Origin of the sequence: Brachybacterium nesterenkovii, from assembly GCF_900163655.1 — a bacterium.
Taxonomy (GTDB): Bacteria; Actinomycetota; Actinomycetes; order Actinomycetales; family Dermabacteraceae; genus Brachybacterium; species Brachybacterium nesterenkovii.
Genome location: NZ_FWFG01000064.1, coordinates 57,672 through 114,123, shown reverse-complemented (window position 1 = coordinate 114,123; position 56,452 = coordinate 57,672). Strand labels below are relative to the sequence as shown.

Annotated in this window: 50 protein-coding genes and 1 pseudogene (2 of these 51 only partly in view); 18 read left to right on the top strand and 33 right to left on the bottom strand. The window is 73.3% G+C overall.

Annotation, left to right across the window (positions count from 1 at the left end):
• The 15 genes and pseudogenes from FM110_RS07525 to FM110_RS07460 all read right to left on the bottom strand — a co-directional run.
• Positions 1-710, bottom strand: a pseudogene (locus FM110_RS07525) (ISL3 family transposase); its annotated part reaches 478 nt to the left of the window's first position; the annotation flags it as partial.
• A gap of 190 nt (positions 711-900) precedes the next feature.
• Positions 901-1,080 (bottom strand): hypothetical protein, encoded by a 180-nt coding sequence (locus tag FM110_RS07520; protein WP_087104135.1) that lies wholly within the window; start codon positions 1,078-1,080, stop codon positions 901-903.
• Position 1,081: 1 nt separating this feature from the next.
• A complete protein-coding gene (gene lysS / locus FM110_RS07515) occupies positions 1,082-2,623 on the bottom strand; it encodes a lysine--tRNA ligase (RefSeq protein WP_087104133.1) in 1,542 nt (513 codons plus the stop codon).
• Positions 2,624-2,670: 47 nt separating this feature from the next.
• Complete coding sequence (gene panC, locus FM110_RS07510) at positions 2,671-3,531, bottom strand: pantoate--beta-alanine ligase (RefSeq protein WP_087104131.1); 861 nt, start codon at positions 3,529-3,531, stop codon at positions 2,671-2,673.
• Positions 3,528-4,457 (bottom strand): Rossmann-like and DUF2520 domain-containing protein, encoded by a 930-nt coding sequence (locus tag FM110_RS07505; RefSeq protein ID WP_087104155.1) that lies wholly within the window; start codon positions 4,455-4,457, stop codon positions 3,528-3,530. Before FM110_RS07505 ends, panC begins: the two co-directional genes overlap by 4 nt.
• Entirely contained in the window at positions 4,454-6,007 is a 1,554-nt protein-coding gene (locus FM110_RS07500; protein WP_087104130.1) for a PH domain-containing protein, read from the bottom strand. The genes FM110_RS07505 and FM110_RS07500 overlap by 4 nt, the downstream gene beginning before the upstream one ends.
• Positions 6,004-6,570, bottom strand: a complete 567-nt coding sequence (locus tag FM110_RS07495; protein WP_087104129.1) for a PH domain-containing protein — start codon at positions 6,568-6,570, stop codon at positions 6,004-6,006. Before FM110_RS07495 ends, FM110_RS07500 begins: the two co-directional genes overlap by 4 nt.
• A 120-nt stretch (positions 6,571-6,690) precedes the next feature.
• Positions 6,691-7,200, bottom strand: a complete 510-nt coding sequence (locus FM110_RS07490) for a DUF3180 domain-containing protein (protein WP_087104127.1) — start codon at positions 7,198-7,200, stop codon at positions 6,691-6,693.
• A gap of 13 nt (positions 7,201-7,213) precedes the next feature.
• Complete coding sequence (gene folK, locus FM110_RS07485) at positions 7,214-8,098, bottom strand: 2-amino-4-hydroxy-6-hydroxymethyldihydropteridine diphosphokinase (protein WP_087104125.1); 885 nt, start codon at positions 8,096-8,098, stop codon at positions 7,214-7,216.
• On the bottom strand, positions 8,098-8,991 hold the full coding sequence (gene folP, locus FM110_RS07480; RefSeq protein ID WP_087104123.1) for a dihydropteroate synthase: 894 nt from the start codon (positions 8,989-8,991) through the stop codon (positions 8,098-8,100). Before folP ends, folK begins: the two co-directional genes overlap by 1 nt.
• A gap of 19 nt (positions 8,992-9,010) precedes the next feature.
• A complete protein-coding gene (folE, locus tag FM110_RS14550) occupies positions 9,011-9,568 on the bottom strand; it encodes a GTP cyclohydrolase I FolE (RefSeq protein WP_407641035.1) in 558 nt (185 codons plus the stop codon).
• Positions 9,569-9,576: 8 nt separating this feature from the next.
• Complete coding sequence (gene ftsH, locus FM110_RS14545) at positions 9,577-11,616, bottom strand: ATP-dependent zinc metalloprotease FtsH (protein ID WP_143276309.1); 2,040 nt, start codon at positions 11,614-11,616, stop codon at positions 9,577-9,579.
• A 3-nt stretch (positions 11,617-11,619) separates the two neighbouring features.
• The gene (gene hpt / locus FM110_RS07470; RefSeq protein ID WP_087104121.1) at positions 11,620-12,207 is read right to left on the bottom strand and encodes a hypoxanthine phosphoribosyltransferase; all 588 of its coding nucleotides are present in this window, start codon (positions 12,205-12,207) and stop codon (positions 11,620-11,622) included.
• Positions 12,208-12,244: 37 nt separating this feature from the next.
• A complete protein-coding gene (gene tilS, locus FM110_RS07465; protein ID WP_087104119.1) occupies positions 12,245-13,399 on the bottom strand; it encodes a tRNA lysidine(34) synthetase TilS in 1,155 nt (384 codons plus the stop codon).
• Positions 13,399-14,793 carry a D-alanyl-D-alanine carboxypeptidase/D-alanyl-D-alanine-endopeptidase gene (locus tag FM110_RS07460; protein ID WP_087104117.1) on the bottom strand — a complete coding sequence of 465 codons (1,395 nt, stop codon included), beginning with the start codon at positions 14,791-14,793 and terminating at the stop codon, positions 13,399-13,401. Before FM110_RS07460 ends, tilS begins: the two co-directional genes overlap by 1 nt.
• A 170-nt stretch (positions 14,794-14,963) precedes the next feature.
• Here FM110_RS07460 and FM110_RS07455 point away from each other — a divergent pair, with 170 nt between their 5' ends.
• On the top strand, positions 14,964-15,476 hold the full coding sequence (locus FM110_RS07455) for an inorganic diphosphatase (RefSeq protein WP_087104115.1): 513 nt from the start codon (positions 14,964-14,966) through the stop codon (positions 15,474-15,476).
• Between the two features lie 73 nt (positions 15,477-15,549).
• Here FM110_RS07455 and FM110_RS07450 read toward each other — a convergent pair whose 3' ends face one another.
• Together FM110_RS07450 and FM110_RS07445 are read right to left on the bottom strand one after the other, a co-directional pair.
• A complete protein-coding gene (locus FM110_RS07450; RefSeq protein ID WP_234992032.1) occupies positions 15,550-16,296 on the bottom strand; it encodes a hypothetical protein in 747 nt (248 codons plus the stop codon).
• Positions 16,297-16,415: 119 nt separating this feature from the next.
• Positions 16,416-17,183: a peptide deformylase gene (locus FM110_RS07445; RefSeq protein ID WP_234992030.1), complete on the bottom strand. Its 768-nt coding sequence runs from the start codon at positions 17,181-17,183 to the stop codon at positions 16,416-16,418.
• A gap of 142 nt (positions 17,184-17,325) precedes the next feature.
• Between FM110_RS07445 and FM110_RS07440 the strand changes: the two genes are divergently transcribed.
• Together FM110_RS07440 and FM110_RS07435 are read left to right on the top strand one after the other, a co-directional pair.
• Positions 17,326-18,411, top strand: coding sequence for an ABC transporter ATP-binding protein (locus FM110_RS07440; RefSeq protein WP_087104112.1), 1,086 nt, complete (start codon positions 17,326-17,328; stop codon positions 18,409-18,411).
• A 204-nt stretch (positions 18,412-18,615) separates the two neighbouring features.
• On the top strand, positions 18,616-19,857 hold the full coding sequence (locus FM110_RS07435; protein WP_087104110.1) for a DUF4032 domain-containing protein: 1,242 nt from the start codon (positions 18,616-18,618) through the stop codon (positions 19,855-19,857).
• A 20-nt stretch (positions 19,858-19,877) separates the two neighbouring features.
• Here FM110_RS07435 and rlmB read toward each other — a convergent pair whose 3' ends face one another.
• The 4 genes from rlmB to FM110_RS07415 all read right to left on the bottom strand — a co-directional run bounded on the left by rlmB (position 19,878) and on the right by FM110_RS07415 (position 24,197).
• Entirely contained in the window at positions 19,878-20,867 is a 990-nt protein-coding gene (rlmB, locus tag FM110_RS07430; protein WP_087104108.1) for a 23S rRNA (guanosine(2251)-2'-O)-methyltransferase RlmB, read from the bottom strand.
• Position 20,868: 1 nt separating this feature from the next.
• Entirely contained in the window at positions 20,869-22,320 is a 1,452-nt protein-coding gene (gene cysS, locus FM110_RS07425; RefSeq protein ID WP_087104106.1) for a cysteine--tRNA ligase, read from the bottom strand.
• A gap of 101 nt (positions 22,321-22,421) precedes the next feature.
• On the bottom strand, positions 22,422-22,976 hold the full coding sequence (locus FM110_RS07420) for a phage holin family protein (RefSeq protein ID WP_087104104.1): 555 nt from the start codon (positions 22,974-22,976) through the stop codon (positions 22,422-22,424).
• Positions 22,977-23,006: 30 nt separating this feature from the next.
• Complete coding sequence (locus FM110_RS07415) at positions 23,007-24,197, bottom strand: LacI family DNA-binding transcriptional regulator (RefSeq protein WP_200810192.1); 1,191 nt, start codon at positions 24,195-24,197, stop codon at positions 23,007-23,009.
• Positions 24,198-24,323: 126 nt separating this feature from the next.
• On the opposite strand from FM110_RS07415, the gene FM110_RS07410 reads away from it, so the two are divergent.
• Genes FM110_RS07410 through FM110_RS07400 form a run of 3 tightly spaced genes read left to right on the top strand, consistent with a single transcriptional unit; the run spans position 24,324 to position 27,086 of the window.
• Complete coding sequence (locus FM110_RS07410) at positions 24,324-25,592, top strand: sensor histidine kinase (RefSeq protein WP_087104100.1); 1,269 nt, start codon at positions 24,324-24,326, stop codon at positions 25,590-25,592.
• Positions 25,589-26,254 carry a response regulator transcription factor gene (locus FM110_RS07405; protein WP_087104098.1) on the top strand — a complete coding sequence of 222 codons (666 nt, stop codon included), beginning with the start codon at positions 25,589-25,591 and terminating at the stop codon, positions 26,252-26,254. The genes FM110_RS07410 and FM110_RS07405 overlap by 4 nt, the downstream gene beginning before the upstream one ends.
• Position 26,255: 1 nt before the next feature.
• Positions 26,256-27,086 (top strand): DUF4097 family beta strand repeat-containing protein, encoded by an 831-nt coding sequence (locus FM110_RS07400; RefSeq protein WP_087104096.1) that lies wholly within the window; start codon positions 26,256-26,258, stop codon positions 27,084-27,086.
• A 9-nt stretch (positions 27,087-27,095) separates the two neighbouring features.
• Here FM110_RS07400 and acs read toward each other — a convergent pair whose 3' ends face one another.
• Positions 27,096-29,072 (bottom strand): acetate--CoA ligase, encoded by a 1,977-nt coding sequence (gene acs / locus FM110_RS07395; protein ID WP_087104093.1) that lies wholly within the window; start codon positions 29,070-29,072, stop codon positions 27,096-27,098.
• 143 nt (positions 29,073-29,215) lie between these two features.
• Here acs and FM110_RS07390 point away from each other — a divergent pair, with 143 nt between their 5' ends.
• Complete coding sequence (locus FM110_RS07390) at positions 29,216-30,331, top strand: NADH:flavin oxidoreductase/NADH oxidase (RefSeq protein ID WP_087104091.1); 1,116 nt, start codon at positions 29,216-29,218, stop codon at positions 30,329-30,331.
• Positions 30,332-30,394: 63 nt separating this feature from the next.
• Here the strand turns inward: FM110_RS07390 and FM110_RS07385 are convergent, their stop codons facing one another.
• Positions 30,395-31,792 (bottom strand): L-serine ammonia-lyase, encoded by a 1,398-nt coding sequence (locus FM110_RS07385; protein WP_087104089.1) that lies wholly within the window; start codon positions 31,790-31,792, stop codon positions 30,395-30,397.
• A gap of 46 nt (positions 31,793-31,838) precedes the next feature.
• Complete coding sequence (locus tag FM110_RS07380; protein ID WP_087104087.1) at positions 31,839-33,353, bottom strand: DEAD/DEAH box helicase; 1,515 nt, start codon at positions 33,351-33,353, stop codon at positions 31,839-31,841.
• Between the two features lie 152 nt (positions 33,354-33,505).
• On the opposite strand from FM110_RS07380, the gene panD reads away from it, so the two are divergent.
• The gene (gene panD, locus FM110_RS07375; RefSeq protein WP_087104148.1) at positions 33,506-33,913 is read left to right on the top strand and encodes an aspartate 1-decarboxylase; all 408 of its coding nucleotides are present in this window, start codon (positions 33,506-33,508) and stop codon (positions 33,911-33,913) included.
• Between the two features lie 53 nt (positions 33,914-33,966).
• A complete protein-coding gene (locus FM110_RS07370; RefSeq protein ID WP_327230574.1) occupies positions 33,967-34,878 on the top strand; it encodes an AEC family transporter in 912 nt (303 codons plus the stop codon).
• Between the two features lie 51 nt (positions 34,879-34,929).
• Here the strand turns inward: FM110_RS07370 and FM110_RS14755 are convergent, their stop codons facing one another.
• On the bottom strand, positions 34,930-35,052 hold the full coding sequence (locus FM110_RS14755; RefSeq protein ID WP_268802193.1) for a DUF6767 domain-containing protein: 123 nt from the start codon (positions 35,050-35,052) through the stop codon (positions 34,930-34,932).
• A gap of 262 nt (positions 35,053-35,314) precedes the next feature.
• Here FM110_RS14755 and FM110_RS07360 point away from each other — a divergent pair, with 262 nt between their 5' ends.
• Positions 35,315-38,380: a leucine--tRNA ligase gene (locus FM110_RS07360; protein ID WP_087104081.1), complete on the top strand. Its 3,066-nt coding sequence runs from the start codon at positions 35,315-35,317 to the stop codon at positions 38,378-38,380.
• Between the two features lie 421 nt (positions 38,381-38,801).
• Complete coding sequence (gene nadE / locus FM110_RS07355; RefSeq protein WP_087104079.1) at positions 38,802-39,626, top strand: ammonia-dependent NAD(+) synthetase; 825 nt, start codon at positions 38,802-38,804, stop codon at positions 39,624-39,626.
• A 95-nt stretch (positions 39,627-39,721) separates the two neighbouring features.
• On the opposite strand, the gene FM110_RS07350 is transcribed toward nadE, so the two are convergent.
• Positions 39,722-41,677 (bottom strand): HNH endonuclease signature motif containing protein, encoded by a 1,956-nt coding sequence (locus FM110_RS07350; RefSeq protein WP_234992027.1) that lies wholly within the window; start codon positions 41,675-41,677, stop codon positions 39,722-39,724.
• Positions 41,678-42,116: 439 nt separating this feature from the next.
• Entirely contained in the window at positions 42,117-44,744 is a 2,628-nt protein-coding gene (gene clpB / locus FM110_RS07345) for an ATP-dependent chaperone ClpB (protein WP_087104077.1), read from the bottom strand.
• Between the two features lie 302 nt (positions 44,745-45,046).
• Between clpB and FM110_RS07340 the strand changes: the two genes are divergently transcribed.
• Both FM110_RS07340 and FM110_RS07335 read left to right on the top strand, forming a co-directional pair.
• Positions 45,047-45,799 (top strand): DUF4282 domain-containing protein, encoded by a 753-nt coding sequence (locus FM110_RS07340; RefSeq protein WP_143276307.1) that lies wholly within the window; start codon positions 45,047-45,049, stop codon positions 45,797-45,799.
• Positions 45,796-47,253: a PrsW family intramembrane metalloprotease gene (locus FM110_RS07335; RefSeq protein WP_234992025.1), complete on the top strand. Its 1,458-nt coding sequence runs from the start codon at positions 45,796-45,798 to the stop codon at positions 47,251-47,253. Before FM110_RS07340 ends, FM110_RS07335 begins: the two co-directional genes overlap by 4 nt.
• 41 nt (positions 47,254-47,294) lie before the next feature.
• On the opposite strand, the gene FM110_RS07330 is transcribed toward FM110_RS07335, so the two are convergent.
• From FM110_RS07330 to FM110_RS07320, 3 genes are all read right to left on the bottom strand, one after another.
• Entirely contained in the window at positions 47,295-47,648 is a 354-nt protein-coding gene (locus FM110_RS07330) for an RNA-binding S4 domain-containing protein (protein ID WP_234992023.1), read from the bottom strand.
• Between the two features lie 158 nt (positions 47,649-47,806).
• A complete protein-coding gene (locus FM110_RS07325; RefSeq protein ID WP_087104071.1) occupies positions 47,807-49,300 on the bottom strand; it encodes an amidase in 1,494 nt (497 codons plus the stop codon).
• Positions 49,297-49,809 (bottom strand): low molecular weight protein-tyrosine-phosphatase, encoded by a 513-nt coding sequence (locus FM110_RS07320; RefSeq protein WP_087104069.1) that lies wholly within the window; start codon positions 49,807-49,809, stop codon positions 49,297-49,299. Before FM110_RS07320 ends, FM110_RS07325 begins: the two co-directional genes overlap by 4 nt.
• An 83-nt stretch (positions 49,810-49,892) precedes the next feature.
• Between FM110_RS07320 and FM110_RS07315 the strand changes: the two genes are divergently transcribed.
• The 3 genes from FM110_RS07315 to FM110_RS07305 all read left to right on the top strand — a co-directional run bounded on the left by FM110_RS07315 (position 49,893) and on the right by FM110_RS07305 (position 52,648).
• Positions 49,893-50,264, top strand: a complete 372-nt coding sequence (locus tag FM110_RS07315; protein WP_087104067.1) for a DUF952 domain-containing protein — start codon at positions 49,893-49,895, stop codon at positions 50,262-50,264.
• Positions 50,265-50,388: 124 nt separating this feature from the next.
• On the top strand, positions 50,389-51,996 hold the full coding sequence (locus FM110_RS07310) for an AMP-binding protein (protein WP_087104065.1): 1,608 nt from the start codon (positions 50,389-50,391) through the stop codon (positions 51,994-51,996).
• Positions 51,997-52,030: 34 nt separating this feature from the next.
• On the top strand, positions 52,031-52,648 hold the full coding sequence (locus FM110_RS07305; RefSeq protein WP_087104063.1) for an L-threonylcarbamoyladenylate synthase: 618 nt from the start codon (positions 52,031-52,033) through the stop codon (positions 52,646-52,648).
• Between the two features lie 36 nt (positions 52,649-52,684).
• On the opposite strand, the gene FM110_RS07300 is transcribed toward FM110_RS07305, so the two are convergent.
• Entirely contained in the window at positions 52,685-54,031 is a 1,347-nt protein-coding gene (locus FM110_RS07300; protein WP_087104061.1) for an MFS transporter, read from the bottom strand.
• An 81-nt stretch (positions 54,032-54,112) separates the two neighbouring features.
• Between FM110_RS07300 and deoD the strand changes: the two genes are divergently transcribed.
• On the top strand, positions 54,113-54,865 hold the full coding sequence (gene deoD / locus FM110_RS07295) for a purine-nucleoside phosphorylase (protein WP_087104059.1): 753 nt from the start codon (positions 54,113-54,115) through the stop codon (positions 54,863-54,865).
• Between the two features lie 115 nt (positions 54,866-54,980).
• On the opposite strand, the gene FM110_RS07290 is transcribed toward deoD, so the two are convergent.
• Both FM110_RS07290 and FM110_RS07285 read right to left on the bottom strand, forming a co-directional pair.
• On the bottom strand, positions 54,981-55,220 hold the full coding sequence (locus FM110_RS07290; protein ID WP_087104057.1) for a hypothetical protein: 240 nt from the start codon (positions 55,218-55,220) through the stop codon (positions 54,981-54,983).
• 70 nt (positions 55,221-55,290) lie between these two features.
• A complete protein-coding gene (locus FM110_RS07285; protein ID WP_087104055.1) occupies positions 55,291-56,127 on the bottom strand; it encodes a gamma-glutamyl-gamma-aminobutyrate hydrolase family protein in 837 nt (278 codons plus the stop codon).
• 185 nt (positions 56,128-56,312) lie between these two features.
• Between FM110_RS07285 and FM110_RS07280 the strand changes: the two genes are divergently transcribed.
• Positions 56,313-56,452: the start of a GNAT family N-acetyltransferase gene (locus FM110_RS07280; protein WP_087104053.1), read on the top strand. It continues 472 nt past the right edge of the window; 140 of the gene's 612 nt are visible here — the first part of the coding sequence; the start codon lies at positions 56,313-56,315; its stop codon lies beyond the right edge, outside the window.

The window sequence follows — 56,452 nt, the reverse complement described above, 5'->3', positions numbered from 1 at the left end:
AACCCGGCGAAGCCGTCCATCGCGACCACCTCGATCCGCTTCGCCCAGTCCGCAGGGCGGGCGGCGAGCCACTGCTTGAAGACGGACTTGGAGCGGCCTTCGATCATGTCCAGCAAGCGCGCGGGGCCGGTTTTCTCGCGGGCGGGCGTGAGGTCGATGATCACGGTGACGTACTTGTCGCCGAATCGGGTGTGTCGCCAGACGTGCTCGTCGACGCCGATCGTGGTGACCCCGTCGAACCGGGCCGGGTCGTCGATGAGGCGCCGCTTGCCTTCGGCGAGGATCGCGGTGTTCGCGGTGTGCCACGACACCCCGAGACCGGCGGCGGCGCGCGAGACGGTGAGGTGGTCGACCACGATCGCAGTGAGTGCCCACCCGATCCCGCCGCGGGAGATCTTCGCCCGGGGCGCGGCCGCCTTCGACGTGTCCTGCCGCCAGGTGCGGCGGCAGGACACGCACCGGTAGCGGCGCACCCGGATTAGCAGCGTCGTCGGCCGGTGCCCGAACGGTTCATGCGCCAGCGGGCGCGTCACCGTGTCCCGTGGCGCGCCCTCGGCGCCGCACTTCCGACACCACGGGTCGTCCTCGACGACGCGGCACTCGATCACCGCCCGATCTGGCTCGAGACGCTGCCCAACGACCTCGAGGCCGAGCTCGTCGAGACGGCAGAACGTGGTCAGGTCGGGCGCGGCGAAGGTAGCGTGGTGCAAGTCGAGGTCTTCCGGCGGATGAGCAGTGTAGGAACTTCCATCTTGGAAGACCTCGACGTCTATCCACGAACCAGCCGCCCACCCCCGACTACACCGTCAACTGCGAAGAGCCGGAAAAGCTCTCGGGGATTGCTCCGGGAAAACGGGAATCGAATACCCGCCGGGGGTTCCGCACGAGGCCATCGGGCGTTCAGTCCCGCGGGCCGACGCCCCCGCCGCTCTCGTGCCGCTGCTCCCATTCCCGCTCCGCGGCCCGCTCGGCCTCGCGCTCGCGGCGGTCGGCCCGCAGGAGCGCGCGCATGACGAACCAGAACGCCAGACCCGTGAGGATTGGCGGGACGAGCGAGCCGAGCTCGTAGAGCAGCTCCATCTCAGGCCTCCGGCTTGACCAGCGGGAAGAGGATGGTGTCGCGGATGCCCAGGCCGGTCAGGGCCATGAGCAGGCGGTCCATGCCCATGCCCATGCCGCCGGTGGGCGGGAGCGCGTGCTCCATGGCCTCGAGGAAGTCCTCGTCCAGGCGCATGGCCTCGTCATCGCCCTGGGCCGCGAGGCGGGCCTGCTGCTCGAAGCGCTCGCGCTGGATCACGGGGTCCACGAGCTCGGAGTAGCCGGTGGCCAGCTCGAAGCCGCGCACGTACAGGTCCCACTTCTCGACGACGCCCGGCACGGAGCGGTGCGCGCGCACCAGCGGGCTCGTCTCCACCGGGAAGTCCCGCACGAAGGTGGGGCGGTGGAGGTCGTCGCCGACGCGGTGCTCGAAGAGCTCCTCGACGAGCTTGCCGTGCCCGTACTTGGGGTGGTCGAGATCGAGGTCGAGGGAGCGGGCGATCGCGCGCAGCTCCTCGACGCTCGTCTCCGGCGTGATCTCCTGCCCGAGGGACTGCGAGAGAGAGCCGTAGACGGTGATCTGCTCCCATTCTCCCGAGAGGTCGTACTCGCTGCCGTCGGCGAGCGTGACGATCTCCGATCCGGTGGCGCGCCGCGCCGCCTCCTGGACCAGCTCGCGGGTGAGGACGCCGATGGAGTCGTAATCGCCGTAGGCCTGATAGGCCTCGAGCATCGCGAACTCCGGGGAATGCGTGGAATCGGCGCCCTCATTGCGGAAGTTGCGGTTGATCTCGAAGACGCGCTCGAGACCGCCGACGGCCGCGCGCTTGAGGTACAGCTCCGGGGCGATGCGCAGGAAGACGTCGATGTCGAAGGCGTTCATGTGCGTCACGAACGGGCGGGCGGCGGCGCCGGACGGGATCACCTGGAGCATCGGCGTCTCGATCTCCACGAAGTCCCGCTCGGCGAAGGACTCGCGCAGGGACGTCATGACCTTCGAGCGCAGGCGCACGGTGTCGCGGGCCTCCTGGCGGACGATGAGGTCGACGTAGCGGCGCCGCACCCGCGACTCCTCCGACAGCCCGGCGTGCAGCACGGGCAGCGGGCGCACGGCCTTGGCGGCCATCTGCCAGGCGTCGGCGAAGACGCTCAGCTCGCCGCGGCGGGAGCTGCCGACGCGGCCGTGGAAGAAGACGTGGTCGCCGAGGTCGACGTCGGCCTTGAACGCCGCGAGGCGCTCCTCGCCGACCTCCTTCAGGCTCAGCATGACCTGCACCCGCTCCCCCGCGCCGTCCTGGACGGCGGCGAAGCAGAGCTTGCCGGTGTTGCGGATGAACACGACGCGCCCGGCGATGCCGACGACGTCCTGGGTCTCCTCGCCGGCCTCGAGATGCCCGTAGGCCTCGCGGACGTGGGAGATGGTGTCGGTGACGGGCACGGAGACCGGATAGGCCTCCTCCCCGCGCTCGAGCAGGCGCTCGCGCTTGGCCCGGCGGACGGCGATCTGGTCGGAGGTGTCGAGGACCTCGTGATCTGCCGCGGCGGCGTCGGTCGCGGCGGGGGCTCGGTGCTGGGCGTCGCTCATGGGAGCGATTGTCTCAAACGGTCGCCGCGGGACGGCGTCCGGGAGCCTCAGGCCTCTGTCGCCTCTGCCACAGTGGAGTCGAGCAGACGGGTGCCCTCGACGCGCGCGGCGAGCACGACGAGCACCTCCCCACGGTAGGACTCGTCGATGGGCTCGAAGGTGGCGGGGTCCACGGCGGCGGCGTAGTTCCAGGTGAGCCCGGGGGCGCCGGCCTCCGAGGCGAGCGCGGCGAGGATGCCGGAGGCGCTGGGCGCGGCGGCCTCGACGGCGCGGACGGTGCGCGACAGCGCGAGGGCCTGCTCGCGCCCGGTGGCGGAGAGGTACACGTTGCGGCTCGAGCGCGCGAGGCCCTCCGGCTCGCGCTGGATGGCGACGGGCTCGATGCGGCAGGGGATGTCGAGGTCGGCGACGAGGCGCTGGACGAGCGCGAGCTGCTGGGCGTCCTTGCGGCCGAAGACCGCGACGTCGGGCCGGACGAGCTGCAGGAGCTTGGTGACGACGGTCGCGACCCCGGCGAAGTGCCCGGGCCGGAACTCGCCCTCGAGCACGGTGCCGAGCCTCCCGACGGCGACCGAGACGAGCGGCGGCAGCACGGGGTACATCTCCTCGACGGCGGGGGCGAAGACGATGTCGGCGAGGCCGGCGACGCGGGCGACGTCGGCCGCGAGGTCGCGCGGGTAGGCGTCGAAGTCCTCGTGGGGGCCGAACTGCAGGGGGTTGACGAAGTCCGTGACCACGACGGCGCCTTCGTCGCCCGCGACCTCGCGGGCCCGGCGGACGAGCGCGACGTGCCCGTCGTGCAGGGCGCCCATCGTCATGACGACCACGACCGGGCCGATCAAAGCGGCGCGGCGCGCACGCAGCTCGGCCTTGGTGGTGATGAGCTGGGCGGTGGCGGGTGCGGTCACGACGGGTCCTCCTGGTCTGCCTGTCCCGCCTCCGCGGCGGGCTCGGGCGACAGGATCCTACGGACGCGGGCCTCGTCCTGCGCGCTCAGTCCCGCCCGGGCGAGGGCCGCGAGGGCGAGGGCGCGGTAGGTGTCGGCCACATCACCCGGCTGGGTGCTCCCCCGGGAGGCGTCGGCCTCGGCGATCGCCTCCAGGTGGGCGGCGACGGTGCCGCTGTCGCCGCGCCGCACGGGACCGGTGAGCGCCGCGGCCCCGCGGCGCAGGGACTCCTCGAGCGCGGCGGTGAGCAGCGGGCGCAGGTACTCCCCCGGGTCCACGATGCCGATCTGGGCCAGCAGGGCTCGCGCCTGGGCGACGAGGGCGACGAGGTGGTTGGCGCCGTGGGAGAGCGCCGCGTGGTAGAGCGGGCGGTCGGCCTCGGCGATGGGCACGGGCTCGCCGCCGATCTCGACGACGAGCGCGTGGGCGATCGCCTCGGCGCCGCCGCGGGCGGTGACGCCGAAGGGGCAGCCGATCAGGCGCGGGAGGTCCGCGGCGGTGCCGGTGAACGTCATGGCGGGGTGCATCGCGATCACGGTCGATCCGCGCTCGGCGAGCGGGGCGAGGACCCCGGTGCCGTGCGCCCCGGAGACATGGACGAACACCTGCCCGCCGGGGACCGCGTCGACGGCGGCGAGCCCGGCGGCGAGCGGTCCGAGCTGGTCGTCGGGGACGGCCAGGAGCACGAGCTCGGCGCGCTCGACGATCGTCTCGGGCCCGAGGATCGGGACGCCGGGCAGCAGGGCGGCGGCGCGCTCGCGGGAGGCCGCGGAGACGGCGCTCGCGCCGACGATCGCGTGGCCCTCGGCGCGCAGCGCGGCCCCGAGGACCGCGCCGACGCGGCCGGCGCCGATGATCCCGATGCCCAGGCGGGGCGCGGCGCTCATGCGGCGACCGCCCCGGCCGGCTCCTGCGGCAGCCCTCGCCGCGGCCGCAGCCACGTCTCCTGCTCCCCGTAGCGCCGGCCGCAGGCAGCATCGACGGCGAGCTCGGAGGCGAGCGCCTCGATGCTCGCGAGGGGCAGTCCCTCGACCAGGACGCTGGCCCCGGCGACGGCGATCGACAGGTCGGCGGCGCCGAGCGCGCGGCCCAGGAGCCCTTGGGTCACGAAGACGCCCTGGATGCGCTCGCGCGGGATGATCTCGAGAGAATGGGTGATGATCCCGCGCCGGACGGCGATCGCGTGGGGCAGCAGCACGACGGCCTGGGTGCGGCGCTTGATCCACAGCAGCGGGTGGACGGCCCGGTGGCCCGCGAGCGAGCGGGCCGGGCTCGTGAGCAGGGCGCGCGCGGCCGCGAGATCGTCGTCGGTGCCCAGCGGCGTCATGAGGCAGTCCAGGGTGCGGCCGAGCTCCTCGCGGGTGCCGACGGGCAGGACGGAGCCGGCGCTGTTGGTCTCGCCGATCTCCTCGCCGATGCCGGCGACGGTGGCCCGGGCGGCCACCCAGTCGGGTCCGCGCCACAGCAGGGTCTGGGACAGGGCGATCTTCTGGATGCGTCCGGGGGCGATGGCGTCGGTGCGGGTGTTCAGCAGCCCGCGCCGCATCCGCAGCCCGCGCTCGGTGAGCCGGGCGACGAAGCCCCAGCCGCTCTCGACACGGCGGAACAGCATCTGCGGGGCCAGCAGGAGCGCCGGGAGCAGCCCGGCGAGGGCGCCGACGCTCAGGCCCTCGTCTCCGAAGAGCAGATCCGCACCGATCACCGCGACGGCCCACACGATCGTCACCGCGAGCCCGATCAGCAGGCCGAGGTCGCGCAGGAGCGAGTGCAGGAGGCGGCTCGTGGGGACGGTCGCGATCTCCTCGCCGTCGGTCACGCCGTCGTAGGCGAAGGACCGCACCGCGTCGACGTCGAGGGATCGGGGGGACCGCGCCGCCGCCTCCTCGGGAGCCCCGGTCCCGGGTCCCGCGCTGTGGAGCTCCGCGCTGTCGGGCCCCGCTTCCGGGGCCTGCGCCTGCTGCGCGGCCCGCAGGATCTCCCGGCGCAGGGTCTCGGCGTCGCCGGAGGCCACGTAGGCGATGTCCAGGTGGGAGTCGGAGCCCCCGGCGACCTCGACCCGCACCTTCGCGAGCCCAAGGATGCGCGGCACCAGGGGCCGCTCGATGGAGACGGAGTCGATGCGGTCGCGCGGCGCGGACCGGCGCGTGAGGGTCAGCAGGCCCGACCGCAGCGTCACGCCGTCCTCGTCCACCTCGTACGTGGTGCGCCACCAGCTGAGGGCGCTGACGAGGATCGACAGCACGAGGACCCCGACGAGCACGGCGAGGGCGATGAGCGCGCGCCGGACCGAGAACTCCTCGACCAGCTGCGCGATGTTCTGGATGGAGACGACGGCGACGATGCCCGCGAGGACTCGCCAGCCGGTCAGCAGCGGGGTGAGCGGATGCGTCCGTCGCGGCGCGACGATCCCGTCGATCTGCGTGTCCGCGGGGTTCACAGCGACTGCATCCGGTCGATGCCGCGGGCGGCGAGCAGCGCGCGCAGGCGCTCGGCCTCCTCGCGCGGGAGGCCGGGGATGTCGGCGTCCGCGGCGGTCGCCGCGGTCGAGAGCGAGAGGCTGGCCAGGCCGAAGCGGCGCTGGATCGGCCCCTCGGAGACCTCGACGGACTGCACGCGGCCGTAGGGCGTGACCGTGACCGAGCGCAGCATGAGCCCCTTGGCGACCACCAGGTCGTCCTCGCGGTCGAGGTAGCCGATCGCGCGGACGCGGCGCCCGGTGAGCAGGATCCACTGCGCGGCGATCACCAGCGGGAGCAGCGCGATCAAGTGCATCCACCACAGGTCCGCGAGGACCCCGACGACCACGCAGCCGACGGCGGCGGCCAGCAGGATCGCGCACGGGATCGCCGCGGCCAGGCGGCGGGCGGGGATCAGGCGCGGGGAGACCGGCTTCAGGCCCTCGGCTCCCAGGCGGACGGCAGGCGCAGGAGTGTCGGGAGCGGGAGCGGCGGGAGCGGGAGCGGCGGCGTCGCCGCCGAGGGGGTCGGGGATCGTGCTCATGGCTCCATCGTCGCAGGCGCGCCGCCCGCGAGGTGCCGACGCAGGGCCAGAAGCGCCCGACGATCGTCGATCGCTGCTGCGCGCTCCCGGGCCCGCGGGTCCCGTCGCGGTCCCGTCGCGTCAGGCGGTGGTGCCCTCGGTGTCGGCCGCGCCGCCGCCGTCCTCCGGCGGCAGCGTCCCCCAGCGCTCGACGATGATCCCGACGATCCCCAGGACCAGGCCGCCGAGGGCGGCGAAGGCCGTGGGCAGGATCGCCCGGACGAGGTCCCCGCCGCCGGGGCCGACCAGATGCAGCGCCTGGCCCGCGAAGAGGCCCGCGACGATCGCCCCGGTGATCGCGGCCGATCGTGCGAGCAGGATCGTCCGGTAGGCCGTGGGCAGGTCGAGCTGGTGGCGGCGCGGCGCGAGCGTGGGCGTCAGGCGCCGCTCCTCGGACTCGCGCAGGTAGCGGCGCATCGGGAGGCCCAGGGCGAGGAGCACGCCGGCGAGGGCGAGCAGGACGATGCCGGACAGCCAGCCGGCGACGGGCACCGCGGCGCCGCTCGAGGCGACGGCGGCCGACAGCGCCGCGCCGATGACGCCCGAGACGAGCAGCACGACGGCGAGCATCGGGATCGAGAGGGGTCTCATGCCGGGCCGCCCCTCATGACAGTCCCCAGGGCCGCACGCCCGCCCGATCCGGTGCCGCGCGCAGCAGGTCCGCGACCCGGCCGCGAGCAGGCAGGACGTCATCGGGGCGGACGGCCGCCCACGGGGCCAGGACGAAGGCCCGCTCGTGGGCGCGCGGGTGCGGGAGGGTCAGCTCCTCGTCGTCCTGGATCAGGTCCCCCCAGGCGATGACGTCGACGTCGAGAGTGCGCGGGCCCCAGCGGAGGGTGCGGACGCGCTGGGCGTCCGCCTCGATCGTCCGGGCCAGCTCGAGCAGCTCCCACGGTCCGCGGGTGGTCCGCAGCCCTGCGACGGTATTGGCGAAGTCGTCCTGCTCGACGCCGCCGACGGGGTCTGTCTCCACGACGGTGCCGCGCCAGGCGATCTCGACGCCCTCGGCCTGGCCGAGCAGGGCGAGCGCCCGCTCGAGGTGCGCGAGGCGGTCGCCGAGGTTCGAGCCGAGCGCGATGACGGCGTCGACGGGGGCGGCCTCGCGGCGGATCCGCACGGCCACGTCCACGAAGGGCAGGCCGATGGGGGCGCTCGGCTTGTGGACGGCGACCTCGACGGCCCTCACCAGCGGATGCGCCTCGAGCACGGCCGCGGCGATGCGCTCGGCGAGGGTCTCGATGAGGTCGAGGCTCTCCCCGCCGACGATCCCGGCGGCCAGATGCGCGACGTCCGCGTAGCTCACGGTGCGGCGCAGGTCGTCCCGCGCCGCGGCGGGCGCGGTGGAGAGCTCGAGGGCGATGTCGAGGCCGAAGTCGTGGCCGTCGATCTTCTCCTGCGGCAGGACGCCGTGCCGGCCGTGGACGCGCAGGCCCGTCAGCTCGATGCGGTCGCGGCGCAGCGACGGCAGGGGCACGGCGAGCACCTCCATCAGGCGTGCTCCCGCAGGGCCGCGGCGACGGCCACGGCGGCGACCGAGCCGGGGACGTCGTGGACGCGCACGCACCAGGCACCGTGCAGGGCGCTGTACGCGCTGATGGCCGCGGTCGCATGGTCGCGGTCGACCGCGAGCTCCTCGGTGAAGAGGGCCTGGACGAAGCGCTTGCGGGAGGCGCCGATGAGGAGCGGCAGGTCGAAGGCCTCCATCTGCTCCCAGCGGGCCAGCACCTCCCAGTTGCTCGCGCCGTTCTTGGCGAAGCCGAGCCCGGGGTCGGCGACGATCCGATCGCGCTCGATGCCGTCGGCCACGAGCGCGTCGATCCGCTCACCGAGCTCGCGGGCGGTGTCCGCGGCGACGTCGTCGTAGACGTCCCGGGCGACCATGACGTCGCTGTGCCCGCGCCAGTGCATGGCGACGTACACGGGCGGCTCGCCGAGCCGGGTGCGGGCCCGGGCGCAGGTGGTGCCCATCGCGGGATCGGCGAGGCCGCCGGAGACGTCGTTGATGATGATCGCTCCGGCCTTGACGGACTCCTCGGCCACGACGGCGCGCATCGTGTCGACGCTCACGCAGATGCCCTCGGCGCTCAGCGCGCGCACCGCGGGGATCACGCGGGCCAGCTCGTCCTCCGCGCTCACCCGCGCGGCGCCCGGCCGGGTCGACTCGCCGCCGATGTCGATGATCGCCGCGCCCTGGGCGGCGAGGCGCCGACCGTGCTCGAGGGCGTCGGCGGGGGCCAGATGCGCTCCGCCGTCCGAGAAGGAGTCGGCGGTGATGTTGAGGATCCCCATCACGAGGGTGTCCTCGCGCGCGGCGAGATGGGGCGGCAGCCCGGCGGGGTGCCGGACGGCCGGGACGGGCGGGGGCGCCGGTGCGGACGTCATCGTTGCGGACGTCATCGCCTCAGCCCCGCAGGATGAGGCTCATGGCCTCGGCTCGGGTCGCGCCCTCGCGCAGCTGGCCGCGGACGGCGGAGGTGACGGTGCGCGCGCCCTGGGCCCGGGCCCCGCGCATGGACATGCACATGTGCTCGGCCTCGACGACGACGATCGCGCCGCCTGCGTGCAGCTCGGCCATGAGCGCGTCGGCGATCTCGGTGGTCAGGCGCTCCTGGACCTGGGGGCGCCGGGCGAGCAGGTCGACGACGCGCGCGAGCTTGGACAGTCCCGTCACGGTGCCTCCGGAGGGGATGTAGCCGACGTGGGCGACGCCGAAGAACGGCAGCAGGTGGTGCTCGCACATCGAGTGGAAGCGGATGTCCCGCACGAGGACGAGCTCGTCGTGGTCGATCTCGAAGTGCGTCGCGAGCGGCTCATGGGCGTCGGCCCCGATCCCCGCGAACACCTCGGCGTACATGCGCGCGACCCGTCCGGGCGTCTTGACGAGGCCGTCGCGCTCGGGGTCCTCCCCGATCGCGACGAGGATCTCCCGGACGGCGGCCTCGATGCGCGCCTGGTCCACCACGGCCCTCAGAACCCCTGCCCCGGCGCGCCGGGGATCTGCGGCCCGGTGTCGCCGCCCGGCTGGGGCAGCTCGGAGCCGCCGGGCACGAGGGGCTCGCCGGCGTCGGCGGACTCGTCGCCCTCGGCGCGGGGATCGCCGCCGACCAGGGGGGCCCGGAAGACGGGGCGGTCCTGGGAGGACTGCCACACGTCGCGCGCGGGGCGCTTGCGGACGTCGCGGAAGATCTCCGCGAGCTGGCCCTCGTTCAGGGTCTCCTTCTCGAGGAGCTCGACCACCAGGCGGTCCAGCACGTCGCGGTTCTCGGAGATGATCGCCCACGCCTCGTCGAGGGCGGAGTCCATGAGGCGGCGCACCTCCTCGTCGATGAGCGCGCGGGTCTTGTCGGAGACCTGCTGATCCTGGCCGGTCTGCATGCCGACGAAGACCTCGTCCTGGCCGCTGCCGTAGAACACCTGGCCCACGCGGTCGCTCATGCCCAGCTGGGTGACCATCGTGCGGGCGATCTTCGTGGCGTTCTGCAGGTCGCTGCCGGGGCCGGTGGTGACGTCGTGGAAGATGCCCTCCTCGACCGCGTAGCCGCCCATCGCGTAGGCGAGGCGGTCCAGGAGCTCGTTGCGGCTCTGGTAGTTGCGGTCCTGGGTGGGGACGACCATCGTGTAGCCGCCGGCCTGGCCGCGCGGCAGGATCGTCACCTTCTGGACGGGGGCGCTGTTGCGCAGGGCCGCGGCGACCACGGCGTGGCCGCCCTCGTGGTACGCGGTCATCTGCCGCTCGCGCTCCGTCATCACCTTGGAGTAGCGCTGCGGGCCCATCGAGACGCGGTCGATCGCCTCGTCCAGCGCCCGGTTGTCGATGATCTGGTTGCCGGAGCGGGCCGTCAGCAGGGCGGCCTCGTTGAGGACGTTGGCAAGGTCCGCGCCGGACATGCCGACGGAGCGGCGGGCGATGGCCTCGAGGTCGACGTCCGCGGCCAGCGGCTTGCCCTGCGCGTGGACCTTCAGGATCTGCAGGCGGCCCTTCATATCGGGCGCGCCCACGGCGATCTGGCGGTCGAAGCGGCCCGGGCGCAGCAGCGCGGGGTCGAGGATGTCGACGCGGTTGGTCGCGGCGATGAGAATGACGTTCTGGTTGGGGTCGAAGCCGTCCATCTCGACGAGCATCTGGTTGAGCGTCTGCTCGCGCTCGTCGTGGCCGCCGCCCATGCCGGCGCCGCGGTGGCGTCCGACGGCGTCGATCTCGTCGATGAAGATGATCGCGGGGGCGTTCTCCTTGGCGGTGGAGAACAGGTCGCGCACGCGGGAGGCGCCGACGCCGACGAACATCTCGACGAAGTCGGAGCCGGAGATCGAGTAGAACGGCACGTTGGCCTCGCCCGCGACGGCGCGCGCGAGCAGCGTCTTGCCGGTGCCGGGAGGGCCGTACAGGAGCACGCCCTTGGGGATCTTGGCGCCCACGGCCTGGTACTTCTCCGGGGCGATGAGGAACTGCTTGATCTCGTCGAGCTCCTCGACGGCCTCCTCGGCGCCCGCGACGTCCGCGAACGTGACCTTCGGGGACTCCTTGTTGAAGAGCTTGGCCTTGGACTTGCCGAACTGCATGGCGCGGCCGCCGCCCTGGGCGTTCATGATGAGGAACCAGAACAGGCCGAAGAAGAGAAGCAGAGGCAGGAAGGAGATCGCGAGCGTCGACAGCCATGAGCTGGTGGCGATCGAGTCGGTGTACCCGCCCTCGAGGTCGGCCTTGCTCACCGCGTCGACCACCTGCTCGCCGCGGGCGGTGACGTAGCTGAACTGGACCTTGGTGCCCTTGTCCCCCATCGGCTGCTTCAGCACGAGGTCCACGCGCTGCTGGTTGCCGTCGATGATCTCGGCTTCCTTGACCTTGCCGTCGGCCAGGAGCTGCAGGCCCTGCTCCGTGTCGATCTGCTGGAAGCCGTCACGGCCCAGGAGGCCGAACAGCAGCAGCCCCATGAGGAGCGCCGCGATCACCCAGGTGACGGGTCCGGCGAGCGGCGAGCGCTTCTTGGTCTTCTCGGTGCGGGCCATGTATCAGTCCTCGTAGACGGAGCGCTTGAGCACCCCGACATAGGGCAGGTTGCGGTAGGTCTCGGCGAAGTCCAGGCCGTAGCCGACCACGAACTCGTTGGGGATGTCGTAGCCGACGTAGCGGACGTCGATCTCGACGCGCGCGGCCTCGGGCTTGCGCAGCAGGGTGCAGATCTCGACGCTGCGGGGACCGCGCGAGCGCAGGTTCGACAGCAGCCAGGAGAGGGTGAGCCCGGAGTCGATGATGTCCTCGACGATGAGGACGTGGCGGTCGGTGATGTCGGTGCCGAGATCCTTGAGGATCCGCACGACGCCGGAGGACTTGGTGCCCGAGCCGTAGGACGAGACCGCCATCCAATCCATCTCGGTGCGCAGGTCGATGCGGCGGGCGAGGTCCGCCATCACCATGACGGCGCCCTTGAGGACGCCCACCAGGATCGGCGGCTCCTCGGCGTAGTCGGCGGCGATCTGCGCGCCGAGCTCGGTCAGGCGCTGCTCGATCTCCTCGGCCGACAGCAGGACCTTCTCGACGTCGTCGTGGAGGCTCGGGGCACCCGAGCCCGCGGCGGGCGAAGACGATGTGGTGGACACGCGAGGCTCCTCGGTGGTGGGGGTTCGGCGCCCTCCGTCAGCGACGGCGGGCCTGCTGCGCTCCGGGCTCGGCAGGGGCGCGGCGCCAGACGAGCAGTCCCTCGCGGCGAGCGAGCACGATCCTACCCGGAAGGGTGAGAGGACCCTGACCGTGCCATGAGACGAGCAGGGCGTCCATCTCGAGCACCTGGCGGCGAACGAGGGACTTGTCGGACGGGGCCCCGCCGAGGCTCGCCGCGAGGCGGGCGGCGTCCCGCAGGACACGGGTGCGGATCGCCGCCGGGTGCGCGGCCAGGGCATGGGCATCGAGCGCGAGCAGGGAATCCTGCGCGAGCAGGGGATCCTGCGAGGGCACGGCGTCGTGCGCGACGGGCTCCGGGGCGACCTCGCGCCGCAGGGACTCGAGGGCCGCGGCCGCCTCCGCATCGAGCATCTGCGCGTCGGGGCGCACGAGGTCCGCGCTGCGGGCGAGGTTCTCGTCGATCTGCTCGCCGAGCGCCTCGCGCAAGAGCGGCATGACGCGGTGGCGCACCCGGGAGCGCAGGAACGCGTCGTCGGCGTTCATCGGGTCCTCCCACCACTCGACGTCGTGGAGGCGGCAGATCTCCTCGGTGTCGCGTCGTCGCAGCGCGCTCGTCTCGTCGCGGCCGGTGCCCAGGAAGGGGCGCAGCCAGGGGCCGCGCGCCGGGGCGATGCCGGCCAGGGCGCGGGGACCGGCCCCGCGGGCCAGCGCCATGAGCACCTGCTCGGCCTGGTCGTCGAGGGTGTGGCCCAGCAGGATCGCGAGGGCCCCGCGGTCCTCGCGGACCTCCTCGAGCAGGGCGCGGCGCGCGTCCCGGGCCGCGTTCTCGAGGCCTCCGGCGCGGTCGGCGCCGATCTGCGCTCGCCGCACGTGGGCGCGCTGGGCGCCGAGGCGCTCGCTCGCGGCGGCCGCCCGCTCGGCGACCTCGGCGGAGCCGTCCTGGAGGCCGTGGTCGACGATCACGGCCTCGGTCTCGAGCCCCATCCGGGCCCCGACCCAGGCGGTCGTGGCCAGCAGCGCGAGGGAGTCGGCCCCGCCGCTCACGCCCACGACGAGCCGGGGCGCCATGCCCTGGGGGTCGGTGCGGTCGGCGAGGTCCTCGAGGCGCGCGGCGAGCGCGGCGCGGACGGCGGTGCGGGCGCGCGCGACGACGGGGGGCGGTCCGGCCATCAGCGACCGGAGACAATCTCGGTGGCGATCGCGTCGACGGCGGCCTTCGCCTCGACGCCCGAGGACGGCTCGAAGGAGTGGACCACGATCGAGAACGCGACGGGGCGGCCGTCGGGCAGGGCGGCGATGCCCACGAGGGTGGAGGTGCCGCCGAGGTAGCCGGTCTTGCCGCGCACGAGGCCGCGCCCGAGGGCGTCCTCGGGGTCGGTGAAGCGCTCCTCGAGCGTCCCCGTGAGCCCGGCGATGGGGACGGAGCTGAGCAGCTCGCGCTGATCGGCCGAGGTACCGGCGGCGTCGAGCTCGGCGACGACGCCGGCGAGCAGCGCGGGGGGGACCCGGTCGTCGACGGCCAGGCCGCACACGTCCTTCAGGTCCAGTCCGTCGGCGACGATCCCCTTCTCCGCGGCGAGGTCGGTGATCTCGGCCTGGACGGCGCGGGCGGCGCCCTCGGGCGTCGCCTCCTCGCCGCGGGCGATCGCGACGAGCCGTCCGAGCACCTCGGCGGTCGTGTTGTCGGAGGTCAGCAGCGTGTGCTCGACCAGGTCGGACAGCGGGGCGGAGCGGATCTCGTCGCGCTGGCCGCCCTCGGGGGCCGGGGCGCGCTCGACGGAGCCGGTGACGGTGACGCCGCGCTCGGTCAGCAGGCGCGAGAAGAGGTTCGCGGCGTCCATCGTGGGGTCGGGCGATTTGCGGCCGTACTCGTCCGCGTCGAGCCAGCCCTCGTCCACCGCGAGCGCGGCCGTCGGGGCGACCCAGCCGCCGTCGGGACCGTTGGAGCCCCACGCCGGATTGATGCCGCCGTCGAACAGGGTGTCGTCGAGGCGCAGCGCCACGGGCGCTCCCCCGCTGTCGCGGACGCGCGCGGCCGCGAGATCGGCCAGGCGCCCCAGGCTCTCCTCGGTCAGGCGCATGTCCCCGCCGCCGACGAGCGTGAGGGTGCCGCCGTCCAGGACGGTGGTGGTCGCGAGCGTGTCGTCCGCGTCGTGGGTGCGCATCACGGCGGTGGCGGTGAGCAGCTTGAGGGTGGAGGCGGGGGTGCGGGCGGTCTGCGCATCGCGCTGGGCCAGGACCTCGCCCGTCTCGGCGTCGACGACGGAGAAGGCGAGGTTCCCGGCGACGACCGGGTCGGCGGCATGGGCGTCGAGCCGCGCCTGGAGGTCCTGGGCCGCGGCGGCGTCGACGCCGGTGGCCGAGGCCGGGATGAGCGGCGAGGGGGCCACCCGCTCGTAGTCCTCGCCGACGGCGCGCGGGCGCGCGGTCGCCCCCTCGTCCCCGCCGTCGATCGTGAGGACCCCGGGGAACGCGTCGGCGAGGTCGCCGGCGACGTAGAAGCCCGCGGGCAGCGCGATGCACATCGCGATCGCGATGCCCCGCCAGATGCCGTCGGCGCTCATGGTCCTCCTGTGCTCATCGTCCCGCAGTGCTCATCGTCCCGCTGTGCTCATCGTCCGGCTGCGCCCATGGTCCCAGCCGCTCAGGGCTGAGGGCGCGACCCCTCACGATAGAGTGTCCGGTATATCAGTGCCGCACGCCCGCCCCCGGGCACGAACGCAACGGAGCACACGTGGAATTCGACGTCACCATCGAGATCCCCCGCGGGAACCGCAACAAGTACGAGGTGGATCACCACAACGGGCGCATCCGGCTGGATCGCATGCTCTTCACCGCCACCCGCTACCCCGACGACTACGGCTTCATCGAGGGCACCCTCGGCGAAGACGGGGATCCGCTGGACTGCCTGGTACTGCTCGAGGAGCCCACGTTCCCGGGCTGCCTGATCCGCTGCCGCGCGCTGGGCATGTTCCGCATGCGCGACGAGTCCGGCGGCGACGACAAGATCGTCGCGGTCCCCGTCGGCGATCAGCGCCAGATCCGTCGCCAGGAGCTCACCGACGTCTCCGAGTTCCATCGCCTGGAGATCCAGCACTTCTTCGAGGTCTACAAGGACCTCGAGCCCGGCAAGAGCGTCGAGGGCGCCCACTGGGAGGGCCGCGCCGACGCGGAGGCGGAGATCCGCCGCTCCTACCAGCGCGCCGTCGGCACCGAGCACGCCAACGAGTTCACGCAGGAGCTCTGAGCCCCCGGAGACGCGCGACGCCCCGCCCGCTCGCATGAGTGGGCGGGGCGTTGCGCGTCAGGCGAGCCGGCGCTCAGGCCTCCGGCGCGTCCAGCAGTGCGCTCGGCGCCTGCGCGAAGATCGTGCGCTCGGCCTCGATCACGCTCCTGGCGACGACGCGGTTGCCGACGCCGCCGATGAGGGCCCCGACCCCGAAGGGGATGAGGCGCCCGGCCCACAGGCCGCCCATGCGCGCGGCGAGCTTGCGCTTGATCCAGGTGCGGACCTGCTTGTCAGCGAACTTCACCATGTAGTCGGGGGCGACGCCGCTGAGCACGGTCGACCACTGCGCGCCCTGCTTGCCGAGCGCCTTGCCGATGATCTCCGCGCCCTTCTCCCCGCCGAGGACGCCGAGCATGACGGTGCGGCGACGCGCGGGATCGGACATGTCGACGCCGCGGATGTCCGCGACCGCGAGGGTCAGGAACGCGCAGGCCTCGGCGAAGGCGACGCCCTCGCCCGCGGTGAGGGCGACGGCCGCCATGGTGCCGACCCCTGGGAGCGCGGCGACGCCGCCGACGCCGGCGCCCGAGGCGGTGAGCATGGCCAGGAAGCGCTTCTCAACGTGCGCGATGAGCTCGTCGTCGCTCAGGCCCGCGCGCTTGACGCGCAGGGAGCGCACGTACTTCGCGGCGAGCGGGCGCTGCGCGCGCAGCGTCGTGTCGACGATGTGGAAGGTGCGATCGTCCAGCGGCTGATCGGCGGGCGCGCCGCCGGCCTGCGCGGACTCGCCGGCCTTCGGTGCGTCGTCCTTGCGGTCGAAGAGGTCGAGCAGACCCATGTGCGGCTCCTTCGTGGGGGTGCGGACGGGGAAACTGTAGCGGCCGCGCCCACCGGGCGCTCAGGCGTCGTCCAGCCGCACTGCCCGCTTCGACGGGCGATGACGGGCGCTCGGCGCGGTCAGCCGATCTCGACCTCGCCGGCGCCGAGCTCGGCGACCTCCCCGGTCAGGCGCAGGCGGCGTACGGCCTCGGTCAGATCGGCGTAGCGGGCGGTGTACTGCGCCTGCACCATCGAGCGCGCCACGGCGCGGTCGTGGCAGAGCGTTCCGGCCAGGTGGTCGGTCTCGTGCTGGAAGATCCGGGCGGACCAGCCCTTCCAGTGCTCGGCCATCTCGCGCAGCTCGCCGTCGCGGGCCAGCTCGAGGGCGCGGGCGTCGATCTCGAGGCCGCGGGGGACGATCGACTGCCAGCCGTCGACGCTCAGGCAGCCCTCCCAGAAGTAGACGCGCCGCGTCCCGGTCACCTCGTAGGCGGGGTTCAGGAACGCCCGCAGCGGCAGGGGGCGACGGCGCAGCAGCGCGTCCTCCGCGTCCTCCTCGCCCTCTCCCGCGGCGAAGGGGTCCTCGACCACCACGAGCGCCAGGGGGAGCCCCACCTGGGGGGCCGCGAGCCCGACCCCGGGGGCGCGGCGCATGGTCAGCGTCATCGCCTCGACGAGCTCGATGAGCAGCTGGGGCGCGAGCTGGCCGGTCCAGGCGCGCGCCTGCGCCCGCAGCGCGGGGTGGCCGGCCTGCACGATGCGCAGCGTCCCGTCCTCGCGGCGGCGGGACAGGGTCTTGGTGACGAGCTCGCTGAGGTCCATGTCCGTCAGTATCACCCGCGGCGGGGTATGCTCGGCGGAGCCGGTCGCGGATGCGCGCAGGCGGACGACGGGGTCCACGGTCATCGGGAGGCCTCCTCCCCCGCGCCGCTGACTCCTCGCACCCCCTGCGTCGTGCGCGCCCGTCGGCGCACGGGACCCCGCGCGTCTCCCGCTTCACAACGGATCGTCCGGCACGTACCTGCCGGTGAAGGGAATCGGTCACACCATGGCAACAGTGACTTTCGACAATTCGAGCCGCGTCTACCCGGGCCAGGAGCGCCCTGCGGTCGACAGCCTGAACCTCGAGATCGCCGACGGCGAGTTCCTCGTGCTCGTCGGCCCCTCGGGCTGCGGCAAGTCCACGTCCCTGCGCATGCTCGCGGGCCTCGAGGAGGTCAACGCGGGCCGCGTCCTGATCGGCGATCGCGACGTCACCGACGTCCCGCCGAAGGACCGCGACATCGCGATGGTCTTCCAGAACTACGCGCTGTACCCGCACATGACCGTGGCCGACAACATGGGCTTCGCCCTGAAGATCGCGGGCACCCCGAAGGCCGAGATCCGCCAGCGCGTCGAGGAGGCCGCCAAGATCCTCGACCTCGAGCAGTACCTCGACCGCAAGCCGAAGGCCCTGTCCGGCGGCCAGCGCCAGCGCGTGGCCATGGGCCGCGCGATTGTGCGCTCCCCCCAGGTGTTCCTCATGGACGAGCCGCTGTCGAACCTCGACGCCAAGCTGCGCGTGTCCACCCGCACCCAGATCGCCTCGCTGCAGCGCCGCCTGGGCGTCACCACCGTGTACGTGACCCACGACCAGACCGAGGCCATGACGATGGGCGACCGCGTCGCGGTCCTCAACGGCGGCGTCCTCCAGCAGGTCGACACCCCGCGCCGCATGTACGACCACCCGGACAACGTGTTCGTCGCCGGCTTCATCGGCTCCCCCGCCATGAACCTCATCGAGCAGAAGCTCTCGGCCGAGGGCGTCCAGTTCGGCGGGGCCGTCCTGCCCGTGGACCGCACCACGCTGTCCGACACGAACGAGTCGGCCGTCACCGTGGGCGTGCGCCCCGAGGACCTCGAGCTCGTCGAGGGCGAGGACGGCCTGGCCGTCGAGGTCGATGTGGTCGAGGAGCTCGGCGCCGACGCGTACGTGTACGGCCGCCTGGCGGGCTCGGACCCGAGCGCGAAGCCGGTCATCGCGCGCGTCGACGGCCGCCGCCCCCCGATGAAGGGCGAGACCGTCCACTTCCGTCCCAAGCAGGGCCACGTGCACCTGTTCGACGTGAAGTCGGGCGCCCGCCTGGGCGACTGATCCCCGCTCCCGCGTCCGCGGGGACGACGGAGGGCGCGCGGCACGAGCCGCGCGCCCTCCGCGCATATCCGGCGCGGTCCGGACCGGGGGCGCCCGCCGCCCGGGGGTGACGCGCGCGACACCCGCTGTGGAGAATCCGCACGGATCCGAGCCGAGGGCGCGCTCCGGGCGCGCCGCCGCCACCGCGTGAGGGAGAATGGACCCATGGCACCGCTGGAGATCACGGCTTCCCGCCCCGACCCCGCCCTGCTCGACCTGCCCTGGGAGCTGCCCCTCGAGGAGTGGCCCACGTCGATCCTCGCGGCGCTCCCCCGGGGCATCTCGCGCCACGTCGTGCGGTTCGTCCGCGTCTCGGGCCGCGTCCTGGCGGTCAAGGAGATCGATCAGCGCCTGGCCCGCCGCGAGTACGAGATGCTGCGCGTCCTGGGTCGGATCGGCATCCCCTCGGTCGAGCCCGTGGGCGTCATCACCGGGCGCCAGGGGCCCGACGGCGACGAGCTCGACGCCGTGCTCGTGACCAAGCACCTGCAGTTCTCCCTCCCCTACCGCGCCGTGTTCAGCCAGCTCTCGCAGGCCGAGACCGCCAAGCGGCTCATCGACGCCCTCGCGGTGCTGCTCGTGCGCCTGCACCTGCAGGGCTTCTTCTGGGGCGACGTCTCGCTGTCGAACACGCTGTTCCGGCGGGACGCGGGCGCCTTCGCCGCGTACATCGTCGATGTGGAGACCGGCACGTTCCACGAGCGCCTCTCCGACGGCCAGCGCGAGCACGACCTCGACATCGCACGGGTGAACATCATCGGCGAGATCATGGACCTCCAGGCCGGGAACATGATGGACCCCGAGGCCGATGCGGTCGAGGTGGGCGATGTCCTGCTGGCCCGCTACGGCGAGCTGTGGGCGGCGCTGACCGAGCGCGAGAGCTTCCGGGCCGATGAGCGCTGGCGGATGTCCGAGCGCGTCGAGCGCCTCAACGACATGGGCTTCGACGTCGACGAGCTCGATCTGACCACGGACCTCGACGGCACGACCGTGTCGATCCAGCCGAAGGTGGTCGACGCCGGTCACCACGCCCGCCGTCTGCTGCGCCTGACCGGGATCGACGCGCAGGAGAACCAGGCGCGCCGCCTGCTCAACGACCTCGACCAGTACCGGGCGGTCACGGATCAGCAGGGCGAGGACGAGGAGTTCGTGGCGGCCGAGTGGCTGCAGGGGCAGTACGAGCCCGTGATCCGGGCCTTCCCGCGGGCGATGCGCGCCAAGCTCGAGGCTCCCGAGTACTACCACGAGATCCTCGAGCACAAGTGGTTCCTGTCCCAGAAGGCGCAGCGGGACGTGTCCATGGACGAGGCCGTCCAGGACTACATCCTCACGCAGCTGCCCTACCGGCGCGACGAGAAGTCACTCATCGCCACGGAGACGACGGCGATCCCCGCGATCGAGCCCTAGGTCCAGGGGCCCGGCGCGTCTCAGCGCAGGCCCTCCGAGGCCCTCCGCCCCGCGATCTCGTAAAGCGCGATCGAGGTGGCGACCGAGGCGTTGAGCGACTCGGTGGCCTCGGCCATCGGGATCGACACCACCTGGTCGCAGTACTCGCGGGTCAAACGCGACAGCCCCTTGCCCTCGGCCCCGACCACGAGCACCACGGGCTCGGAGCCCAGCGCGATGTCGCGGCTGGTGGTGTCGCCGTCGGCGTCCAGGCCCACGGCGAACAGGCCGTCGGACTTGAGCTCGGCGAGCGCGCGGTTCAGGTTGGTCACCTGGGCCACGCGGACGCGCCCGGCGGCACCGGCGGCGACCTTCCAGACGCTCGCGGTCATGGAGACGCTGCGGCGCTCGGGCAGGATAACGCCGTGCGCGCCGAACGCGCCGGCGCTGCGGAGGATCGCCCCGAGGTTGCGGGGGTCGGTGATGCCGTCGAGCGCGATGAGCAGCGGCGCCTGGAAGGCGTCCTCGGCGATCTTCAGCAGCTCGTCGAGGTCCGCGTACTCGTACGGCGGGATGGTCAGGGCCACGCCCTGGTGCACGGCGTCGTCGGTGAGGCGGTCGATCTCCGTGCGCGTGGCCTCGCGGACCGGGAGCCCGCGGGTGGCCGCGAGGCGCAGGATCTCGCGGACGCGGTCGTCGGCCTCGATGCGGTGCATGACGGTCAGGGCCGTCGCCGGCACGTCCTCGCGCAGAGCCTCGAGGACTGCGTTGCGGCCGGCGACCTGATCGCTGCCCTGGGGCGCGCCGCCGCGGCGGGGACCGCCCTGACGCCCGCCGCGACCGGCGGCGCCGCGCGCGGCGGAGCCGGATGCGGCCTTCTTGGCGGCGTGCTTCTTGTGTGCGGGACGGTCCTCGGCCTTGGGCGTGGGGCCCCTGCCCTCGAGCCCGCGGCGGCGCACGCCGCCCGAGCCGGTCGTCGGGCCCTTCTTGCCCTTGCGCACCGCGCCGCGTCGGCCTCCGTTGCCTGCCATGTCAGTTCCCTCCGGTGGTCGTCGTGGTGGAGCCCAGGCTCCAGGTGGCGCCCTCGCGGCCGTCCTCGATCACGAGGCCGGCGGCGGTGAGCTCATCGCGGATCGCGTCTGCGCGCGCCCAGTCCTTGGCCGCGCGGGCCTCGGCGCGCTCGGCCAGGCGCCCGCGGACGAGGGCATCGAGCGCGCCATGCTCGCCGCCGCCCGTCTCCCCCGCGGTCTCAGTCTGCGCCCAGCGCGGATCGAGCGGGTCCAGGCCCAGCACGTCGAGCATCGCCCGCAGCTGCGCGAGCAGCTCCGCCGCCTCGGCGGCGTCGCCGGCGGCGACGGCCGTGTTCAGGCGGGACTGGGTGCGGTGGACGACGGCGAGGGCCTCGGGCACGCCGAGGTCGTCGTCCATCGCGGCCGTGAAGGCCTCGGGCAGGGCGACTTCGTCGACGGCCCCGCGCCCGGCGTCCCCCACGAGGCGCAGGGCCCGGCGGACGGACTGCACGAAGCGGTCCCACACGACCTCGGCCTCGGCGGTGGTGGTCGCGTTGTACTCGACGACGGCGCGGTAGTGCCCGCCGATGAGGGCGAGGCGGACGGCGGGCGCCGAGTGCTCGGCCAGGGCGTCGCGGGCGGTGACGAAGTTGTCGAGGCTCTTGCCCATCTTGAGGCCGTCGACGGTGAGCACGCCCGGGTGCATCCAGCGCTGCGCGAAGCCGTAGCCCGCGGCGCGGGACTGGGCCTGCTCGTTCTCGTGGTGCGGGAAGCGCAGGTCGAGGCCCCCGGCGTGGATGTCGAAGGACTCGCCGAGGTACTTCAGGCTCATGGCGGAGCACTCGAGGTGCCATCCCGGGCGGCCCCGCCCGAACGGCGTGTCCCAGGAGGCGGTCTCCGGCTCGGTGGGCTTGGCGGCCTTCCACAGGGCGAAGTCGCGCACGTCGCGCTTGCCGGGCTCGGGGCTCTCGCCCGCGTCCTGCATGTCCTCCAGGCTCTGGCGGGTCAGCGCGCCGTACTCGGGGAGGGAGGCGACGTCGAAGTACACGCTGCCCTGGCCGTCGGCGTAGGCGTGGCCCCGCTCGATGAGGCGCTGCATGAAGGCGATCATCTCGGGCACGTGACCGGTCGCCCGCGGCTCGTACGTGGGGCGGCGCACGCCCAGGCGGTCGAGGACCTCCTGGAACTCGCGCTCGAAGCCCAGCGACCAGGCCCACCAGGGGCGGCCGGCCTCGGCGGACTTCGCCAGGATCTTGTCGTCGATGTCGGTCACGTTGCGCACGTGCGTGACCTCGTTCCCGGAGCGCTCGAGCCAGCGGACCAGCACGTCGACCGCGCAGAAGGTGCGCAGGTGCCCGAGATGCGGGGCGCCCTGGGTGGTGGGGCCGCAGGCGTACAGCGTCACGTGCCCCTCGCGCAGCGGGCGCAGCTCGGAGACGGATCGGGTTGCGGAGTCGTACAGGTGGAGCGTCACCTGCCCAGCCTACTGCCCCGGGGGATGCGAAGGACCCCGCCGCGGCCGGGGCCGGGGCGGGGTCCTCGTGGTCGGTGCCGGCCGTGGCCGGAGCGGGCGGGTCAGGCGCGGACGCTGCCGACGCGCTCGTCCTCGGTCGGCGCCTTCTCGTCCTTGGCGCCGGGGGTCGGGGTCGACGCGGTGCGCGCGCTCACCTGCTTGCCGTAGAGCTCCTCGAACGTGTCGTCGTAGCTGACGGGCGCGGTGTGGCGCTTGCCCTGGACGGCGGTTATGGCGCCCTTGGCGGTCTCGATCGTCACCTCGGGGGCCTTCAGCTTCTTCACGAAGGAAAAGGCGATGAGGCCCGCGATGGCGGCGAGCAGCAGGAAGACGCCCGCGACGATAAGGAAGGAGGCCCAGGCGGGCAGGCCCAGGGCCTGCAGGCCGCTGGCGGCGGCGAACAGCAGCATGACCCACGCGGACAGCAGCAGGAAGAGGACGGCCGCGGCGCAGGCGGCGATGACGCCGGCCTTCGTGCCCAGGGAGGTGAACTCCTTCTTGGCGATGTCGACCTCGGTGTGGACGACATCGACGAGCTCGTCCTTGATGGAGGCGACGAGCTCCCCGATGGACCGCTGGGTGGGCGGCGTGCTCGGATCGTTCGTGGTGTTGATCATGGCCCGCACCCTATACCTCTCGCCTCCGCCTCAGTCGACCGAGATGCGCCGGCGCTTGGGCTGGTCCTGCCGCGGCGGGGCCGAGGTGGAGCGGCGCACGACGAGGCTCGGGGCGACGGCGACGTCGCGCGGCGCGTCCTCGAGGCCGCCGATCCGCTCGACGAGGTACTGGGCGGCGAGCGCGCCCATCCGCTCCGAGTTCGGGTCCACGCTCGTGAGGTCGACGAAGCCCGTCGAGGCGATCGAGGTGTTGCCGTAGCCGGCGACGGCCAGGCGCGCGGGCACGTCGTAGTCGGCGTCATAGGCGGCGGAGAGCACGCCCATCGCGCTCACGTCGTTGACGCAGGTGATGGCGGTGGGCACCTGGGAGCCGCGCAGCAGCATCTGCCCGGCGGTCTCGCCGACCTGCTCGCTAAAGTCGCCCGGCTCGACCCGCGCGGAGCCCTCGAGGCCGTGGCGGGCCATCGCCGCCTGGAAGGCGGCGGCGCGCTCGCGGGCGACGGTGGAGCCGACGCCGCCGACGTGAGCGATCTCCGTGTGCCCGAGCCCGACCAGGTGGTCGACGATGAGCCCCTGGCCCATCTCGTCGTCGATGCGGACGGTGTCGAAGCGCCCCGCGAGGCTGTGGGAGCAGCCGATGCCCACGAGGGGGCGGTCGCCGGTGGCCTCGAGGGCGTTCTCGAGGTCCGCGAGGTCGGAGATCATGCAGAAGCCGTCGACGCCGAGGTCCAGCAGCGAGGTGATCACCTCGGTGTCCGCGGCCACCGGGTACTCGGGGATGCGGCGGCGGGTGGGGACGACGACCGCGGTGCGACCGGTCGCGGCGAGCTCGATGCGGATGGACCGCACGAGGTCCGAGATCCACGTGTTGCGCATGGTGTTGACGAGCACGGCGACGACGCCGTTGGAATGGGCCGTCTCGGAGGCGACCTCCTCGACGGGGTAGTCGAGGCGCGCGGCGGTCTCCTCGACGCGCGCCCGCAGGCGCGGCTTGATGTCGTCGGCGCCGCGGAGGGCGCGCAGGGCGACGGCGCTCGAGATCCCCAGGGAGTTGGCGACGTCCCGCAGCGTGCCGCGCGTCGGGCCCTTCTCCTGCGCGATCTCCTCGGCGACCGTCTCGGTCTGCTCGACGATCTGATCGGTGTGCTGGGTGCCGTCGTTCTCTGCGGCGATATCGGAATGCGCGTCGATGCGCCCATCGCCCGTCATGGAGTCGCTCATGGCCCTATTCAACCCCATCGAGCCGCGCCGCCTGCACCCGGCGACCCCGCGACCGGGGGTTTCCCCTCCCCCATGACGGAGGCGTCCCGCCTGGGCCGGGCGCAGGGCCCGCCGTACGCTCGGCGTATGACCACAGCTCCGACGTCCGCGCCGCGACCCCGCGCGCATCTGATCGCCGGGATGGCGAGCGTGCTCGTCTCGGGGCTCCTGGGCATGACCTGGCTGTGGATCAGCATCCTGACCCTCGTCTCCGGCCTGTCCGGGCTGCTGGCGGCCGGCACGGGCATGGTGGTCCTGATCCCGTGGGCGATGGCAATGCGCTGGGCGGCCGCGGTCGAGCGCCGACGAGCCCTGGCCGTCCACGGCGTCGAGGTCGTGGTGCCCGCCCGGCGCCTGGCCCGCCGCTCCGGCGTCGTCGGCTGGCTGCACCAGCTGTGGCTCGACGTCGCCTCGGGCCCGTTCTGGCGCGCCGCGCTCCACCACCATGCCGTGATGCTCGTGGGCCTGCTCCTCTCGGCGCTGTTCTGGACCGTCCTCGTCTCCTCGGCGGCGCTCGCACTGTCGCTGCTCGGCCTGGCGACACCGCCGCCGCGACTGGGGACGGCCGCCGTCGCCGCCCTCGCCTGCGCCCTGCTGCTCCTGGCCGTCGGGATCCTCGCGGTCGGCGCGGTCGCCGAGCGCGGCCTGGCCCGCGTCATGCTCCCCGATGCCGATGACGCCCTGCGCGAGGAGGTCGTCGAGCTCGCCGAGCGCCGCCAGGGCGCCGTCGACGCGGCGACCGCGGAGCGCCTGCGGATCGAGCGGGACCTGCACGACGGGGTCCAGCCCCGCCTCGTGGCGCTGTCGATGACGCTGGGCCTGGCCCGCTCGCGCATCGCCTCCGACCCCGAGCGGGCCGAGCAGCTCGTCGCCGAGGCGCATGAGGAGTCCAAGGCGATCATGACCGAGCTGCGCCAGCTGGCCCGCGGCATCCACCCGGCCGTGCTCACCGACCGCGGCCTCGACGCCGCGCTCTCGGCGCTCGCGGCCCGCTCGACCATCCCCGTCGAGCTGCACGTGGACGTCCCGACGCCCGCCGGGCGCGAGGCCGAGGCCGTCGCCTACTTCGTCGTCTCCGAGGCGCTGACGAACATCGCCAAGCACTCCGGCGCCTCCCGCGCCCGCGCGGACGTGCGCGGGGACGCCTCCGCCCTGCGGATCGTCGTCGAGGACGACGGCATCGGCGGCGCGCAGGTGCGCCGCGACGGCGTGTCCACCGGGCTCGCGGGCCTGACCGACCGGGTCCGCGCCACCGGCGGCTCCCTCGAGATCTCCAGCGCCCGCCTGGGCGCCGACGGCCGCGGCACGCGCCTGGCCGCCGTCATCCCCCATGACCGGAAGGACACGCCCCGATGACCGCCCCGCTCCGCATCGTCATCGCCGAGGACTCGGTGCTGCTGCGCGCCGGCCTCGAGCGCCTGCTCGCCGAGGGCGGCCACGAGGTCGTCGCCGCCGTCGGCGATGCGACCGCCCTGCTCGACGCCGTAACCCGCCACCGCCCCGACCTGGCGCTGGTGGACGTCCGGATGCCGCCGAGCTTCACCGACGAGGGCGTCCGCGCCGCGACCCTGATCCGGCAGCAGGATCCCGAGGTCGCGCTGCTGGTGCTGTCGCAGTACGTCGAGGAGCGCTACGCCTCCGAGCTCATCGCGGACTCCTCGGGCGGCCTCGGCTACGTCCTCAAGGACCGGGTCGCGGACGTCGACGGCTTCCTCGACATGGTCGCGACGGTCGGCGCGGGCGGCACCGCGCTCGACCCCGAGGTGGTCCAGCAGATCCTCGTGCGCTCGCGCCGCCGCCGGGTGCGCGAGGCCCTGACCCCGCGCGAGCTCGAGGTGCTCCAGCTGATGGCGGAGGGGCGCTCGAACGCGGCGATCGCCCGCACCCTGTTCGTGTCGGCCGGCAGCGTGGAGAAGCACATTTCCTCGCTGTTCGGGAAGCTGGGCCTGGCCCCCGAGGACGGGGAGAACCGCCGCGTGCTGGCCGTCCTGCGCTACCTCGAGTCGGAGGAGGGCTGAGATGGCCGAGCCCCAGCAGGCCGTCGCGCCCGCGCACCCGCTGCCCGCCTCCCGCTCCGATCGCTCCTGGCGCGCCGTGCTCATCGTCCTCGCGCTCGGCATGGTCGCGATCGTCGTCTCCTCGCTCGTCGGCGCGGCCGTGCTCGGACGCGCCGATCGCGCCTCCTTCTCCCCCGTCGCCGCGACCCAGAAGCTCGGGCGGCCCGCCGCGATCGTGCTGACCTCGGACCTCGGCCATGTCACCGTCCGCACGAGCGACGAGACCGAGCAGGTGGTGCTGCGCCTCGTCGACGCCGACGGGGCGCTCGCCGAGGCACCCCGCGCGCGCATCGCGCAGCACGGCACGGAGCACGACGCCGGGGGCATCGCGGTGGACGTCGCCCAGCCGGGCCTCGGCCTGAGCCTGCCGTGGGACGAGCACGGGGTCGACCTCGAGCTGCTGGTCCCCTCGGATCTCGCCGCGACGATGCCGATCACCGCGACCGCCGAGGTCGGCGACCTCGAGGTGCTCGGCGGCTCGTACGCGGACCTCGCCCTGTCCTCCGGCGCCGGCGACGTGACCGTCTCGGACGCGGCGTCGAGCGGGCAGGTCAGCGCCGCCGCGTCCCTCGGCGACGTCGAGCTGTCGCTGGCGCCGGACGCCGCCGTCACCGGGATCGATGCGCGCTCCGAGACCGGGGACGTCACCGTGTCGGTGCCCGGCGGGCGGCGCTACGCCGTGACCGCGACCGCGGATATGGGCGAGGCGGCGACGGCCCCCGGGATCCAGGATCCGCAGGGGCCGCCGCTCATCGCGCGCGCCGATATGGGCTCGGTCAGCGTCACGCGCTGACGCAGGCGCTCAGCTCTTCGGGGCGAGCCCCTTCTGGATGAGGTCCATGACGGAGGAGTCCGCGAGGGTCTGGGTGTCCCCGACCTCGCGGTTCTCCGCCACATCGCGCAGCAGGCGGCGCATGATCTTGCCCGAGCGCGTCTTGGGCAGCTCGGTCACGATGAGCACCTTCTTGGGCTTGGCGATCGGGCCGATCTCCCGCCCGACGTGCTGGCGCAGCGCCTCGCTCGCCGCGGCCTCCCCGCCGGCCGCCTCCACGTCCGCGGCCGCGCCCTCGCGCAGGATCACGAACGCGACGACGGCCTGCCCGGTGGTCTCGTCGGAGGCGCCGACGACGGCGGCCTCCGCGACCCATTCGTGGCCTACGAGGGCGGACTCGATCTCGGTGGTCGAGAGGCGATGCCCGGAGACGTTCATGACGTCGTCGACACGGCCCAGCAGCCAGATGTCGCCGTCCTCGTCCTTGCGGGCGCCGTCGCCGGCAAAGTACCGGCCCTCGAAGCGCGACCAGTAGGTGTCGCGGAAGCGCTGCTCATCGCCCCAGATGCCGCGGAGCATCGAGGGCCAGGGCTCGGTGAGCACGAGGTAGCCGGCCTCGCCGTCGGCCACGGGCTCGCCCGCATCGCTGAGGACCTCGGCGCTGATGCCCGGCAGCGGCACCTGCGCCGAGCCCGGCTTCGTCGCGGTCACGCCGGGAAGCGGCGAGATCATGATCGCGCCGGTCTCCGTCTGCCACCAGGTGTCGACGATCGGGCAGCGGTCGCCGCCGATGACCCGGCGGTACCAGTGCCAGGCCTCGGGGTTGATGGACTCGCCGACGCTGCCCAGCAGGCGCAGGCTGGTGAGGTCGAAGCGGGCGGGGATCTCCTCGCCCCACTTCATCGCGGTGCGGATGGCCGTGGGCGAGGAGTAGAAGATCGTGACGCCGTACTTCTGGATGATCTCCCACCAGCGGCCCTGGTGCGGGGTGTGCGGGGTGCCCTCGTAGATCACCTGCGTGGCGCGGTTGACCATCGGGCCGTAGACCACGTAGCTGTGGCCGGTGATCCAGCCGACGTCGGCCGTGCACCAGTAGACGTCGGTCGCGGGCTTGAGGTCGAACACGTTGCGGTGCGTGTACGCGGCCTGCACAAGGTAGCCGCCCGTCGTGTGGACGATCCCCTTGGGCTTCCCCGTGGTCCCCGAGGTGTAGAGGATGAACAGCGGGTGCTCGGCATCGACCATGACGGGCTCGTGCTCGGTCGAGGCGCCCTCGCGCGCCTCGTGCCACCACACGTCGCGCCCCGCGGTCCATGCCACGTCCGCTCCGGTGCGGCGGACCACGAGCACGTGCTCGACGCTGTCGGCGCCGGAGGCGAGGGCCTCGTCGACGGCGGCCTTGAGCCCCAGCGCCTTCCCGCGACGGAACTGCCCGTCGGCCGTGATGACGGCCTTCGCACCCGCGTCCTCGATGCGCGAGCGCAGGGCATCCGCGGAGAAACCGCCGAAGACGACGGAGTGCGGGGCGCCGATGCGGGCGCAGGCGAGCATCGCGAAGACGGCCTCGGGGATCATAGGCAGGTAGATCGCGACGCGGTCGCCGGTGGCGACGCCGAGGTCGGTCAGGACGTTGGCCATCCGCGAGACCTCGTCGCGGACCTGCGCGTACGTGTACTGCGCGTCGCTGCCGTCCTCGTACTCGGCGAGCAGGGCGACCTGATCGCCGTGGCCGGAGTCGATGTGGCGGTCGACCGCGTTGTGGCAGGCGTTCAGGCGGCCGTCGGCGAACCAGCGCGCGACGGGGGCGTCCGAGAAGTCCAGGGTCTGCGTCGGGGGCGTGTCCCAGCTCAGCAGGGCGGTGCGGGACTTCCAGAACGCCAGGCGGTCCCGCGCCGCCTCGTCGTACAGCGTGGCGCGGGCGTTGGCGTTCTGCGACAGGTCCGCGGGCGGGGGGAAGGTCTGCGGGGCCGTGGGCGCGGCGTCGTCGCCGGGGACGTCGTGGGGCATGGAGGGCTCCTGCGGCTCGGGCCGGAAGGCACGGGGCTGTCTGACGCGCCCCACCGTAACGCACTGAGACCCAGGCCACAGCGCGGCGGGATCGGGGTGCGGGCACCGCGGCGGGGACGGCCGCGGGCCGCTAGATTCGGGATATGCACGAATCCGGCCCCGGCGGAGTCCCCGGGGACCCCCGCCTCCTCGAGCCCGCATCGCTGCGCGGCCTCACCCTGCGCAACCGCATCTGGCTCGCCCCGCTGTGCCAGTACGCGGTCACCGCGGGCGACGGCGTTCCCCGCCACTGGCACCTCATGCATCTGGGAGCCCGCGCCGCCGGCGGCTTCGGGCTGATCGTCACCGAGGCCGCCGCCGTGAGCGCGGACGGGCGCACCACCCCGTTTGACGTGGGGCTGTGGGACGAGGCGCAGGAGCGCGCCTGGGAGCCGATCGTCCGTTTCTGCCGGGAGCAGGGCGCGGCCTTCGCGGTCCAGCTCTCCCACGCCGGCCGCAAGGCATCGATCTGGCCGTCCCTCCCCCGCTACGCCCGGCACCAGGGCACGATCCCGGAGCTGTCCGGGGGCTGGCGGGCCGTGGGGCCGAGCGACGCGCCGTTCCCCGGGCTCGATGCGCCGGAGGTCCTCGATGCGGCCGGGATCGCCCGCGTCGTCGAGGACTTCGCGAGCTCGGCCGAGCGGGCGGTGCGTATCGGCGTCGACGCGCTCGAGCTGCACTTCGCGCACGGCTACCTGGTCCACCAGTTCCTGAGCCCGCTCATCAACACGCGCACCGACGCCTACGGGGGCGACCGCGACGGCCGCTTCCGCCTGGCCCTGGAGATCGCCGACGCCGTCCGGGCGCGCATCCCCGAGACCATGCCGCTCATCGTCCGCCTGTCGGCGACGGACTGGATCGGCGGCGGCTGGGACCTCGAGCAGTCGATCGACCTGGGGCGGCGCCTGCGGGAGCGCGGCGTCGACGCGCTGCACGTCTCGAGCGGTGGCGCCGTGATCGCCGACATCACCGCGCGCTCGGGCTATCAGATCGGCTTCGCGACGGAGATCCGCGAGGCCACCGGGCTGCCCTCCGCCGCGGTCGGGCTCATCTCCGACCCGCACGAGGCCGAGCGGATCATCGCCGAGGGCGCCGCCGACTTCGTGGCGATCGGACGGGCGTCCCTGCGCGAGCCCGGCTGGCCCCAGCGCGCGGCCGCGGCGCTCGGCGCGGACGTCGGCGCCCTGCTCCCCCCGGCCTACGTGCCCGGCGCCTGGTGAGCATCCCGCCGAGCCTCCCGCCGAGCCTCCAGCTCGAGGACGCGGCACTCGCGTCCCGGGCGCTCAGCACTCGGGCAGCGACACCGGCACCGACGCGTTGACCGCGAGACCGCCCATCGCGGTCTCCTTGTAGCGCTCGTGCATGTCCTTGCCGGTCTGGCGCATCGTCTCGATCACCGTGTCGAGGGAGATGAAGTGCTCGCCGGTGCCGCGCAGCGCGAAGCGCGCGGCCGTGATCGCCTTGACCGAGGCCATCGCGTTGCGCTCGATGCAGGGGACCTGCACGAGCCCGCCGACCGGGTCGCAGGTGAGGCCGAGGTTGTGCTCCATGGCGATCTCGGCCGCGTTCTCCACCTGCGGGGGCTTGCCGCCCATCACCTCGGCGAGACCCGCCGCGGCCATCGAGCAGGCCGAGCCGACCTCCCCCTGGCAGCCGACCTCCGCCCCCGAGATCGACGCGTTCTCCTTGAACAGGGAGCCGATGGCCCCGGCCGTGAGCAGGAAGCGGACCGCGACCTCGTCGGGGTCGACGTCGGCGATGTAGTTGGTCGCGAAGTAGAGGACCGCGGGCACGATGCCGGCGGCGCCGTTGGTGGGCGCGGTGACCACCCGGCCGCCCGCGGCGTTCTCCTCGTTGACGGCGAGCGCGGCCAGCGACACCCACTCGTGGGCGTTCATCGCCAGGCGCACCGGGTCCTCGACCTCGAGAGACTCGCGCCAGGAGCAGGCGCGGCGCTTGACGTCGAGGCCGCCGGGGAGGGTGCCGGGCGTGGTCATGCCCCGCTGGATGCACTCGCGCATGGCGTTCCAGATGCGCAGCAGGCCGCGCCGGATCTCCTCGTCGCTGCGCCACTGACGCTCGCGCATCAGCATGGCCTCGGAGATCGAGATCCCGCCCTCCTCGCAGACGGCCAGGAGCTCGGCGGCGGTGGTGAAGATGCTCGAGCCCTCGTCCTCGGCGGCGACCTCGGTCATCGACTGGTCCATATCGGCCTCGTCGACCACGAACCCGCCGCCGACGGAGAACATGGGGCGCCGCACCAGCTCGGCGCCGTCGGCGTCCAGGGCGATGAAGGTCATGCCGTTGGAGTGCTGGGGCAGGAACGTGAGCGGGTGCATCACGATCGTCTCGGGCCGCAGGGACACCTCGAGGCGACCGTCGAGCTGCAGTCCGCCGTGCTCGGCGATCTCGGCGACGCGCTCGCGGCCCGCGACGGGGTCGACGGTCTCGGGGTCCGCGCCCTCGAGGCCCATCACGACGGCGTCCAGCGTGCCGTGGCCGTGGCCGGTGGCGGCCAGCGAGCCGTACAGGTGGACGTCGACCTCCGCGACGCGCGGGCCGATCTCGGGATCGTCGAGGGTCTCGCGGGCGAAGCGCGCCGCGGCGCGCATCGGCCCGACGGTGTGCGAGCTCGAGGGCCCGATGCCGATCTTGAACAGGTCGAACACGCTCACGGACATGGGGCGATCCTCCTGGTGTCAGCGGACCGGGGCGTCGGTCCTGGGGTCAGCGGGGGCGGCGGCCCCGGCCTCGCGAATCCTGGCGGTCCGCTCCGGCGGAGCGTCCCGTGCCGCGCCCGGAGCTCTGGCCCCGTCGCGCGGATGCGGCGCCTCCTGCGGACCCGGCCCCGGAACGGGGGCGCCCTCCGCGGGAGGTTCCGCGGCCGGAGCGACCGCCGTCGGTCGCGTCCTCGTCCCAGGATGCACGACGTTCCTCGTTCGCGCGACGCTCCTCGGCCTTCCGGGCGCTCGCGCCGCCCTTGCGGGACAGGTCGAGCTTGCGGGGGGCGCCCTTGTACTTGGTGTGCGCCGGGTCGTCCACGGGCTCGCCCGACGGGCGCCTGCCGCCGAGGGCCCGCAGCACGTCCGCGTTCTCGTCGGGGACGTCGGTCCACTCGGCCTCGACGTCGGCGTCCCGCGTGACGTTGCGGGTGAGCGTCTTCTGGTGCGGGAGGGCGAAGGTGACGACGGTGCCCTCGGCCCCGGCGCGGGCGGTGCGGCCGGAGCGGTGGACGTACTCCTTGACGTCGTCGGAGGGGTCGACGTGGATGACCATCGAGACGTCGTCGATGTGGAGGCCGCGGGCGGCGACGTCGGTGGCGACGAGCGTGTCGAAGGCGCCCTGGCGGTACCCGGCGAGGACGTTGGTGCGCAGGCCCTGCTGCTTGTTGCCGTGCAGCGCCGCCGCCGGGATCCCGACTTCGATGAGCTCCTGGGCGACGCGCTCGGCGCCCAGCTGGGTGCGGGTGAACAGGAGCGTGCGCCCCTTCCGGGCCGCGAGGCGCGCGGTGATCTGGCGCTTGCGCTGCGGGTTGATCGTCAGCACGTGGTGGCGCATGGTCTTGACGGCCGCGGTCACGGGCGTGGTCTCGTGCGTGACCGGGTCCACCAGGAAGCGGTCGATGATGCCGTCGACCTGCCCGTCGAGGGTCGCGGAGAACAGCATCTTCTGCGTGCCCATGGGGACGTGCGAGAGGATCTGCTCGACGTCGGGCAGGAAGCCGAGGTCGGCCATGTGGTCGGCCTCGTCGATGACGGTGGTCTCGACGTTGTCGAGGAACAGCTCCTCGCGCTGGGCGAGGTCGATGAGGCGCCCGGGCGTGGCGACGATGATCTCGACGCCCTTCTTGAGGGCGTCGGCCTGCTTGTCGATGTTCATGCCGCCGGAGACGAGCTGGGCGCGGATGCCCGCGGCGCGCGCGAACGGGTGGATCGTGTCGACGACCTGCACGGCGAGCTCGCGCGTGGGGACGAGCACGACGCCGAGCGGGCGTCGCCGGTGGACGCCGCGGCCGCGGAAGCGCGCGCACATCGCCAGCGTGAAGGCGAGGGTTTTGCCGGAGCCGGTCTCGGCGCGGGCGAGGACGTCGCGGCCTCCGAGGGCATCGGGGAGGATCGCGCTTTGGATCTCGAAGGCGCGCTCGAGGCCCTGGTCGGCGAGGACGCGCAGCAGCTCGTCCGGGAGCGCCATGTCCTCGAATCGCTCGGACGCGTGCGCCGATCGGCGTCGTGCCTTGGGCATGGTTCTCCTCCTGGGGTCGGGACTGCGCCGTCCATCATCCGGTACGCACCGCCCGCTCCGACAGGGGCGGACGGGTCTGGAGCGCGCCGACGTCGCCGATCTCACGGCCCCCGCCCCTGCGGAGCGGCCCGCCCTGGGGAACAATGGCGGCGATGATGCGCACACTGATGACCTCGAAGATCCACCGCGCGACCGTCACCCAGGCCGATCTGCACTACATCGGCTCCGTGACCGTCGACGCGGACCTCCTCGATGCCGCCGGGATCCTCGAGAACGAGCAGGTCTCGATCGTCGACGTCACGAGCGGCTCGCGCCTGGTGACCTACGCGATCGCGGGCGAGCGCGGCAGCGGCCGCATCTGCATCAACGGGCCCGCCGCCCACCTCGTCTCACCCGGCGACCTCGTCATCCTCATCGCCTACGGGATCTTCGACGACGCCGAGGCCCGCGAGCACCGTCCGACGGTCGTGCACGTCGACGCCGACAACCGCATCGTGCGCATCGGCGATGACCCGGCCGAGGCCGTGCCCGGCATGCCCGACCAGGTCCCCAGCCGCTGACGCGGCGACCGGCACCGCGCTGACCCACGGCGGGTGTCCTCTCCGGCTTCTTCATCGTCTGGTCCCTCATCGCGGTGGGCTGGATCACGGGCCGCTCCGGGGTGATGGGCGACCCCGCCCACGCCCGCTTCGTGCTCAACCGGGCGACCTTCTTCGTCGGCTCGCCCGCGCTCGTCCTGGTGTCCCTGCTGGACTCCGACATCGCCGCGGTCCTGGGCGCGCCGATCGTCGTGGCGACCGCGGCGGGCCTGGGGACGGGCGCGCTCATGCTGCTGGTCATGCGCCTGTTCACGAAGCGCTCCCGCGTCGACGCTCTCGTGACGGCGATCTGCTCCTCTGTCGCCAACGGCGGCAACATGGGCTTCCCGATCGCCACCTATGTGCTCGGCTCGCCCGCGCACGCGCTGCCGGTGATCCTGTTCCAGCAGGCGCTGTACACCCCGATCTACCAGTTCGGCCTGCACGTCGTGACGAGCGGCCGGCGCCCGAGCCCGCGCGCCCTCGCGGCCGGCGTGGTCGGCGTGGTCGGCAACCCGACGATCCTCGCGACGGTGCTGGGCCTGGTGCTGCTCGCCCTCGACGTGCGTGTGCCGGAGTTCCTGCTGGACCCCGTGCATTCGCTCGCGGACCTCGCGATCCCGGGGATGCTCATGGCCTTCGGGCTCTCCCTCATCGGATCGCATCCGCTCGCCGCCGAGGAAGGCAACCGCAAGCTCGTCGCGGTCGCGACCGCGGCGAAGCTGGGGCTGATGCCCGCGATCGCAGCAGGAACGGGCCTCGTGCTGGGGCTCGCGGGTCACGACCTGTTCGCGGTCGTCGTGATGGCCGCGCTGCCGACGGCCCAGAACGTGTTCGTCGCGGCCTCGCGCTTCCGCGCCTCGGAGACGCTCGCGCGCGACACCGTGCTCGTCACGACCATCGGGACCGTCGCCGCGCTGCTGCTGGTCTCGGCGCTGCTGGGCTAGGCACTGCTGGGCTGATCACCGCGGGGCCGGCACGATGCCGAGCCTCCGCGCTCAGGACGCCTGCTTGGCCGCCATCCGCTTCTCGTGGAGCATCTCGCGCAGGTCCGGGTCCTCCATGACCAGGCGCACGGTGGGGCAGTCGGCGGAACAGCTGCGCGGTCGGCGAGCCTCCAAGGTCCGCGGGCCGATGCGCAGCGCAGCCGTCCGGCAGCCCCCCTGGCGTTCGCACCCGGGCCCGCGCACCGGACCGCCCGGCTTCCTGCCCTGCCCGCCGCGTAGACTGCCCCCATGACACGTCGGCTCCTGCTTCCGCAGCCGCGTCGGACCAGGCCCTGAGCACCAGGGCACCGGCGCGGCTCCCCTCGTTCGCACGAGGGTTTTTTCATGTCAGCAGGAGCGTCGTCATCCACGACGCAGGAACGAGGAGCACATCCCCATGAGCGAGAGCATCGCCCCCCACCGCTATACGGCCGCGATGGCCGATCGGATCGAGCAGCGCTGGCAGCAGCGCTGGGACGACGAGGGGACGTTCGCCGCCGCGAACCCGACGGGCCCGCTGTCCGACGGCCGCAGCGCCGCCGAGCTCGGCGAGAAGATGTTCATCATGGACATGTTCCCCTACCCCTCGGGGTCGGGGCTGCACGTGGGCCACCCGCTGGGCTACATCGCCACCGACGTCGTGGCCCGCCAGCAGCGGATGCGCGGCCGCAACGTGCTGTACACGATGGGCTACGACGCCTTCGGCCTGCCCGCCGAGCAGTTCGCCGTGCAGACCGGCACGCATCCGCGCATCACCACCGAGGCGAACATCGCCAACATGCGCCGCCAACTGCACCGCCTGGGTCTGTCCCACGACGCGCGCCGCTCCTTCGCGACGACGGACCCGGAGTTCGTGCGCTGGACCCAGTGGATCTTCCTGCGCGTCTTCGACTCCTGGTACGACCCGACGGCGCCCAACGCCGACGGCGTGACCGGGCGCGCCCGTCCGATCGCCGAGCTCATCGAAGAGCTGCGGGCCGGGACGGTCGATCCGTTCGAGCTCGCGGACCGCCAGGGCCTCGAGCTGCCCGAGCAGTGGCGCGGCCGCTCCGCCGCGGACGTGCCGGGCGCCTCCGACGCCGAGCTGGCGCGCCTGGCCGACGCCTTCCGCCTGGCCTACATCTCCGAGACCCCCGTGAACTGGTGCCCGGGCCTGGGCACCGTGCTCGCGAACGAGGAGGTCACCAACGACGGTCGCTCCGAGGTGGGCAACTTCCCCGTCTTCACCCGCCGTCTGCGCCAGTGGAACATGCGCATCACCGCCTACGCCGACCGCCTGCTCGAGGACCTGGACCGGGTGGACTGGCCCGAGTCCGTGCGCTCGATGCAGCGCAACTGGATCGGCCGCAGCGAGGGCGCGCAGATCACGTTCCCCGTCACCGGGCTGGGGGCCGCAGGCGATGGTGCGGCACGCGACGGCGCGGCGTCCTTCGACGTGTTCACCACGCGCGCCGACACCCTGTTCGGCGCGACGTTCTGCGTGCTCGCGCCCGAGCACCCGCTGCTGGCCGACGTCGACGCCCTGCCGGCCGAGTGGCCCGAGGGCACGAAGGACGCCTGGAAGCGGGCGGACGGCGGCGCCGCGGACGTCGCCGAGGGCGCGGACTCTGCTAAGGGCACGGACTCTGCCGAGGGCACCGAGGTCCCCGCGTCGCCGCGCGAGGCCGTCGCCGCGTACCAGGCGCGTGCCGCCGCACAGGACGATGCCGAGCGCACCGCCGACGACCGCTCCAAGACGGGCGTTTTCACCGGCCTGTACGCCACCAACCCGATGGACGGCCGCTCGCTGCCGGTGTTCACCGCGGACTACGTGCTGACGGGCTACGGCACGGGCGCGATCATGGCGGTCCCCGCCGAGGACGAGCGCGACTTCGCCTTCGCCGAGGCCTACGACCTGCCCGTCATCCGGACCGTGCGCCCGCCGGAGGACTTCGCGGGCGGCGCGTACACGGGCGAGGGCGAGAAGATCAACTCCGCGAGCGCCGAGCTGGACCTCAACGGGCTCGACAAGGACGAGGCCAAGCGCCGCGCCACCGAGTACGCGGCCCGCAAGGGCTTCGGCCGCGCCCGCACCACCTACCGTCTGCGGGACTGGCTGTTCAGCCGCCAGCGCTACTGGGGCGAGCCCTTCCCGATCGTCTACGACGTCGAGGATCCCGAGACGCCGATCGCCCTCCCGGCCGAGATGCTGCCGGTGGACCTGCCCGAGGTCACGGACTTCTCCCCGCGCACCTTCGATCCGCAGGATGCCCAGACCGAGCCGCAGACCCCGCTGTCGCGCAACGACGACTGGGTCGAGGTCGAGCTGGACCTGGGCGACGGGCGCGGCGTGCGCCGGTACCGTCGCGAGACCAACGTGATGCCGCAGTGGGCGGGCTCCTCGTGGTACCCGCTGCGCTACGTGGATCCGACGAACGACGAGCGCCTCGTCGACCCCGAGGCGGAGGCCTACTGGATGGGCCCGCGGAGCGAGGGCGATGCCGGCGGCGTGGACCTGTACGTCGGCGGCGTCGAGCATGCGGTGCTGCACCTGCTGTACTCGCGGTTCTGGCACAAGGTGCTGTTCGACCGCGGTGACGTGACCAGCCGCGAGCCCTTCCACCGCCTGTTCAACCAGGGCTACATCCAGGCCTTCGCGTACACCGACGAGCGCGGCGTGTACGTGCCTGCCGCCGAGGTGGTCGAGGAGGCCGACGGGTCGTTCACGTACCAGGGCAAGCCCGTCTTCCAGGAGTACGGGAAGATGGGCAAGTCCCTGAAGAACTCCGTCTCCCCCGACGAGATGTACGAGGAGTACGGGGCCGACACCCTGCGCGTCTACGAGATGTCGATGGGCCCGCTGGACCTGTCGCGGCCGTGGAACACGCGCGACGTGGTGGGCTCTCAGCGCTTCCTCCAGCGCCTGTGGCGCCTGGTGGTCGACGAGGAGACCGGCGAGACCGTGGTCTCCGATGCCGAGGCGTCGCCCGAGACGCGGCGTGCGGTGCACCGCACCATCGACGGCGTCTCCCGGGACATGGAGCAGATGGGCTTCAACACGGCGATCGCCAAGCTGATCGAGCTGGTCAACCACCTGACCAAGGCCGGTGCCGCACAGGGCGGCTCGCAGGGCGGCGCGCAGTCAGGTTCTCCGCGCGAGGCCGTCGAGCCGCTCGTGCTGATGGTCGCGCCGTTCGCCCCGCACATGGCCGAGGAGCTGTGGGAGCGCCTGGGGCATGAGGAGTCGATCGCCCGCGCCCCGTATCCGGTGGCCGATCCCGCGCTGCTGGTCGCCGAGGCCGTGACCTGCGTGGTCCAGCTCAAGGGCAAGGTCAAGCACCGCATCGACGTGGACCCGGAGATCTCCGAGGCCGATCTCGAGGCGCTCGTCCTGGCCGATCCCAAGGTCGCCGGTCTGCTCGAGGGGCAGACGGTGCGCAAGGTGATCGTGCGCGCGCCGAAGCTGGTCAACATCGTCGTGTGACGGTGTGACGATGTGACCGTCGACTGACGGTATGGCTGTCGACCATCGGGCCGACTGACGGGCGGGCATCGGGAACGGTGCCCGCCCGTCGGCCGTCCGGGTGTCGTCCCGTCGGCTCGTCCGCATGCTGGCCCGCCCGTCCGCGCATCCGGATACCCGCCCGCCCGTCGGCCCGTCCGGATGCCGACCTGTCCGTGAGTGCGTCCGGATGTCGGCACACCCGTCGGTGCGTCCGGATACCCGCCCACCGATCGGTGCGTCCGGATACCCGCCCAGCGCATCGAGCCGTCCGGGCACCAGCCCGTCAGGATGGCAGACGGCGCAGCGTTCGGCGCCGCGGTTCGCGGCGCCGCGGTTCGCGGTTCACGGTTCGCGGGCCGCTCGAATCACGTCCGCCTGCCGCCCCCGTACACTGCGGCGCATGAGAGAGCTGCAGCAGCGCATCATCGCCGAGACCGGCGTCCGTCCCGTCATCGATCCGGCCGCCGAGGTCGAGGCGCGCGTCGCCTTCCTCGTCGACTATCTCGCCGCGGCCCACGCCAACGGGTTCGTGCTCGGGATTTCCGGCGGCGTCGACTCGATGTGCGCGGGGCGTCTGGCCCAGCTCGCGGCCGAGCGGGTCCGCGAGTCCGGCAGTGAGGCGACGTTCGTGGCCGTCCGTCTGCCGTACAAGGTGCAGGCCGATGAGGACGATGCGCAGGCGGCGCTCGACTTCATCGCCGCGGACCGCGAGGTGACCATCAACGTGGGTGCCGGTGCGGACGGCCTGGCCTCGGCCTATGCCGAGGGGATGGGCGCGGCGCTCAGCGACTTCACCAAGGGGAACACGAAGGCGCGCATGCGCATGGCCGCGCAGTATGCGATCGGCGGGGATCTCGGGCTGCTGGTGATCGGCACCGATCAGGCGGCGGAGAACGTCACCGGGTTCTTCACGAAGTTCGGCGACGGCGGCGCGGACCTGCTGCCTCTCGCCGGGCTGAACAAGCGCCAGGTGCGGGCGGTGCTCGCGGAGCTCGGCGCCGATGGACGCCTCACCGAGAAGATGCCGACCGCGGATCTGCTGGACGGGCGTCCCGGTCAGGCCGACGAGGCCGAGCTGGGGCTGCGCTACGACGACATCGACGACTATCTCGAGGGCCGAGACATCGACGCGACCGCGGCCGAGAAGCTCGAGGGCATCTGGCTGCGCTCGCGCCACAAGCGCGCACTGCCGGTCACGATGCACGACACGTGGTGGCGCGACTGATCCCCTCAGCGTCTCGGCCAGACCTCTGGCACTCCTCAGCTGTGCCGCTGTCGCGCGCATCCGGCACTGGCAGCCGCCGGTGCCTCCGGAACGGGTCAGAACGGCGGAGGTCCCCAGGGAGGTTGAGCCTGCTGTTGCCGTGCCCGCAGCTGCTGTGCGTGCTGTTGCTGTGACCGCTGCTCTCGTTCCTCGACGAGCGCGAGATGCCGGTTCCAGTGCACCTCGAGCTCGGCGACCGTCCGGGGCGTCATCACGTCCACATCGTCCTCGACCGTCACGCGCGACCCGTCGCCGAGCTCCCACCGTGTCGCACCCGGCGGGCAGACGGCATGGCGGCGCGCTGCGCCTCCTGGCGCATCGGACACGGAATCAGTGACATCGGGCCTGGGAACGGACGTCGTGAGATCCGGCTCGGGATACCTCGCAACGGGCCCAGGGCTCGCCGCATCTGGAGTCGGCTTCTTCGGCGCTGCCGCAGGTGCGGCCGTCGGATCCTCCGGTGGCGATGCGGACGGGAATATCGCGAACGGCTCTCCGTCCCGTGGCGGCAGACCGCATCTCTCCGGATCGATCCGACCGGCGGTCTTCATCTGGTGGTGCTGCCAGCACAGCAGGTGGAGGTTCTCGATCTCGGTGAGACCTCCGGACGCGGGATCGCGGAGGTCGTATTCCTCGATGTGGTCGCACTCCGAGGCCCAGGACGAGGGACGCGTGCATCCGGGCACGGCGCAGGTCGCGTTGCGCAGCCGCAGGTGCTCGAGCATCGCCGCCGTGGGGGTGTAGCGCTGGGCGGGCAGCGGAAGGAAGGCGCCGGTGGCGGGGTCCGTCAGCACGCGGTGCCACACGCCCTCGCCGCCGGCGAGCGACCGGGCCATCGCAGCAGGGATCGGCACGGTCCCGTCGAGAGTGGCCGGCGCATCGCTCGCGCCGAGGAGAGCGAGCGCCGGCACCACCACGTTGATGCGGAAGCGCTCGGACGGGATCTCGACCGCGCCGGTCTCCAGCACGGACCGCGCCATGATGTCGAAGCGCAGGCGCGCCAGGGACATCGCCCGTCCCGTCGTGAGCACGGTCCCATCGTCGAAGGGGATATCCGGGACGCTGTCCGCCAGCGCAGGCAGAGCCGCACCGGCTTCGGATGCGATCGCACCGGCCGCTAGCGCATCCGCCCCGGTCCCGGAGACCAGCTCACCGTCCGCTGACGCGTCCGCACCGATCCCGGTCGCAGCGGCACCGGCCTCGAGCGCTCGTCGCTGGGCGGCCTGCACGGCTCGAGCGGACGCGTCGAGCCGCCGCGCGAGCGACGTGATCTCGGGGACAGGCCCCAGCAGACGGAGGCACGCTATGCCCTCGTCCTCGACGGGGAAGACCTCGACGCGCCGCAGCGCCTCGGGCGTGCGGTCCGCAGGGACGGGCTCTCGGGAGCGGATGCGCGTGAGCAGCAGCGAGAGCCGACGCCGGAACTGCTCCGGCGTCCACGCCAGGTCCCAGCCGGCGATCTCCGCGTCGACCTCGCTCCTCTGCCCGGCCGTCAGGTCGCGGACTCCGCGCAGGATCTGCTGCATCCACGTCACCGGCAGCTCGCCGGAGGCGAGCCGCGCGTGGACCCCGGGCAGCTCATGGACGGCGACGTGCGCGTCATGGATGTGCCGGTGAGCCGACGTCGGGGACATGCGCAGGGCGAGAGCGACACGCATCTCCGCGTCATCGGCCGCCATGCGATCCGGGTCCGCATCGAGGTCGACCCAGAACACGGCCAGGCGCCGCATGCGGGATGCCAGGCGGGCGGATTCCTCGGCGCCGTCATCCCACAGCTCCTGGAGCTCGCGGGCGAGCACGCGGGAGGCGGCCGCCTCCAGCGACTCAGCGCATCGTCCCGGGTCGTCGACGTCCGGGGCCCCGCCGCTGCCGGGGGCCGCGCTGGCCACCGGCGTGTCTGCAGACGCCCCGGGCCGAGCGTCCGCGAAGACGACGAGGGCGTGCTCGGGAAGGGACTCGCGCGTGAGCGGAGACAGACGGTGACGCGGCTGAGATCCGCCCCATGCACCCATCGCTCCACCTCCTCTGCCTGCGGTTCATCTCCGCCGCACCGCCCCGAACGGACGGCTGACGAACATGAAACCCGTCTCGAACACCTGTTCGACTCAGTGTAGCCCGAGTGGGCGACAAACGGCTACCACCAGCGGAAATGTGCATAAGTCTGCATGTGGAGGAAACGCGGGGCACCCCGTGACGAGGGCCCGGAGCAGAGGCGTCCAGGCACGCCTCCTTGCTGCGCACGGAACAACACCCCCGGCATCGAGCCGCGCTCTTGTCACAGCATCAGGCCCACCGACACGGCCCCAGCACCACAGCGCGATCGCCTCACCTACGACATCTCGCGGGAGCCGCACACATCCATCCCGGACCCCGCAGACGCCGACCGGCCCGCTCCCCTGACGGGGAACAGGCCGGTCGGCGAGCGCTCGACGGCGTGAGCTCAGGCGGGGATCACGCCCCCGCGGACTCCTCCCCCGCCTCGACGGAGAGCGCGAGCGCATCGGCGCCCTCGCCGCCGTCGACGTCCACGCGCACGGTGTCGCCGTCGTGCACCTCGCCGCGCAGGACCAGGCGCGCCAGGGCGTCGCCGATCTCCTTCTGCACGAGGCGCTTGAGCGGGCGCGCGCCGTAGAGCGGATCGAAGCCCTTCTCGGCGAGCCAGCGCGTGGCCTCATCGGAGACGTCGAGCGCGATCCGCCGGTCGGCCAGGCGCGAGGCCACGGACGCGACCTGCAGCGTCACGATGCGCGCGAGGTCCTCGGGGGCCAGCGGGTCGAACATGACCACGTCGTCCAGGCGGTTGAGGAACTCGGGCTTGAACGACGCCCTCACCACCGACATCACGGCCTCCTCGCGGGCCTTGCGATCCAGCCCCTGGTCCTGCAGGAACTGGGCGCCCAGGTTCGAGGTCATGATGAGGATGACGTTGCGGAAGTCGACCGTGCGGCCCTGGCCGTCGGTGAGGCGGCCGTCGTCGAGCACCTGCAGCAGGATGTCGAAGACGTCCGGGTGGGCCTTCTCGATCTCGTCGAGCAGCACCACCGAGTACGGACGGCGCCGCACGGCCTCGGTGAGCTGGCCGCCCTCCTCGTAGCCGACGTACCCCGGAGGGGCGCCGACCAGGCGTGCGACCGAGTGCTTCTCCCCGTACTCGGACATGTCCACGCGCACCATGGCGCGCTCGTCGTCGAAGAGGAACTCCGCGAGCGCCTTGGCCAGCTCCGTCTTGCCCACGCCCGTGGGGCCCAGGAACAGGAACGAGCCGGTCGGGCGGTTCGGGTCCGCGATCCCGGCGCGGGCGCGGCGGACGGCGTCGGACACCTCGGCGACGGCGCGGCGCTGGCCGATGAGCCGCTGGCCGATGATGTCCTCCATCTCCAGCAGCTTCTGCGTCTCGGACTGCAGGAGGCGACCGGCGGGGATGCCCGTCCAGGCGCCGACGACCTCGGCGATGTCGTCCGGCCCGACGCGCTCGGAGACGAGCGGCTTCTCGTCCTCGCCCAGGGCGCCCGTGCGCTCGGCCTCCTCAGCCTCGACCAGCTCGGTCTTGAGCGCGGGGATGTCGCCGTAGAGGATCTTCGAGGCCGCGGACAGGTCGCCCTCGCGCTGGGCGCGATCGGCCTGCATGCGCAGCTGCTCGAGGCGCGCCTTGAGCTCGCCCACCCGGTTGAGCCCGGCCTTCTCCCGCTCCCAGCGGGCCGACAGGGCGTCGGCGCGCTCAGTGCGGTCCGCGAGCTGGGCGCGCACGGAGTCGAGCTGGGCGCGCGAGCCGGGGTCGTCCGACCCCTGCAGCGCGAGCTCCTCCATCTTCAGGCGGTCCACCTGGCGGCGCAGGATGTCGAGCTCGACGGGCGAGGAGTCCAGCTCCATGCGCTGGCGGCTCGCCGCCTCGTCGACCAGGTCGATGGCCTTGTCGGGCAGCTGGCGCCCGGAGATGTAGCGGTCCGAGAGCGTCGCGGCGGCCACCAGCGCGGCGTCGGTGATCGAGACCTTGTGGTGGGCCTCGTACTTGTCCTTGAGGCCGCGCAGGATCGTGATCGTGTCCTCGACGCTGGGCTCGCCGACGAACACCTGCTGGAAGCGGCGCTCGAGCGCCGGGTCCTTCTCGATGTTCTCGCGGTACTCGTCGAGCGTGGTCGCGCCGACCATGCGCAGCTCGCCGCGGGCGAGCATCGGCTTGAGCATGTTGCCGGCGTCCATCGCGCCGTCGCCGGAGCCGCCGGCGCCGACGACGGTGTGCAGCTCGTCGATGAAGGTGATGATCTGCCCGTTGCTGGTGCGGATCTCGTCGAGCACGGCCTTCATGCGCTCCTCGAACTCTCCGCGGTACTTGCTGCCCGCGACCATCGAGGACAGGTCGAGCGAGACGAGCGTCTTGCCGCGCAGCGACTCGGGCACGTCGCCGGCGACGATGCGCTGGGCCAGGCCCTCGACGACGGCGGTCTTGCCGACGCCGGGCTCGCCGATCAGCACAGGGTTGTTCTTGGTGCGTCGGGACAGGACCTGCACGACGCGGCGGATCTCGGCGTCGCGGCCGATCACCGGGTCCAGACGGCCCTCGCGGGCCATCTCGGTGAGGTCGACGCCGAACTTCTCGAGGCTCTTGAACGAGCCCTCCGGGTTCTCGGTGTCCATGGTGTTCTCCCCTCGAAGACGGTCAATGGCATCGCGCAGGGCGTCCGGAGCGGCTCCGGCGGAGGTTAGGAGCCGGGCGGCGTCGTCCGAACCGAGGGCGATGCCCATCATCAGGTGCTCGGTGGACAGGAACGTGAGACCGCGGGAGTCCGCCTCGGTGCGGGCGGCCTCCAGCGCGTCGTAGCCGTCGCCGACGAACGTCGGGCGGCGCTCGCCGCCGCCGCTGACGCGCGGGAGGCGGGAGATCGCGTCGGTGACGCGTCGGCGGAGGTCGGCGATGTCGCAACCGAGCTCGGCGAGGGCGGTGGTGCCGATGCCGTCGCTCTGGTCGAGCAGCGCCGACAGGAGATGGAGCGCGGAGATCTGGGGGTTGCCGAGCTCCTCCGCGAGCTGCGCGGCGGCCGCGACGGCCTCCTGCGACCGGGCGGTGAAGCGGAATTCCACGACGGGGACCTCCTGGATCGGATGTCGTGCACCGGGGCGGTCCCGGGCGGATGATCGCGGGCCGGGCGACCCGCATCCAGTGCAACGAGAACAACCTTGAGCGTATTCCGCTCAACTCTGCGGCGCGACGTGATCTGCGACGCCGATCCCGCACAGGGCACGGTCATCCACAGCGGCGAGAGACATGTCGCGCGTCACAGGTAGGATCGCACGGGGGTCCGGCCGAAGCGCCGTCCTCTCTCGTCCCCACCCGCACTGCCGTTGACCCGGGGCCCGTGGGCGTCCCGTCAGGAGACCCGATCATGTCCCAGACCCCTCCTCCCCTCCCCTACCCGACCTCCCCGCAATCGGCTCCGGCCGAGTCGCCGGCGCCGTACGGATCGGCACCGGCACCGGCATCGGCATCGGCATCGGCATCGGCGGGATCGTCGGCGCCCTACGGGTCGGCCCCGGCGTGGGGCTCCTCGCCGGCTCCGGCCCCCGTGCCGACGGCGGGATCCGCCTCCGAGGCGACCGGCGCCGCTCCGGTCCCCGGCTCCCCCGCCGCATCCTCCGGAGCGGGCGCCGCGTCCCGCTCCTCCGTCACGGGAACGGGCGCATCGTCGGCCACCGGCGAGTCGCTGCCCGTGCGCCTGCTGAAGTCCCTCGTGGACTTCTCCTTCCGCCGCTCGCTCGTGGCCGATGCCGCGGGCATCCTGTACGGCCTGTGGGTCCTGGCCGTCCTGCTGCACTGGCTCGGCTGGATCATCTTCGGCGCGATCATCGGCTTCGCCCCGAACCCCGCCTCCTACTGGGACTCGACGCCGACCGCCCCGTGGCTGCCGATCCTCATCGTGCTCCTCGGCTGGATCCCGGCGCTGCTGGCGATCGTCGCGGGCCGCGCCGTGATCGAGCTGTTCACGGCGACCGTCCGCGCCGCGCGCGACACGCGCGAGTCCACCGAGCTCCTGGCGCGTCTCGTCGAGCAGACCGCCGACGGCACCGGGGCGGAGAGCGCCGACGCCGCTGACGACCTCATCCCGCCGACCCGCACCCACGGAAGGACCCACGCATGAACCAGCCGATGCCTCCTCAGGGATCCGGGCCGTACCCGCCCCCGGGCCAGCACCCCCCGCAGGGCTCCGGTCAGGTCATGCCCAACGGCCGCCCCCGCCCGGGCGCCGCCCCGCAGGGCACCGCCGCCGGCTCCCCGCAGTTCCAGCAGGCCCCGCAGCACGTGGACTACGGCCTGCCGAAGCTGTACGACACGTCGGTGCACCCCGTCTCCACGCTCACCCGCCAGCGCTACGCGCCCCACGGGATCCAGCAGCCGCAGCAGGCGCAGCCGCAGTCGGCATGGGCCACGCAGACCCGCCGCATCGAGCAGGTATCGCAGCAGAAGACGCCCGTCCCGGTCTCGACCATCGTCGCCTGGGTGCTCGCGGGCGTGCTGGGGCTGATCCTCGCGGTGACCCTGCTGATCGGCTTCGCGTCCTTCGTCATGGCCGGGCAGTCCAACCCGGTGCTGTGGCCGGTCTACGCCGCGATCGCCTTCGTCTCGCTGCTCGTGATCATCGGGATCATCGTGCTGGCCGACCGCTGGGACCCGCAGCCGCTCCCGCTGCTCCTCATCGCCGTGTTCTGGGGCGCGGCGATCGCCGCGAGCGCCGCGTACATCCTCAATACGGCGCTGATCATCTTCATCTACTCCATGACCGGCAGCGAGGGGGCGGCCGACTTCCTCGTCAGCGCCGCCGTCGCACCGATCGTCGAGGAGACCAGCAAGGGCCTGGGGCTCGTGGTCCTGCTGCTGGTCGCCCGCAAGGCGTTCAACGGGCCGCTGGACGGCCTGGTCTACGGCGCGCTGATCGGCGGCGGCTTCGCCTTCGTCGAGAACATCGGCTACTACCTGAACCTCGTCGACGCCGGCGGCACCATCACCGACTCGATCATGATCATCACGATCCGCGGCGTGATCGGGATCTTCGGCCACGCGATCTACACGTCGCTGACCGGCGTGATCATGGGGCTCGTCGTGCGCAAGTGGGGCACGATCCCCGCGCTCGTGGCGTTCCTCGTGGCGACCTGGCCCGGCATCGCCCTGCACGCGCTGTGGAACGGCGGCAGCTCGCTCATGATGGGCGCGATGGGTCTCACGGGCCTGATCATCATGCTGATCCTCGAGATGTTCGAATCCGCCCTGTGGCTGTGCCTGATCGGCTACCTCGTGTTCGACGAGTCCCGCCTGACGCGGATCCGCCTGGGTGACTACGCCAACCAGGGCTGGCTCACCCATGAGGAGGTCGACATGCTCGCGACCTGGAAGGGACGCCGCGAGGGTCGCCGCTGGGCCCGCGCCATCGGGGCGCCCCAGGTGATGCGCCGCTTCATCCGCGAGTCCGCGGACCTGGCGTCCAACCGGCAGCGCCTGCTGGCCGACGGGGCGAATCCGAAGGCCGTCGCCGAGGAGCGCCGTCTCCTCGACCGTCTCACGGCCAACCGGCAGGAGCTCCTCGCCTTCGCCCGCTGACGTGTCCGCCTGCGCGACGGGTCAGTCCCGCCCTCGACGGGTCAATCCCGCCCGCGCAGGCGGTCCATCTCCCGCCGCTCCTTCTTCGTCGGCCGTCCCGCCCCCTGATCGCGGCGGGGCGGCCGCGCGAGCATCTGCGGGGGCGGCGGCGGGGTCAGGTCCTCGTAGGCACCGCGGGCGATGGGCGCGCCCACGCGCCGGGCCAGCAGGCGCCGCACGCGGTAGACGTGCTCGATGCCCGGACGACGCAGGCGCACCTCATCGCCCGGATGCACCGGCTGCGCGGCCTTGACCGGCTGCCCGTTCAGACGCACGTGGCCGCCGCGGCAGTCGGCCGTCGCCGCCGAGCGGGTCTTGGCGAGCCGCACCGACCACAGCCAGACATCGAGGCGCACCGCACTCGGGTCGCCCGGCTGCGGCGCGGACGGGCCGGGCTGTGGCGACGTCGGGCCCGCCTGCGGCGCGGACGGGCCGGGCTGTGGCGACGTCGGGCCCGGCTGCGGCGACGTCGGGCCGGTCTGCGGCGAGACCGGGCCGGCATCGGCGATGGCCATCACGCCTCAGCCGCCGCCGGATCGCCGTCCGGCACGCGGATCAGCGGCCACGGGTCGCGGGCCTCGAGCAGGGCGGCGACGGCCAGCAGCAAGCCCTCGGCCCCGGGGCGCACAGCGCCGAGGTGGATGCCGAAGGGCAGCTCCACGCCATTGATCTCCTCGCGGTGCAGCGGCACGCTGACCGCGGCCATGCCGGTCATGTTCCAGGTGCTGGTCCACGGCGTGAACGCGCACTGGGCATCGAAGTCCGCGGCCGGGTCCTCCAGGCGGAGGTCCGCCGGGAAGGCGGGCGGACCGGACAGCGACGGCGTGAGGATCAGGTCGAAGGAGGCGAACGCCTCCCCGGCGCGGCGGGCGACGGCCTGCATCCCGCCGAGCGCGCGGGCGAGCTCGACGCCGCTGACCGCGCGTCCCGTCTCCCGCAGCCAGCGCGTGAGCGGCTCGAGATGCTCCTCGGCCGCGGGCGGCAGCTCGATCGCGGCGGCGCCCGTGGACCAGATCGGCGTGAACGCGCGCCACTGCTCGGGGGTGAACGGGGCGTCGACGTCCTGCAGCACGTGGCCCGCATCCGCGAGCAGCGCGCGGGCGCGCTCGACTCCCCGCAGCGCGGCGGGATGGATCGCCGTGTCGATGTTCAGGGGCTGGGTGAGGACGCCGATGCGCAGCGTCCGCCCGCCGCCGGCCGCGTCCCCGAGCACGCGGGCACCGTCCTCGACGGCCGCTCGGAACGATTCCGCGGCGCGCTCGCGCCCGAAGGCGTCCCCGGGGCGCGTGCGCGCGATGGCGTCGAGGCCCGCCGCGGCGTCCCGCACGGTCCGCGCGAGCACGCCGTCGGTGACCAGGCCCGGCCCCTCGGTGCCGTGCGGGCCCGGGGAGACGAGCCCCCGCGTGGGCTTCAGCCCGATGATCCCGCAGCAGGCCGCGGGGATGCGGATCGAGCCGCCGCCGTCGGAGCCGTGGGCCAAAGACACGACGCCGGAGGCGACCGCGGCGGCCGCCCCGCCGCTGGATCCCCCGGCCGTGCGCCGCAGGTCCCACGGGGTGCGGGCGGGCGCGCCGGTGGCGGGCTCGGTGTAGCAGGGCATGCCGAACTCGGGCGTCGAGGTCTTGCCGATGGTCACCGTCCCGGCGGCCAGGATGTCCTCGGCCACGCCGTCGGTCGTCTCCGCGACGGTCCCGCGCATCACGACGCTCCCGGCCTCGACGGGGAGACCGGCGACGCGCGTCAGATCCTTGATCGGCATCGGGACGCCCAGCAGGGGGCGCGGATCGCCGCGCTCGAGGGCGGCCGCGGCCTCCTCCGCCTGCCGGCGCGACAGCTCCGGGGCCAGATGCGCGAAGGCGCCGACCCGCGCGCCGCGCTCCGCGGCGAGCGCCAGCACGCTCTCGGTGTGCTCGCGCACGTCGACGATCCCGGTGCGCAGGGCGCGCGCCAGCTCGAGCGCCCCGAGCGACTCCGGGGCGCGGTCGGCAGACCGATCGGACCCGCTCATGCCCGAACCCCCCGGTCCTCGAGCGTGCGGCCGTCCTCGACGAGCCCCCGGACGTGCTCGACGATCCCGGGGATCGCCGCGTCCAGCAGCGCGGCGGCGCGGTCGAAGTCCGCGTCGTCCCCGTACCAGGGGTCGCGGATGCCGAGGTCCTCGCCCGCGTCGGGGTCGAAGGCGCGGATCATGCGGATGCGCTGCGAGGCGGCGCCGGCGACGCGGCGCAGGGGGCCGACGTGGTCGTCGTCGAGGGCCAGGATCAGGTCCGCCCGCTCCAGCTCCTCCCGGGCCATGTGGCGTGCGCGGTGGGCGGAGGAGTCGATGCCCCGGGCCGACAGGACGGCGGCGGCGCGCGGGTCGATCGGCTCGCCCGCCTCCCACGAGGTGGTCCCGGCCGAGGCGACCTCGACGCTCTCGCCCAGCCCGGCGCGCCCGAAGGCCTCGCGCAGCATGAATTCGGCCATCGGCGAGCGGCAGATGTTGCCCGTGCACACCGTCAGCACTCGGCAGACCATGGGTTCCTCCCTCGTCGCCCCGGGGAGCGGAGCCCGTCGAGCAGGGCGCAGGGCGACCGTCCGCCCACGCTACACTCCCCCTCATGCCCGCGCCCCTCATCTGGCACATCACCGAGCTCTCCGCCTGGGAGGACGCCGTGCGCGCCGGGCGCTACACGGTCTCCACGCGCGGCCGCGACCTCGCCGAGGTCGGCTACCTGCACGCGTCCTGGCCCGAGCAGATCTCCTCCGTCGCACGCCGCGTCTACCCGGATCGGCCCGAGGACCTGGTGATCCTCGAGATCGACGTCGACGCGGTCGAGCGGGCCGGCGTGCACGTCGAGTTCGAGCCCGGCACCGACGGGGACGAGGCCGACGAGACGTACCCGCACATCCTCGGTCCGCTGCCGATCAGCGCCGTCGTCCGCGTCCGGCGGACGAAGTGGGTCGGGCGCGAGTTCGTCGTCGTCGCCTGAGCCGCCCCGCCCCGCGCACGGCGCACGGCGCACGGCCAGCGCACCGCACCACGCAGGACGCACCACGCACGACGCACGGTCGGCGCTGAGGTTCGTCCCAGGGGACGTGCCTACGATCCCGTCCATGCCTGTTGACGCCGGCTCCCGCCCCGGGAGCATCCCCGAGCTCCTCGCGCAGACGGCCGAGCGCCGCGCGCAGGAGACCTGCGTGGACCACCGCGGCCGGCGCCGCACCTGCACGCGGCTGCTCGAGGACGTCGACCGCCTCGCCCAGGGGCTTATCGACCTCGGCGTCCGCCCCGGCCAGCGCGTCGCCCTCGTCTGCGCCCTCCATCCGGAGGCCGTGGTCGCCGTCCACGCGATCTGGCGCATCGGCGCCATCGCCGTCCCGCACGACCCCGAGTCCACCTCCCGCGAGCTGCGTCGCGTGTTCGAGGACCACTCCCCCGTGCTGACGATCGCCGACCGCTCCGCCCTGGGGGCCATCCGGGATCTGCCGCGCGACGTCCATCCGAAGGCCGTGGTCGCCGTCGACCCGCCCCGCAGCGCCCGCGACATGGTCCGCTCCGCGGTGCAGTCGGCCGTGCGCGAGCAGCTGCGCAGCGCCGTCCGCCTGCGGCCGCGGCCCGTCTCGCTGCGGCTGCGCGCGCGCCAGCACCCGCGGCCTCGCGTGCTCGACCGCACGATCCCCTGGTCGATCGTCATGGCCTCGTGCCCCCTGGACGCCTCGCATCCGCGTCCCGGGCCGCATGATCTCGCGCTGCTGCAGTACACGACGGGCCCGGACGGCGAGGTCCTCGGGGCGATGCTCACGCACGAGAACCTCCTCGAGAGCGCGCGGCGGCTCACCCGGTTGTGGGCGGAGGACGCCGAGGCGCCCGGGCCCGTCGTCGCGACCGTCGCGCTGCACGAGGTCGCCGGGGTGCTGCTGGCCGCGCTGGCGCCGCTGTGCGAGGGCCGCACCGTGGTGCTCGCCCCGCGGCCCGATGACGTGCTGCCCGCCGTGCGCCGGACGCGCCCCGAGGTCCTGTGCGGCCCCGCGCCGGTCCTCCTGGGGGCCGCGCTGTCCTCTCCGGCATGCGCCGCCGACCTCTCCCGGGTCCCGCGGACCCTCACCCTGCTGGACGGCAGCTCCCCCGAGGTCGTCCGCCGCCTCGACCGCCTCACCGGGCGCGAGGCCGTCGTCGTCGACGCCCGCCCGGAGTGCGGCATCTCCTTCGCCGGGGTCTTCGACACGGCGCACGGACGGCCGCTGTGCCGCCCGCTCGACGGTGTGCAGACCGACGTCGTCGACCGCGAGCTGCGCGTCGCCGGACCCCAGGTGTTCCACGGCTACTGGAACCGGCCCGACGAGACCGCGCACGTCCTCTCCGGCGACGGCTGGGTCCGCACCGGGGCGCAGGTCGCGCCGCGCCCCGACGGGGAGCTCGAGCTGCTCGCCTCCTCCCGTTCGCGGATCAACGCGCCCGACGGCCGCACCGTCTCCCCGCGCGAGGTGGCCGCGGCGCTGCTGGGCCACCCGGACGTCTCCGACGCCGTCATCACCGGCGAGGACCTGCCCGACGGCGGGCAGGAGGTCCGCGCCCGCGTCGCCCTGCGCGCCGGCTCCACCTGCACCGCCGAGGAGCTCGAGCGCTTCGTCGCTTCCCGCGTCGCCCCCGTGAAGGTGCCGCGCCGCATCGACATCGCTCCCGGACCCGTCCGCGGGACGGAGGCGCCCGGGGCCGCGTGACGCGACCGCAGCAGCACCGCAGTAGCATCGTTCCATGGCGCGCTACCTCGACATCCACCCGGTCGATCCGCAGCCCCGGCTCATCGCCCAGGCCACGGCGATCCTGCGCGACGGCGGCCTCATCGCGTACCCGACGGACTCGTGCTACGCGCTGGGCTGCCTGCTCGACGCGCCCGACGGGCTCGAGCGGATCCGGCGCCTGCGGCAGGTGGGCAAGGACCACCACTTCACCCTCGTGTGCGCCGACTTCTCGCAGCTCTCCCAGTTCGTCGTCGTGTCCAATCCGGTGTTCCGGATGGTCAAGAGCGCGACGCCGGGCCCGTACACGTTCATCCTCCCGGCCACGCGCGAGGTCCCGCGCCGCATGGCCCACCCCAAGAAGCACACGGTGGGGGTGCGGATCCCCGACCATCGGGTCACGCGGGCCCTGCTGGAGGAGGTGGGCGAGCCGCTGGTGTCCTCGACGCTGCTGCTGCCGGACCTCGAGGACCCGCCCACCGAGGGCTGGATCGTGAACGACCTGCTGGGCACCCAGGTCGACGCCGTCATCGACGCGGGCGACGTGGGCACCGAGCCCACGACGGTGGTCGACCTGACCGGTGGCGACGTCGTGATCGCCCGGGAGGGCGCAGGAGACGCGAGCCGCTTCTGAGCCGCGCGCCGGGCCGTCGGACGACGGGGCCGTGCGTCAGGCGGCGGGTCCGTGCCGGTCGGTCCGACGGCCCCCCAGGACGCCGGAGAACAGCAGGATCCCGGCGGCGTACAGCGGCATCAGCCACAGCGCGTAGCGCAGCGTGATCGCGTCGGCGAGCGCCCCGACGATCGGGGGCGCGAGGAAGAAGCCCAGGCGGGCGAGCCAGCCGACGACGGTGATCCCGACGCCCGGCATCACGCCCTCCATGTCGTCCGCGGCGCGGAAGGCCGCGGGGAACAGCGTCGCGATGCCCCAGCCGGCCAGCGCGAAGCCGATCATCGCCGTGACAGGGTGCGGGACCAGCAGCGCGAACGCCATGCCGAGCGCGGAGAGGACGGCGCCGATGCGGGCCGTCATGCGGTCCCCCAGGCGGTCGACGACGGCGTCGCCGGTGAAGCGGCCGATCATCTGCGCGCCCTGCAGCGACACGAAGGCGAGGCCCGCGACGAAGGGGCCGACCTCGAAGGTCGAGCGCATGAACAGGGCGCTCCACGTGCCGCCCGCGTCCTCGGTCGAGCCCGCGAAGACGAGGACCATGCCCAGGGCCGCGAGCATGCCCAGCGTCCGCGGCGCGAGGGACCAGCGGCCGCGGACGGGCGCCCCCTGCGACGCGTCGTCACCCGCCGGGCCGGAGACCGCCGCACCGGGGAGCTCGGCGGAGGGCACTTCGGCGGCGGAGCCCGCAGCGGGGCCGCTCGCGGCGAGCTCGGCGGCACGCTCCTCGCGCTCGCTCGTGTCATGCCCGGGGAGCATCGCCGTCCCCGCCACCAGCGCGAGCGCCCCGAAGACGACCAGGCCGAACAGGCCCTGGATCCACAGCGGGACGCCGAGCTGACCGCAGGCCGCGCCCAGCAGTCCGCCGGCGGCCGCGCCCAGGGACCACCACCCGTGGTAGGAGTTCATGATGGAGCGGCGGTAGCGGCGCTCGACCCGCATGCCGTGGGCGTTCATCGAGATGTCGGTGATCGCGTCGGCGGCCATCGCCAGCAGCAGCGTCGCGGTGAGCCACAGCCATGACTGCGCCGTGTAGACGAGCAGGTGGGCGGTGCTCGCGACCACCTGGAAGGCGACGGCCGCGCGGGCCGAGCCGAGGCGCCGCATGAGTCCGGCGGCGCCGAGCCCGGCCAGCAGTCCGCCGATCGGGCCGATGCCGACGGCCAGGCCGAAGGCGGAGTTGCTCAGGCCGATGGCCTCGACGAGCTCGGGATAGCGGGGCAGGATCGCGCAGAACGACATGCCGTTGAGGAGGAAGACGAGCGAGACCGCCCAGCGCGCGCGGCGGACCTGCGCGGTGGGGCCGGCGGACGCCGAGGACGGGGAGGGAGCGTTCGTCGAGGTCATCACGGATGATCCTCCCACCCGGGAGCGCCGCTGTCCGGCCGGAGTCCCGGGCGCGATCGCCGTGGCCGTACGCTGGGGCCCATGTCGACGCACATCGCGGCCCAGAGCGGCCAGATCGCCCCCTATGTCCTCATGCCCGGGGATCCGTACCGCGCCCGGTGGATCGCCGAGACGTTCCTCGAGGATCCCCAGCAGTACAACGACGTGCGCGGGATGCTCGGCTACACCGGCACCTACCGGGGCGTGCGCATCTCCGCGCAGGGCTCGGGGATGGGCCAGCCGTCGATCGGCATCTACGCCCACGAGCTGTTCGCCGAGTACGACGTGGAGGCGATCATCCGCGTGGGCACGTGCGGCGCCATCGCCGAGAGCGTGAAGGTGCGCGACGTGATCCTGGGGATCGCCGCGTCGACCGACTCCGCGATGAACCGGCCCCGCTTCGGTGACGTCGCCTACGCGCCTGCGGCCGACTTCGAGCTGCTGCGGTTCGCGTGGGAGGCGGCGCAGGCCAAGACCCTGCCGGCTGTGGTCGGCGGGCTGTTCTCCTCCGACCAGTTCTACAACCCGAACACGACGATCGCCTCGACGCTCGCGGGCTACGGCGTCCTCGGCGTCGAGATGGAGTCGGCCGCGCTGTACACGCTGGCGGCGCAGTTCGGGCGCCGGGCGCTGGCCGTGTGCACCGTCTCCGACCACATCATCACCGGCGAGGAGACCACGGCGGCCGAGCGCCAGGAGACCTTCGACGACATGATCGTCATGGCCCTGGACGCGATCGTGCGCCTGGACGCGGAGCACGGGAGCGGCGCGACGGCGTCAGCGCCCACCGCCTGACCGGTTCTCACCGCGGACGCGACGAGCCCCGATGCGGATCACCGCATCGGGGCTCGTCGTCTCTGAGAGGCCTGTGCCGGGCCGACGTCGCTGGAAGGCCGCTGCCGGGGCCGTCTCAGGTGAGGAAGCGGGGCACCAGCGTGAAGGCGCCGCACAGCGAGAGCAGCACGATGCCGAGGCCGACGAGGAACAGCACCGGGGTCATCAGGCTCATGACGTACAGCCCGCCGATGAAGGCGAGGAACAGCACCAGGAACAGGACGATGCTCAGACCGAGCGACGCGCCCTCGGAGGTGGTCTCCGCGGCCTCGACCGGCTTGGCGGCGCGGTGCGCGCCCTCAGGGGTGTGGCTCATGCTGTCTCCTCCGTGGTGCCTCGAGTCGCGCCCATCCTAGACCAGGACGTCGCCTCGTGCTGTCGCCGCGTCAGGATCCCTGCGGGGCCGTCGCGGCCCTGGCGCTCGCACCGCGCCCGACCCGGCGCGAGCGCTCCGTGCGGGCACCGGAGACGAAGGCGGCGATCACTCCGGCGCGCTGCTGCCCTGCCGCGGCATCGGCGCCCGCGCCCGCCTGCGCCGCCGTCGCCGCGCGGGTCTCGGTGAGCTCCGGGTGCCACTGGACGCCGATCACGGGCGAGCCCGATGCGGCCTCGACGGCCATCGCGAGACCACTCGCGTGGCGGGCGACGACGCGCAGGGACGGCGGGCAGGTGCGGACCCCCTGGTGGTGGTAGGCGGCGACGCGCGCCCCGGTGCCGAGCGCCAGACCGGTGTCGCTCGCGGCGTCGATCTCGACGTCCACCGCGGTGACCTCGGCGAAGGCGTGCGGGTGCTCCGGGAGATCCACCGGGAGGTGGCGGTGGAGGTCGCCGCCTTCGGCGATGACGATCAGCTGGAGGCCGCGGCAGATGCCGAGGACGGGGACGCCCGTCCGGCGGGCGGCGCGGTAGAGGCCGAGCTCGAAGGCGTCCCGCTCGCGCTGGGCGGGGAAGTCCGTGGCGCGGGGAGCGGCCCCGGACAGGGCGGGGTCGAGGTCGGTGCCGCCGGTGAGGACGATGCCGTCGAGCTCGGCGACCTCGTCATCGGACCACGGATCCTGCGGGGCGAGGATCACCGCTCGCGCCCCTGCCTCGCGCAGGGCGCGGACGTAGTGATCGGTGACGGTGACGGCCTCATGCCCGGCCCAGGCGCCCTGCATCATGGCGGCGGTCCCCGCGGTGACACCGATGAGCGGGCGGCGGGTGGTGCCGTGGTGCTCTGCCATGAGAAGTCCTTCCGTGCGCAGGGGCCGTCGGGGTTCCGACGCGGTCCATGACAGCGCGGCCAGCGTTGCGCGCGCGAGGCGCGTGTCCGAGTGTGAACGGGGCGGCTCGGCCGCCTCGGCGGCGGGTGCCCCGGTCGTCCCCGTAGAGTCGACGGTCGAGCATCCATCCGCTGCAGAAGGACCCGATGAGCATCGTCATCTCCCCCGCCGCCGAGGCCGAGCTGCCCGAGTGCGCCCGGCTGATCACCCGCGCCCTGATCGACGACGCGGTGATGCACCGCCTGGTCCCCGGCGCGGAGGACCGTCTGCGGCGGATGACCGCGGC

Excerpts from the sequence above, each read along its gene's own strand:
- nadE (WP_087104079.1), top strand. The coding sequence starts at position 38,802 with ATGAGAGAGCTGCAGCAGCGCATCATCGCCGAGACCGGCGTCCGTCCC.
- FM110_RS07420 (WP_087104104.1), bottom strand. The coding sequence starts at position 22,976 with ATGATCAACACCACGAACGATCCGAGCACGCCGCCCACCCAGCGGTCC.
- FM110_RS07325 (WP_087104071.1), bottom strand. The coding sequence starts at position 49,300 with ATGAGCGGGTCCGATCGGTCTGCCGACCGCGCCCCGGAGTCGCTCGGG.
- FM110_RS07390 (WP_087104091.1), top strand. The coding sequence starts at position 29,216 with ATGCACGAATCCGGCCCCGGCGGAGTCCCCGGGGACCCCCGCCTCCTC.
- FM110_RS07385 (WP_087104089.1), bottom strand. The coding sequence starts at position 31,792 with ATGTCCGTGAGCGTGTTCGACCTGTTCAAGATCGGCATCGGGCCCTCG.
- FM110_RS07520 (WP_087104135.1), bottom strand. The coding sequence starts at position 1,080 with ATGGAGCTGCTCTACGAGCTCGGCTCGCTCGTCCCGCCAATCCTCACG.
- panD (WP_087104148.1), top strand. The coding sequence starts at position 33,506 with ATGATGCGCACACTGATGACCTCGAAGATCCACCGCGCGACCGTCACC.
- ftsH (WP_143276309.1), bottom strand. The coding sequence starts at position 11,616 with ATGGCCCGCACCGAGAAGACCAAGAAGCGCTCGCCGCTCGCCGGACCC.
- FM110_RS07450 (WP_234992032.1), bottom strand. The coding sequence starts at position 16,296 with ATGGGTCTGCTCGACCTCTTCGACCGCAAGGACGACGCACCGAAGGCC.
- FM110_RS07310 (WP_087104065.1), top strand. The coding sequence starts at position 50,389 with ATGCCTGTTGACGCCGGCTCCCGCCCCGGGAGCATCCCCGAGCTCCTC.
- FM110_RS07405 (WP_087104098.1), top strand. The coding sequence starts at position 25,589 with ATGACCGCCCCGCTCCGCATCGTCATCGCCGAGGACTCGGTGCTGCTG.
- FM110_RS07285 (WP_087104055.1), bottom strand. The coding sequence starts at position 56,127 with ATGGCAGAGCACCACGGCACCACCCGCCGCCCGCTCATCGGTGTCACC.
- folP (WP_087104123.1), bottom strand. The coding sequence starts at position 8,991 with ATGACGTCCGCACCGGCGCCCCCGCCCGTCCCGGCCGTCCGGCACCCC.
- tilS (WP_087104119.1), bottom strand. The coding sequence starts at position 13,399 with ATGGCCGGACCGCCCCCCGTCGTCGCGCGCGCCCGCACCGCCGTCCGC.
- FM110_RS07440 (WP_087104112.1), top strand. The coding sequence starts at position 17,326 with ATGGCAACAGTGACTTTCGACAATTCGAGCCGCGTCTACCCGGGCCAG.
- FM110_RS07415 (WP_200810192.1), bottom strand. The coding sequence starts at position 24,197 with ATGAGCGACTCCATGACGGGCGATGGGCGCATCGACGCGCATTCCGAT.
- FM110_RS07410 (WP_087104100.1), top strand. The coding sequence starts at position 24,324 with ATGACCACAGCTCCGACGTCCGCGCCGCGACCCCGCGCGCATCTGATC.
- FM110_RS07350 (WP_234992027.1), bottom strand. The coding sequence starts at position 41,677 with ATGGGTGCATGGGGCGGATCTCAGCCGCGTCACCGTCTGTCTCCGCTC.
- FM110_RS07335 (WP_234992025.1), top strand. The coding sequence starts at position 45,796 with ATGAACCAGCCGATGCCTCCTCAGGGATCCGGGCCGTACCCGCCCCCG.
- FM110_RS07445 (WP_234992030.1), bottom strand. The coding sequence starts at position 17,183 with ATGACCGTGGACCCCGTCGTCCGCCTGCGCGCATCCGCGACCGGCTCC.
- FM110_RS07460 (WP_087104117.1), bottom strand. The coding sequence starts at position 14,793 with ATGAGCGCCGACGGCATCTGGCGGGGCATCGCGATCGCGATGTGCATC.
- FM110_RS07305 (WP_087104063.1), top strand. The coding sequence starts at position 52,031 with ATGGCGCGCTACCTCGACATCCACCCGGTCGATCCGCAGCCCCGGCTC.
- FM110_RS07290 (WP_087104057.1), bottom strand. The coding sequence starts at position 55,220 with ATGAGCCACACCCCTGAGGGCGCGCACCGCGCCGCCAAGCCGGTCGAG.
- deoD (WP_087104059.1), top strand. The coding sequence starts at position 54,113 with ATGTCGACGCACATCGCGGCCCAGAGCGGCCAGATCGCCCCCTATGTC.
- FM110_RS07340 (WP_143276307.1), top strand. The coding sequence starts at position 45,047 with ATGTCCCAGACCCCTCCTCCCCTCCCCTACCCGACCTCCCCGCAATCG.
- FM110_RS07300 (WP_087104061.1), bottom strand. The coding sequence starts at position 54,031 with ATGACCTCGACGAACGCTCCCTCCCCGTCCTCGGCGTCCGCCGGCCCC.
- FM110_RS07320 (WP_087104069.1), bottom strand. The coding sequence starts at position 49,809 with ATGGTCTGCCGAGTGCTGACGGTGTGCACGGGCAACATCTGCCGCTCG.
- folK (WP_087104125.1), bottom strand. The coding sequence starts at position 8,098 with ATGGAGGTGCTCGCCGTGCCCCTGCCGTCGCTGCGCCGCGACCGCATC.
- FM110_RS07505 (WP_087104155.1), bottom strand. The coding sequence starts at position 4,457 with ATGAGCGCCGCGCCCCGCCTGGGCATCGGGATCATCGGCGCCGGCCGC.
- lysS (WP_087104133.1), bottom strand. The coding sequence starts at position 2,623 with ATGAGCGACGCCCAGCACCGAGCCCCCGCCGCGACCGACGCCGCCGCG.
- rlmB (WP_087104108.1), bottom strand. The coding sequence starts at position 20,867 with ATGGCAGGCAACGGAGGCCGACGCGGCGCGGTGCGCAAGGGCAAGAAG.
- FM110_RS07380 (WP_087104087.1), bottom strand. The coding sequence starts at position 33,353 with ATGCCCAAGGCACGACGCCGATCGGCGCACGCGTCCGAGCGATTCGAG.
- FM110_RS07435 (WP_087104110.1), top strand. The coding sequence starts at position 18,616 with ATGGCACCGCTGGAGATCACGGCTTCCCGCCCCGACCCCGCCCTGCTC.
- FM110_RS07490 (WP_087104127.1), bottom strand. The coding sequence starts at position 7,200 with ATGAGACCCCTCTCGATCCCGATGCTCGCCGTCGTGCTGCTCGTCTCG.
- FM110_RS07400 (WP_087104096.1), top strand. The coding sequence starts at position 26,256 with ATGGCCGAGCCCCAGCAGGCCGTCGCGCCCGCGCACCCGCTGCCCGCC.
- FM110_RS07360 (WP_087104081.1), top strand. The coding sequence starts at position 35,315 with ATGAGCGAGAGCATCGCCCCCCACCGCTATACGGCCGCGATGGCCGAT.
- FM110_RS07315 (WP_087104067.1), top strand. The coding sequence starts at position 49,893 with ATGCCCGCGCCCCTCATCTGGCACATCACCGAGCTCTCCGCCTGGGAG.
- FM110_RS07495 (WP_087104129.1), bottom strand. The coding sequence starts at position 6,570 with ATGAGCACGATCCCCGACCCCCTCGGCGGCGACGCCGCCGCTCCCGCT.
- acs (WP_087104093.1), bottom strand. The coding sequence starts at position 29,072 with ATGCCCCACGACGTCCCCGGCGACGACGCCGCGCCCACGGCCCCGCAG.